General features: G+C 58.7%; 51 protein-coding genes and 1 riboswitch (1 of these 52 only partly in view). Of the genes, 33 read left to right on the plus strand and 18 right to left on the minus strand.

The window, feature by feature from the left end; all coding sequences use genetic code 11:
- The 5 genes from phrB to ACWKV9_RS18590 form a co-directional block, all read right to left on the minus strand.
- Window positions 1–710, minus strand: partial view of a deoxyribodipyrimidine photo-lyase gene (phrB, locus tag ACWKV9_RS18570; RefSeq protein WP_483837592.1) — the 5' portion only. It extends 736 nt beyond the left edge of the window; only the first 710 of its 1,446 coding nucleotides appear in the window; its start codon is at window positions 708–710; the stop codon falls past the left edge of the window.
- A gap of 9 nt (window positions 711–719) precedes the next feature.
- Complete coding sequence (locus ACWKV9_RS18575) at window positions 720–1,661, minus strand: MerR family transcriptional regulator (protein WP_483837593.1); 942 nt, start codon at window positions 1,659–1,661, stop codon at window positions 720–722.
- A 3-nt stretch (window positions 1,662–1,664) separates the two neighbouring features.
- Window positions 1,665–2,648 (minus strand): YbgA family protein, encoded by a 984-nt coding sequence (locus tag ACWKV9_RS18580; protein WP_483837594.1) that lies wholly within the window; start codon window positions 2,646–2,648, stop codon window positions 1,665–1,667.
- Between the two features lie 568 nt (window positions 2,649–3,216).
- Entirely contained in the window at window positions 3,217–3,432 is a 216-nt protein-coding gene (locus ACWKV9_RS18585; RefSeq protein WP_483837595.1) for a TIGR02450 family Trp-rich protein, read from the minus strand.
- Window positions 3,429–4,415, minus strand: a complete 987-nt coding sequence (locus tag ACWKV9_RS18590) for an NAD(P)/FAD-dependent oxidoreductase (protein ID WP_483837596.1) — start codon at window positions 4,413–4,415, stop codon at window positions 3,429–3,431. The genes ACWKV9_RS18585 and ACWKV9_RS18590 overlap by 4 nt, the downstream gene beginning before the upstream one ends.
- 286 nt (window positions 4,416–4,701) lie before the next feature.
- Between ACWKV9_RS18590 and ACWKV9_RS18595 the strand changes: the two genes are divergently transcribed.
- Both ACWKV9_RS18595 and hemH read left to right on the plus strand, forming a co-directional pair.
- A complete protein-coding gene (locus tag ACWKV9_RS18595) occupies window positions 4,702–5,604 on the plus strand; it encodes a TIGR01777 family oxidoreductase (RefSeq protein WP_483837597.1) in 903 nt (300 codons plus the stop codon).
- A gap of 15 nt (window positions 5,605–5,619) precedes the next feature.
- Window positions 5,620–6,645, plus strand: coding sequence for a ferrochelatase (hemH, locus tag ACWKV9_RS18600; protein ID WP_483837598.1), 1,026 nt, complete (start codon window positions 5,620–5,622; stop codon window positions 6,643–6,645).
- A 116-nt stretch (window positions 6,646–6,761) separates the two neighbouring features.
- On the opposite strand, the gene ACWKV9_RS18605 is transcribed toward hemH, so the two are convergent.
- Together ACWKV9_RS18605 and upp are read right to left on the minus strand one after the other, a co-directional pair.
- A complete protein-coding gene (locus ACWKV9_RS18605; RefSeq protein ID WP_483837599.1) occupies window positions 6,762–8,042 on the minus strand; it encodes a uracil-xanthine permease family protein in 1,281 nt (426 codons plus the stop codon).
- Complete coding sequence (gene upp, locus ACWKV9_RS18610) at window positions 8,042–8,680, minus strand: uracil phosphoribosyltransferase (RefSeq protein ID WP_483837600.1); 639 nt, start codon at window positions 8,678–8,680, stop codon at window positions 8,042–8,044. Before upp ends, ACWKV9_RS18605 begins: the two co-directional genes overlap by 1 nt.
- A gap of 197 nt (window positions 8,681–8,877) precedes the next feature.
- On the opposite strand from upp, the gene ACWKV9_RS18615 reads away from it, so the two are divergent.
- The 4 genes from ACWKV9_RS18615 (at window position 8,878) to ACWKV9_RS18630 (ending at window position 10,819) form a co-directional block, all read left to right on the plus strand.
- Window positions 8,878–9,435 (plus strand): hypoxanthine-guanine phosphoribosyltransferase, encoded by a 558-nt coding sequence (locus ACWKV9_RS18615; protein ID WP_483837601.1) that lies wholly within the window; start codon window positions 8,878–8,880, stop codon window positions 9,433–9,435.
- 4 nt (window positions 9,436–9,439) lie between these two features.
- Window positions 9,440–9,913, plus strand: coding sequence for a WbuC family cupin fold metalloprotein (locus tag ACWKV9_RS18620; protein WP_483837602.1), 474 nt, complete (start codon window positions 9,440–9,442; stop codon window positions 9,911–9,913).
- Window positions 9,914–9,980: 67 nt separating this feature from the next.
- Window positions 9,981–10,466 (plus strand): hypothetical protein, encoded by a 486-nt coding sequence (locus tag ACWKV9_RS18625; RefSeq protein WP_483837603.1) that lies wholly within the window; start codon window positions 9,981–9,983, stop codon window positions 10,464–10,466.
- A gap of 65 nt (window positions 10,467–10,531) precedes the next feature.
- Window positions 10,532–10,819 carry a PA4642 family protein gene (locus ACWKV9_RS18630; protein WP_483837604.1) on the plus strand — a complete coding sequence of 96 codons (288 nt, stop codon included), beginning with the start codon at window positions 10,532–10,534 and terminating at the stop codon, window positions 10,817–10,819.
- A 130-nt stretch (window positions 10,820–10,949) separates the two neighbouring features.
- Here ACWKV9_RS18630 and mqo read toward each other — a convergent pair whose 3' ends face one another.
- Window positions 10,950–12,455, minus strand: coding sequence for a malate dehydrogenase (quinone) (mqo, locus tag ACWKV9_RS18635; RefSeq protein WP_483837605.1), 1,506 nt, complete (start codon window positions 12,453–12,455; stop codon window positions 10,950–10,952).
- A 739-nt stretch (window positions 12,456–13,194) separates the two neighbouring features.
- Window positions 13,195–13,428, minus strand: a complete 234-nt coding sequence (locus ACWKV9_RS18640; protein ID WP_483837606.1) for a hypothetical protein — start codon at window positions 13,426–13,428, stop codon at window positions 13,195–13,197.
- 177 nt (window positions 13,429–13,605) lie between these two features.
- Between ACWKV9_RS18640 and ACWKV9_RS18645 the strand changes: the two genes are divergently transcribed.
- A complete protein-coding gene (locus ACWKV9_RS18645) occupies window positions 13,606–14,187 on the plus strand; it encodes a YajG family lipoprotein (protein ID WP_483837607.1) in 582 nt (193 codons plus the stop codon).
- Window positions 14,188–14,355: 168 nt separating this feature from the next.
- Here the strand turns inward: ACWKV9_RS18645 and ACWKV9_RS18650 are convergent, their stop codons facing one another.
- Window positions 14,356–14,562: a hypothetical protein gene (locus ACWKV9_RS18650; RefSeq protein WP_483837608.1), complete on the minus strand. Its 207-nt coding sequence runs from the start codon at window positions 14,560–14,562 to the stop codon at window positions 14,356–14,358.
- Window positions 14,563–14,703: 141 nt separating this feature from the next.
- Here ACWKV9_RS18650 and ACWKV9_RS18655 point away from each other — a divergent pair, with 141 nt between their 5' ends.
- Entirely contained in the window at window positions 14,704–14,970 is a 267-nt protein-coding gene (locus ACWKV9_RS18655; RefSeq protein WP_483837609.1) for a hypothetical protein, read from the plus strand.
- Window positions 14,971–15,029: 59 nt separating this feature from the next.
- Here the strand turns inward: ACWKV9_RS18655 and ACWKV9_RS18660 are convergent, their stop codons facing one another.
- On the minus strand, window positions 15,030–16,193 hold the full coding sequence (locus tag ACWKV9_RS18660; protein ID WP_483837610.1) for a 1-acyl-sn-glycerol-3-phosphate acyltransferase: 1,164 nt from the start codon (window positions 16,191–16,193) through the stop codon (window positions 15,030–15,032).
- Window positions 16,194–16,323: 130 nt separating this feature from the next.
- On the opposite strand from ACWKV9_RS18660, the gene ACWKV9_RS18665 reads away from it, so the two are divergent.
- From ACWKV9_RS18665 to ACWKV9_RS18680, 4 genes are all read left to right on the plus strand, one after another.
- The gene (locus ACWKV9_RS18665) at window positions 16,324–16,515 is read left to right on the plus strand and encodes a CPXCG motif-containing cysteine-rich protein (protein WP_483837611.1); all 192 of its coding nucleotides are present in this window, start codon (window positions 16,324–16,326) and stop codon (window positions 16,513–16,515) included.
- A complete protein-coding gene (locus ACWKV9_RS18670) occupies window positions 16,515–16,775 on the plus strand; it encodes a putative signal transducing protein (RefSeq protein WP_483837612.1) in 261 nt (86 codons plus the stop codon). Before ACWKV9_RS18665 ends, ACWKV9_RS18670 begins: the two co-directional genes overlap by 1 nt.
- 51 nt (window positions 16,776–16,826) lie before the next feature.
- Entirely contained in the window at window positions 16,827–17,465 is a 639-nt protein-coding gene (locus tag ACWKV9_RS18675; RefSeq protein WP_483837613.1) for an SOS response-associated peptidase, read from the plus strand.
- Between the two features lie 195 nt (window positions 17,466–17,660).
- A complete protein-coding gene (locus tag ACWKV9_RS18680; protein ID WP_483837614.1) occupies window positions 17,661–18,479 on the plus strand; it encodes a M48 family metallopeptidase in 819 nt (272 codons plus the stop codon).
- Window positions 18,480–18,577: 98 nt separating this feature from the next.
- Here ACWKV9_RS18680 and ACWKV9_RS18685 read toward each other — a convergent pair whose 3' ends face one another.
- From ACWKV9_RS18685 to ACWKV9_RS18695, 3 genes are all read right to left on the minus strand, one after another.
- A complete protein-coding gene (locus ACWKV9_RS18685; protein WP_483837615.1) occupies window positions 18,578–19,162 on the minus strand; it encodes a TMEM165/GDT1 family protein in 585 nt (194 codons plus the stop codon).
- A gap of 87 nt (window positions 19,163–19,249) precedes the next feature.
- Window positions 19,250–19,370, minus strand: a riboswitch (yybP-ykoY riboswitch).
- A gap of 39 nt (window positions 19,371–19,409) precedes the next feature.
- Entirely contained in the window at window positions 19,410–20,408 is a 999-nt protein-coding gene (locus ACWKV9_RS18690) for a methyltransferase (RefSeq protein WP_483837616.1), read from the minus strand.
- Window positions 20,409–20,553: 145 nt separating this feature from the next.
- On the minus strand, window positions 20,554–21,519 hold the full coding sequence (locus ACWKV9_RS18695; RefSeq protein WP_483837617.1) for a 2-hydroxyacid dehydrogenase: 966 nt from the start codon (window positions 21,517–21,519) through the stop codon (window positions 20,554–20,556).
- Between the two features lie 325 nt (window positions 21,520–21,844).
- Here ACWKV9_RS18695 and ACWKV9_RS18700 point away from each other — a divergent pair, with 325 nt between their 5' ends.
- The 7 genes from ACWKV9_RS18700 (at window position 21,845) to ACWKV9_RS18730 (ending at window position 32,783) form a co-directional block, all read left to right on the plus strand.
- The gene (locus tag ACWKV9_RS18700; protein WP_483837618.1) at window positions 21,845–22,474 is read left to right on the plus strand and encodes a LysE family translocator; all 630 of its coding nucleotides are present in this window, start codon (window positions 21,845–21,847) and stop codon (window positions 22,472–22,474) included.
- A gap of 251 nt (window positions 22,475–22,725) precedes the next feature.
- Window positions 22,726–24,402, plus strand: a complete 1,677-nt coding sequence (locus ACWKV9_RS18705) for a fatty acid--CoA ligase (RefSeq protein WP_483837619.1) — start codon at window positions 22,726–22,728, stop codon at window positions 24,400–24,402.
- Between the two features lie 368 nt (window positions 24,403–24,770).
- The gene (locus ACWKV9_RS18710) at window positions 24,771–26,693 is read left to right on the plus strand and encodes a DUF1302 domain-containing protein (protein WP_483837620.1); all 1,923 of its coding nucleotides are present in this window, start codon (window positions 24,771–24,773) and stop codon (window positions 26,691–26,693) included.
- A 14-nt stretch (window positions 26,694–26,707) separates the two neighbouring features.
- Window positions 26,708–28,072, plus strand: a complete 1,365-nt coding sequence (locus tag ACWKV9_RS18715) for a DUF1329 domain-containing protein (RefSeq protein WP_483837621.1) — start codon at window positions 26,708–26,710, stop codon at window positions 28,070–28,072.
- Between the two features lie 277 nt (window positions 28,073–28,349).
- The gene (locus tag ACWKV9_RS18720; RefSeq protein ID WP_483837622.1) at window positions 28,350–31,079 is read left to right on the plus strand and encodes a winged helix-turn-helix domain-containing protein; all 2,730 of its coding nucleotides are present in this window, start codon (window positions 28,350–28,352) and stop codon (window positions 31,077–31,079) included.
- Between the two features lie 112 nt (window positions 31,080–31,191).
- Window positions 31,192–32,517 carry a type II toxin-antitoxin system HipA family toxin gene (locus ACWKV9_RS18725; RefSeq protein ID WP_483837623.1) on the plus strand — a complete coding sequence of 442 codons (1,326 nt, stop codon included), beginning with the start codon at window positions 31,192–31,194 and terminating at the stop codon, window positions 32,515–32,517.
- Entirely contained in the window at window positions 32,514–32,783 is a 270-nt protein-coding gene (locus ACWKV9_RS18730; RefSeq protein WP_483837624.1) for a helix-turn-helix domain-containing protein, read from the plus strand. Before ACWKV9_RS18725 ends, ACWKV9_RS18730 begins: the two co-directional genes overlap by 4 nt.
- 11 nt (window positions 32,784–32,794) lie before the next feature.
- Here the strand turns inward: ACWKV9_RS18730 and ACWKV9_RS18735 are convergent, their stop codons facing one another.
- Window positions 32,795–33,193 carry a type II toxin-antitoxin system MqsA family antitoxin gene (locus ACWKV9_RS18735; RefSeq protein ID WP_483837625.1) on the minus strand — a complete coding sequence of 133 codons (399 nt, stop codon included), beginning with the start codon at window positions 33,191–33,193 and terminating at the stop codon, window positions 32,795–32,797.
- A gap of 1 nt (window position 33,194) precedes the next feature.
- Entirely contained in the window at window positions 33,195–33,491 is a 297-nt protein-coding gene (locus tag ACWKV9_RS18740; protein ID WP_483837626.1) for a type II toxin-antitoxin system MqsR family toxin, read from the minus strand.
- A 679-nt stretch (window positions 33,492–34,170) separates the two neighbouring features.
- On the opposite strand from ACWKV9_RS18740, the gene ACWKV9_RS18745 reads away from it, so the two are divergent.
- From ACWKV9_RS18745 to ACWKV9_RS18775, 7 genes are all read left to right on the plus strand, one after another.
- Window positions 34,171–35,313 (plus strand): transporter substrate-binding protein, encoded by a 1,143-nt coding sequence (locus ACWKV9_RS18745; protein ID WP_483837627.1) that lies wholly within the window; start codon window positions 34,171–34,173, stop codon window positions 35,311–35,313.
- Window positions 35,310–35,903, plus strand: coding sequence for an ANTAR domain-containing response regulator (locus ACWKV9_RS18750; protein WP_483837628.1), 594 nt, complete (start codon window positions 35,310–35,312; stop codon window positions 35,901–35,903). The genes ACWKV9_RS18745 and ACWKV9_RS18750 overlap by 4 nt, the downstream gene beginning before the upstream one ends.
- Entirely contained in the window at window positions 35,900–36,748 is an 849-nt protein-coding gene (locus ACWKV9_RS18755) for an ABC transporter permease (RefSeq protein ID WP_483837629.1), read from the plus strand. Before ACWKV9_RS18750 ends, ACWKV9_RS18755 begins: the two co-directional genes overlap by 4 nt.
- Window positions 36,749–37,675, plus strand: coding sequence for an ABC transporter permease (locus ACWKV9_RS18760; RefSeq protein ID WP_349796242.1), 927 nt, complete (start codon window positions 36,749–36,751; stop codon window positions 37,673–37,675).
- A 37-nt stretch (window positions 37,676–37,712) separates the two neighbouring features.
- Window positions 37,713–39,347, plus strand: coding sequence for an ABC transporter substrate-binding protein (locus tag ACWKV9_RS18765; RefSeq protein WP_483837630.1), 1,635 nt, complete (start codon window positions 37,713–37,715; stop codon window positions 39,345–39,347).
- A 391-nt stretch (window positions 39,348–39,738) separates the two neighbouring features.
- The gene (locus tag ACWKV9_RS18770) at window positions 39,739–40,686 is read left to right on the plus strand and encodes an acetamidase/formamidase family protein (protein WP_483837631.1); all 948 of its coding nucleotides are present in this window, start codon (window positions 39,739–39,741) and stop codon (window positions 40,684–40,686) included.
- Between the two features lie 9 nt (window positions 40,687–40,695).
- The gene (locus tag ACWKV9_RS18775; protein WP_483837632.1) at window positions 40,696–42,438 is read left to right on the plus strand and encodes an ABC transporter ATP-binding protein; all 1,743 of its coding nucleotides are present in this window, start codon (window positions 40,696–40,698) and stop codon (window positions 42,436–42,438) included.
- An 88-nt stretch (window positions 42,439–42,526) separates the two neighbouring features.
- Here the strand turns inward: ACWKV9_RS18775 and ACWKV9_RS18780 are convergent, their stop codons facing one another.
- On the minus strand, window positions 42,527–43,726 hold the full coding sequence (locus tag ACWKV9_RS18780) for a cyclic di-GMP phosphodiesterase (protein WP_483837633.1): 1,200 nt from the start codon (window positions 43,724–43,726) through the stop codon (window positions 42,527–42,529).
- Between the two features lie 465 nt (window positions 43,727–44,191).
- Here ACWKV9_RS18780 and ACWKV9_RS18785 point away from each other — a divergent pair, with 465 nt between their 5' ends.
- Together ACWKV9_RS18785 and ACWKV9_RS18790 are read left to right on the plus strand one after the other, a co-directional pair.
- Window positions 44,192–44,728 (plus strand): 2,4'-dihydroxyacetophenone dioxygenase family protein, encoded by a 537-nt coding sequence (locus tag ACWKV9_RS18785; RefSeq protein ID WP_483837634.1) that lies wholly within the window; start codon window positions 44,192–44,194, stop codon window positions 44,726–44,728.
- A gap of 110 nt (window positions 44,729–44,838) precedes the next feature.
- Window positions 44,839–45,750: a LysR family transcriptional regulator gene (locus tag ACWKV9_RS18790; protein WP_483837635.1), complete on the plus strand. Its 912-nt coding sequence runs from the start codon at window positions 44,839–44,841 to the stop codon at window positions 45,748–45,750.
- An 11-nt stretch (window positions 45,751–45,761) separates the two neighbouring features.
- Here ACWKV9_RS18790 and ACWKV9_RS18795 read toward each other — a convergent pair whose 3' ends face one another.
- The gene (locus ACWKV9_RS18795; protein WP_483837636.1) at window positions 45,762–46,400 is read right to left on the minus strand and encodes a cupin domain-containing protein; all 639 of its coding nucleotides are present in this window, start codon (window positions 46,398–46,400) and stop codon (window positions 45,762–45,764) included.
- 382 nt (window positions 46,401–46,782) lie between these two features.
- Here ACWKV9_RS18795 and ACWKV9_RS18800 point away from each other — a divergent pair, with 382 nt between their 5' ends.
- From ACWKV9_RS18800 to ACWKV9_RS18820, 5 genes are all read left to right on the plus strand, one after another.
- Window positions 46,783–47,835 carry an ABC transporter substrate-binding protein gene (locus tag ACWKV9_RS18800; RefSeq protein ID WP_483837733.1) on the plus strand — a complete coding sequence of 351 codons (1,053 nt, stop codon included), beginning with the start codon at window positions 46,783–46,785 and terminating at the stop codon, window positions 47,833–47,835.
- A 169-nt stretch (window positions 47,836–48,004) separates the two neighbouring features.
- Window positions 48,005–49,084 carry an ABC transporter ATP-binding protein gene (locus tag ACWKV9_RS18805; RefSeq protein WP_483837637.1) on the plus strand — a complete coding sequence of 360 codons (1,080 nt, stop codon included), beginning with the start codon at window positions 48,005–48,007 and terminating at the stop codon, window positions 49,082–49,084.
- Window positions 49,085–49,094: 10 nt separating this feature from the next.
- Window positions 49,095–50,351, plus strand: coding sequence for an ABC transporter permease (locus tag ACWKV9_RS18810; protein WP_483837638.1), 1,257 nt, complete (start codon window positions 49,095–49,097; stop codon window positions 50,349–50,351).
- Window positions 50,352–50,356: 5 nt separating this feature from the next.
- A complete protein-coding gene (locus tag ACWKV9_RS18815) occupies window positions 50,357–51,175 on the plus strand; it encodes an ABC transporter permease (RefSeq protein WP_483837639.1) in 819 nt (272 codons plus the stop codon).
- A gap of 103 nt (window positions 51,176–51,278) precedes the next feature.
- Window positions 51,279–52,520, plus strand: a complete 1,242-nt coding sequence (locus tag ACWKV9_RS18820; protein WP_483837640.1) for an aspartate aminotransferase family protein — start codon at window positions 51,279–51,281, stop codon at window positions 52,518–52,520.
- Window positions 52,521–53,089: the final 569 nt, after the last annotated feature.

Genomic DNA, 53,089 nt, shown 5'->3' on the forward strand with positions numbered 1-53,089 from the left:
CTGGTACCGGGTTTTGCCGGGAAATCACGTTCATCGAGATAATGCTCGATCTGCGCGTCGGCGAAGGTCTCCAGACGCTTGCTTGCTTCGTCCTCGCCTGCTGGCCAAAGCTTGCGCAGCGAGTCAGGCGGCGTGGCGAAGCCCTTCACCTGATCGGGAATGTCGTCGCTGGCGATGTGCAGGGGTTTCTGTTTGCCCGGCAGACGTACCAGCGGTGGTACGCCGTGATGCAGGCGCGAATAACAGACCTTGCGGAACTGAGTGAAGACTTTGAAGTAGCTGCCCGTCTTGGTCAGCACGCTACCGGGCTTGAAAAAGAGCTGATCCAGGTGACTCTGGAAATGCACGCCAGCCTCACCTAATGCTGCCTGCACCTCGTCATCGCGACGGGTTTCGTTGATCCCATACTCTTCGTTGACGTGGACTTTTTCGATTGCATGTTGTTTGCACAGCTTCAACAGCACGGCGGGGACTTTGTCCCACATGTCTGCATAGACGATCAGCAGCGGCACGTTGAGCTTGCTCAGCGCTGTTTTCAGCTCCACCAGATTGCGTAGCCAGAAATCGACCTTGCAGGCAGCGTCATCGTGACTGCTCCATTGTCCTGGGCTGATCACATACACGGCCACCGTAGGCCCCTGCTCCATGGCAGCGGCGAGAGCCGTGTTGTCGTGAACGCGCAAATCGCTGCGCAGCCATATCAATTGCATGTTCATTCCTTAAATAAGCCCAAGACGCTGCAGTGCAATTTGGGCCGCCAGCGGGTCTTCGGCGAGGGTGATCCCGGGTGCCTCATTAACTGATACGGACAACTCCGCCGAATGGATGCGTACCGTTGGTCCGGTCAGGACGATAGGGCAGGCCACGTTGTTGAACAGTCGCGGCAGCTGCGACACGTTCAGGGATTTGCTGGAATACAGCAGCACGGCGCGAGGCTTGAGGTATTCACAGGCCAGTGCCAGTTCGCCCACCGGCAACGGCCAATCGAAGACCTCCACCGGGCAGTCGGCGCTGCTGACCAGCCAGGCGGTCAGCCATAGGTGCGGCTCAAGGGGCAAGTCCGACTGATTAACCAGCAAAACCGGGGCGCCGCTGAGTTGCCGGTTGTTGTGATAAAGGCGGGCGCCCAATTTGCTGCGCAGCCACGAATAGAAGAACACCCGCTCCAGTTGTGCCCCGAACTGGCCCTGCCAGCGCTGTTCGAGGGATGCCAGCAGCGGCAACATCAGCTGCTCGCACAGGGTACGAGGCGGATAAAGCGACATCGCTTGATTGAACATCTCATCGACGCGCCGTTCGGCCAACTCGCTGATGGCTTGCTGCAAGGTCTGGCGCAGTGCGTCCCAATCGCTTTGTGGCGTGGTCGGCGGGGTCTGATGGGTGTCGAGCAGTTGCTTGACCTGACTGACTGAAACCCCGCGATTGAGCCAGGTCACAATGGCCTGCACCCGCTGAACGTGTTCGGTTGAATAAAGCCGATGCCCCTTGGGCGTGCGGTGCGGCACGATCAGGCCATAACGCCGCTCCCAGGCGCGAAGGGTCACGGCATTGACGCCCGTGAGCCTGGCGATTTCGCGGATGGGCAGCCAGCCATTGGCCAAGTCACCAGCGCCGGCGGTGGGATCTTCGTCCTCTGGGGACACAAGGTCAGAGATGGTCATGGTTTAAATCGCATTCCGCAGGCTGAGGTTTTCCGGGTGCGGTTGCAGGTAAACCTGAAGCGCGACATATGGATCGGGGTGTTGGCGGAAATGGTGTTTGAGCAGCGTCAGCGGCACCACCAATGGCACGATGCCCTGATGGTATTGATCTATGACGGCCTGGATTTCCTGCTTGTCTTCGGCGCCGATGGTTTTGCGCAAGTAGCCGCACAGGTGTTGCAGCACATTGGTGTGTGTGCGGCGGGTGGCCGGTTTTTTCAGCGCACTCATCAGCTCACTGAAATAGCGAGGGGCGATCTCGTTGGGATCGGTTTTGCCCATGGTGCCGAGCAGGTTGCCCAGCGCTCGGTATTGCACCGGATCATTGGCCATCAACTGATATTTGTAGCGCGAGTGAAATTCAGTCAGCGAGCGGCGGGTGATGCCGCTTTGGCGCAGCGCCTGCCAGGCGGCATAGGCGTAGACCCGGGTGATGAAGTTTTCCCGCAGGACGGGGTCATTCAGGCGGCCGTCTTCTTCCACCGGCAAGTCGGGATGGCGATCGCAGAAAGCGCGGGCATAAATGCCGGTACCGCCGCCGTCCTGCGGAGCACCGTTTTCGCGATAGACTTTTACCCGTTCCAGCCCGCAGGAAGGCGATTTCTGCATGAAGATGTAGCCGCAGAGATCGTTCATCTGCGTGGCCATGTGTTCGCCGTACTCGGCCAGCGCCTGGGTAACATTGAGTTCGCTGTTGACTGAGCCAACGGCTTGGGGCCGATCCACGTCCCCCACCAAACGGATGGCCTGACGCGGGATCCCCATGCCGATGGCCACTTCCGGGCACGCCGGAATGAAATCGAAATACTGGCTCAGTGCGTCGCTGCAAAGATGCGAGAGCTTGTGCCCGCCGTTGTAGCGAACCTCAACGCCCAGCAAACACGCGCTGATGCCAAGCTTTGGCTTGGAAGCCTGGGAGATTTCGGGCGTATGTGCTGACGTGGACATGGCAAAACCTCTGTGAACTGCTTGTACAGGATGTTTTGTCTGTACAACTTCTGTTCATCATAGGTTTGTGCTTGTACAAGTCAAATTATTTGTACAGGTTTTGTCGTAGGAATGAATATTCGCTTTCTGTAGGAGCCAACTCGTTGGGGAGGGAGGGTACGCGGCGAATCAGGGAAAACGCTTCGCGAACAAGTTCGCTCCTACAGGGTGAGAGGCCGTGCCGGGAGAATGCCGACCCACTGTAGGAGCCAACTTGTTGGCGAGCCGGGCTATGCAGTGAGTCAGGGGAAACGCTTCGCGAACAAGTTCGCTCCTACAGGGTGAGAGGCCGTGCCGGGAGAATGCCGACCCACTGTAGGAGCCAACTTGTTGGCGAGCCGGGCTATGCAGTGAGTCAGGGGAAACGCTTCGCGAACAAGTTCGCTCCTACAGGGTGAGAGGCCGTGCCGGGAGAATGCCGAACCCCTGTAGGAGCCAACTTGTTGGCGAGCCGGGCTATGCAGTGAGTCAGGGGAAACGCTTGGCGAACAAGTTCGCTGCTACAGGAGGCAGGGATGTGGCGTGACGCTTACTTCCACCCCATCCGCCACGCCCCATCATCCTGCAACGCCTGCCAAGCGAAGCGTTGTGCGCGTTTGGTCATCACGGCCTGCAGTTCTATTTCCAGCACCGTGCCTTCTTCGTCGCAGAAAAGCTCGGTCACGAGGAAGTGTTTTTCCCGGTTCTGAGGGCTGGCTGCCGTCCACTTTGACAGCAGCAGTTTGCGCGGATTAAGTCGGTTCACTTGAGGTGCTCGAGCAAACGTCGCGCGGCTTCTTGGCCGCTGAGCCATGCACCTTCGACGCGTCCGGACAAACACCAGTCGCCGCACACATACAGGCCCAGATCCGGATCGGACAATGCACCTACCTCGCGCGCGCCGGCAGGCCGTGCGTACAGCCAGCGGTGGGCGAGGGTGAACGCTGGCGCCGGTATTGCGCAGTTCATCAACTCGGCAAAAGCACCATGCAACTGATCGATGACCTGCTCTTTTGGCATGTCCAGATGTTGCCGGCTCCAGGCGCTAGTCGCGTGCAGCACCCAGGTGTCCATCTTGCTGTCGCGCCCGGGTTTACTGCGGTTGCGAGCCAGCCAGTCGATTGGGCTGTCCTGGACGAAGCAGCCTTCGAGCTGAGTATCAAGCGGGGTCTCGAACGCCAGGGCGACGGCCCAGGTTGGCTCCATTTTCACACCGGCAACCACGCTCGCCAGTTTGGGGGCGGCGGCCAGCAGGGTGGTTGCTTGTGGCGCGGGTACGGCGATCACGACCTGACTGAAAGGGCCATGACTTCGGCCGTCTTCATCCAGCAGGTTCCAGTGTTCCTCGCCACGAAAGACTTCGGTGATGCGACACGAGAACGTAACCGGCATATCGCCCAGCATGGCGCGGGTAATGGCGCTCATACGGGGCTTGCCCACCCAGCGCACTTGCTCGTCAGGCGACAGGCTCAGCTGTCCGCCATGGAAGTTATAGAGCAGTGGCTTCCATTCGGCGACATGGCCGTCGGCTTGCCACTGCTGGACGATGGCAGCAAAACGACGGTCGCGAGCGGTGAAATATTGCGCGCCCATGTCCAGTGCACCCGCATCGCTGCGTTTGCTGGACATGCGTCCGCCGCTGCCGCGGCTCTTGTCGAAAAGATGGATGGTGTGCCCCGCAGCATGCAGTGCGCGGGCAGCGGAGAGTCCGGCGATGCCGGTACCGATGATTGCGATAGGTACAGTCATAGGGGCCTCGTTACCTTGTCTGCACAGACTACGCCGTAGTTAAAACCTGTACAATATTGTTTTTCGGTATAACTTGGCGCCTTCTACGACGAAGGCCTTAACGCCGCTGCACGCTTCATGCAACTCTGGCGCCGCTCGCAAAAAGCTTCAACTGTTCGAACGAGTAGCGCTGGCGCCGTTCTCTATAGCGTGGCCTATGGTTCAACTGTGCGCTTTGATTCAAAGCGCCAATCATATGAAAAATAGACCACTGAACTGCGACGAAAGCCACGCGAGGAACTCAGTCATGCACATATTGCTGACCGGCGGTACAGGATTGATAGGACGCAGGCTTTGCCGTCACTGGCTCAGTCAAGGGCATCAATTGACAGTCTGGAGCCGCCGGCCTGAGGAGGTCGCGAAGCTATGCGGCGTCGGCGTGCGCGGCATCGCTCATCCGGATGACATCGGTGCCCAAATGGTAGACGCAGTGGTCAACCTGGCCGGTGCGCCGATTGCCGACCGGCCCTGGACCCGCAAGCGCAAAGCGCTGTTATGGGACAGTCGCATCACTCTCACCGAGCAACTCATCACCTGGCTTGAGCGTCGCGAGCAAAAGCCTGCGGTGATGATCTCTGGCTCGGCGGTTGGCTGGTACGGCGACGGCGGCGAGCGCGAACTAGACGAAGAGTCTCCCCCTGTCAGCGAAGACTTTGCCAGCCGTTTGTGCATCGCGTGGGAAGAGACTGCCGTGCGAGCTCAGGCTGCAGGTATTCGTGTGGTGCTGGTTCGAACCGGGCTGGTGCTGGCCAATGAGGGCGGCTTTTTGCAACGTCTGCTGCCACCTTTCAAGCTCGGTATGGGCGGGCCGATTGGTAACGGTCGGCAGTGGATGCCCTGGGTCCATATCGACGATCAAATCGCCGCCATTGATTTTCTGTTAAACCGGGAAGACGCCCAAGGTCCCTATAATGTTTGCGCGCCGTCACCGGTACGCAACCGTGACTTTGCCAAGACCCTGGCCACGATTCTGCACCGTCCCTCTTTTATGCCAATGCCTGCTGTCGCCTTGCGCCTGTTGATGGGCGAGCTATCAATATTGCTGCTGGGCGGACAGCGTGCTCGGCCCTCGCGACTTCAAGCGGCCGGCTTTACTTTCCGATTCACTGATCTGCGCGCGGCTCTGGACAATCTTCTGCGCCGCCACTGACTTTTAAGGTGTTGCATGACCGATCACGCTTTGCTGCTGGTTAACCTGGGTTCGCCGGCATCTACTGAGGTAGCGGACGTGCGTCGCTACCTCAACCAGTTTCTGATGGACCCCTACGTGATCGATGTGCCGTGGCCACTTCGGCGGCTGATCGTTTCACTGATTTTGATCAATCGCCCCAAGCAATCTGCCCACGCTTATGCCTCGATCTGGTGGGAGGGCGGTTCGCCGTTGGTGGTTTTGAGCAAACGACTTCAGCAAGCGATGTCCAAAGAATGGACTGCTGGCCCGGTCGAACTGGCGATGCGTTACGGCGAGCCCTCCATCGACACCGTTCTGAAGAAACTCAGCGCCCAAGGCATCAGGAAAGTTACCCTTGCACCGGTCTACCCGCAGTTCGCTGACAGTACTGTGACTACGGTGATTGAAGAGGCAAAACGGGTGGTACGTGAGCGCAAGCTCAACGTTAAGTTTTCGGTGTTGCAGCCGTTCTACGACCAGCCGGAATACCTTCAAGCGCTGGTGGACAACGTCCGGCCGCATCTGGAGCAGTCGCACGACCATTTGCTGCTGAGTTTTCACGGTTTGCCGGAACGTCACCTGACCAAACTCGACCCGACGGGCAATCACTGCTTCAAAGACGCCAATTGCTGCCAGAACGCGTCGCCTGCGGTTATCGCTACCTGCTATCGGGCGCAATGCATTCGGTCCGCTTCCGAATTCGCGCGGTTGGCGGGGATTCCTGATGGCAAGTGGTCGGTGTCGTTCCAGTCGCGTCTGGGTCGCGCCAAGTGGATCGAACCCTACACCGAAGCGCATCTCGCCGAACTGGCCGCTCAAGGTGTGAAAAAGTTGCTGGTAATGTGCCCGGCGTTTGTCGCGGACTGCATCGAGACGCTGGAAGAAATCGGCGATCGCGGCGCGGAGCAGTTCAAGGAAGCGGGCGGAGAAGAGCTGGTGCTTATTCCATGCCTGAACGACGACCCAAACTGGGCGGCGGCGCTGAACAAGCTGTGCGAGCGGGCGCCGTTGATGTTGTAAGCGCACCCACTCTGTAGGAGCGAATTTATTTGCGAAGCGGCAGTACGTCCGTAGAGACTGCGTCGGATGTACCGGCATCTCGCGAATGAATTCGCTCCTACAGGTTTTGCGTGTATCTAAGGCAACTGATCATCCAGACGCTTGTTCTTCCAGGCGTCGCTTCCCGGCAGAATCAGGTTCAGCACGATGGCGGTCACTGCGCAGAGCGCGATGCCTTTCATGCCGAAGTCATCAGGCCCATTGCCAGTGCCGATCAGTACGCCACCAATCCCGAACACCAGTGTTACCGACACGATCACCAGATTGCGCGCTTCGGCCAGATCAACCTTGTGGCGGATCAGCGTGTTCATGCCCACCGCAGCAATCGAACCGAACAGCAGGCAAAGAATCCCGCCCATCACCGGTACCGGTATGCTTTGCAGCAGCGCGCCAAACTTGCCGATGAACGCCAGGGTGATGGCGAAGATTGCCGCCCAAGTCATGATTTTCGGGTTGTAGTTCTTGGTCAGCATCACCGCGCCAGTGACTTCGGCGTAAGTGGTGTTGGGCGGACCACCGAATGCACCGGCGACTGTCGTCGCGATGCCGTCGCCCAACAGCGTGCGATGCAGGCCAGGCTTTTTCAGGTAATCGCGGCCGGTCACGCTGCCGACGGCAATCACGCCGCCGATGTGCTCGATCGCGGGAGCGAGGGCGACCGGGACGATGAACAGAATCGCCTGCCAGTTGAATTCCGGTGCAGTGAAGTGCGGCAGGGCAAGCCAGGGCGCTGCAGCGATTTTCGCGGTGTCGACCACGCCAAAGTAGAACGACAGAGCAAAGCCCACCAGCACGCCGGAGATAATCGGCACCAACCGGAATATGCCTTTGCCGAAGACCGCGACGATGACGGTGGTCAGCAGGGCTGCCATCGAGATCGCGATGGCCGTGTGATACGGGATCAACTCCGCCGCGCCGTCGCCCGTTCTGCCCATCGCCATGTTGGCTGCGATCGGCGCCATGGCCAGACCGATGGAAATAATCACCGGACCGATCACCACTGGAGGCAGCAGACGATCAATGAAACCGGTGCCTTTAATCTTCACCGCAAGCCCGAGGAAGGTGTAGACGAACCCTGCCGCCATCACGCCGCCCATGGTCGCGGCCAAGCCGAATTGTCCTTTGGCGAGAATGATCGGGGTGATGAACGCAAAGCTCGATGCCAGGAAAACCGGCACCTGACGCCCAGTGACAACCTGAAAGCACAGTGTGCCGAGACCGGCGGTGAACAGCGCGACATTGGGATCGAGCCCGGTGATCAGCGGCATCAGCACCAATGCGCCGAAGGCCACGAATAGCATCTGGGCGCCCGAAAGAATGGTACGCCAGGTTGGATCGTTGAACTCATCCGTGCTCATCAGGCGTCCTTCTGCTTGGTGCCGAAAATCTTGTCACCGGCATCGCCCAGGCCTGGGATGATGTAACCGTGTTCGTTCAAGCGCTCATCAATGGACGCTGTATAGATCATCACGTCCGGATGTGCTTTCTCGACGGCGGCGATGCCTTCAGGTGCGGCAACCAGGACCATGGCACGGATTTCCCGGCAGCCGGCTTTTTTCAGCAGATCGATGGCGGCGACCATGGAGCTGCCAGTGGCCAGCATTGGGTCAATGATCATCGCCAGACGCTCGTTGATCTCCGGGACCAATTTCTCCAGATAAGTGTGCGCTTGCAGAGTCTCTTCGTTGCGGGCCAGGCCCACAGCGCTGACTTTGGCGCCCGGGATCAGGCTGAGCACGCCATCGAGCATGCCGATGCCAGCGCGCAGAATGGGCACGACGGTGATCTTCTTGCCGGCGATCTTCTCGACCTGGACCGTTCCGGCCCAACCCTGGATGTCGTAGGTTTCCAGCGGCAGATCTGCGGTTGCTTCATACGTCAGCAGTGCGCCGACTTCCTGCGCCAGTTCACGAAAATTTTTAGTGCTGATATCGGCACGGCGCATCAGACCGAGCTTGTGACGGATCAGCGGATGACGGATTTCACGAATGGGCATAAGGGGACGGCTCCAGCGGCGGGCAAAAAAAACGGCTTAGATTAATCTATTCAGCTGTAACTTGTCTTACCGGTTAGGTTCCTGGTTCGTACAACATTGGAACGCCCGTGCAACGTTAGTCCAGAAACGCTTGCTCTGAACTGACCGGATGCGTACCTTTGCCCGCTTTTCTTACACTGCCCCCCTTGGAGAGCGTCATGTCCGCTGATCTCGAGCATATCCGTCAAATCATGCGAGAGGCTGACTGCCTGTACACGGAGGCCGAAGTCGAGGCGTCCATCGCCCGCGTCGGACAACACATCAATAGCGTGCTGGCCGATCGTAATCCGGTGGTGTTCTGCGTCATGAATGGCGGCCTGATTTTCGCGGGCAAGCTGCTTACGCATCTTAACTTCCCGCTGGAAGCTTCCTACCTGCACGCCACCCGTTACCGCAATGAAACCAGCGGCGGCGATCTGTTCTGGAAGGCCAAACCGGAAGTCTCGTTCATCGATCGCGACGTATTGATCATTGATGACATTCTCGATGAAGGTCACACCTTGGGCGCCATTATCGACTTCTGCAAACACGCCGGTGCCAGCGCCGTACACACCGCAGTGCTGATCGACAAGGATCACAACCGCAAGGCGCGGCCTGATCTGAAGGCCGACTTCGTGGGCCTGCCGTGCATCGACCGTTACATCTTTGGTTATGGCATGGACTACAAGGGCTACTGGCGTAATGCTGCGGGTATCTATGCCGTGAAGGGGATGTAAAAACATGCAGTCGCCACGCTTTCTGGACCAAACATTGTTCGCTGACCTGGCCGGGGCTGCGTCAGCGAACCCGCGCGGGCGACAACACCACAACCTGCATCAGATGGAAGAGCCGTGCCACCGGATGGTCGTCGGCATGCAGCCCTCAACTTATGTCCCGCCTCACCGTCATGTGAGCGCTGACAAGGCCGAGTGCCTGCTGGTGCTCAAAGGCAAACTGGGGATATTGCTGTTCGACGAAACTGGTGTTCTGGTCAGCACGACTGTTTTGCAGGCCGCAGGCGATGTGCTGGGCGTAGACATCCCGCCGGGTTTTTTTCATGCCCTTGTGGTGCTTGAGCCAGACAGCATCATGTTTGAATGCAAGGCCGGGCCCTACCTTCCCGTCAGCCCCGCGGAGCTTGCGGATTGGGCACCGCACGAGGGTGATCCCGGCGTTGCCGATTACCACGCCTGGATGATGGCGCAGTTCGCCTGAGTGCGGCGGCAGTCTTGAAGCCTGCGCGCTCATGCTAGAGTGCCTCCCACTTTTTCGGGAGGCACCCATGACGTTATCGTTTCGTAGTAAAGCGGCGCTGATGTTGCTGTTGAGCCTGCCGCTCCCCGCGCTTGCCGAGCCTATGCACGCGCAATATCTGCCGCCTGACGAGTTATCTGTTCGCGAAGGCGAAGCCGAGCAACAGCAACTGTTGCAGATCACCGAATATTCGGTAGTGGTGGGGAGCCAGCGTCAATCCAATCAGCAGCCCATTCCCGTTACCTCTCCGCTGGTGCTGCGCCTCAAGGGCAAACCCATGAACAAGGGCGCGACCGTTAACGATGTGTTGATTCATTTTGACGGCGAAAGCAAAAGCCTGAAAAAGCCCGCCTTTGATGACAAGACACGCACCTTGACGCTCTACTACCCCGCGACGCAGTACCGGGTTTTGGTGGATCTGCTGCGCAATGAAAAGGTTTATTGCCAGTTTCTCAGTTACGCCAACGGCCATGTCTGGGCCGATATCCACACCGGCGCCGTACGCGCGCGTTGAGCCTGCAGCCGGGCCGGGGGTAAACTGCCCGCCCGTGAAATCCCGCTAGTTTGTTGGAGTGAGCAATGCGTAAAGATAAGAAGCAGGTAATTGGCGATGAGATCGGCGATGCCCAAATCAAATTGTTCCTCGATTTCGAACCGGTTGACGCTACTTCGCCGTCGCTGCACAAACTGATCAAGGCCTATCGTGGTCTGCGTGTCGACGACTTCGCGCGTTTTCTGGTGTTCTTCAAGGAAGCGGGCTACGACCTCGATGGCAAGGACGAGCACGGCAATGACTTCGTTACAGTGATCAAGGATCAGCGTAACGCCGAGGAATACATCGAGCTGATCGACAAGGCACGCGGCTGATCGGGACGCAGCAGATCACACCGGTTTTATGGAAGATTCCCCGTCAGCCGAAAGACTGACCGAAGACTGAAAACCCCGCTGCGTGGGCGGGGCTTTCAGTTTTTTCACTTAATTCAGAGCGAGCTCTGAATCAGGCAAAACTTGCCGCTTCGCTGTTCTCGACCAACTCCAGACTCGCGTCGCTCTGAGCGCTGACACGCTGATACAGCTGCGCATCGGTTTCCAGTGCTTTTTCCCGAGCCGGGAAGATCTCATTCAGCTTGGCAGCCCATTCGGTGCGGGCTTTGTCCGGGAAGCAACGCTCGATCAGGTCCAGCATGATCGACACCGTGACCGATGCACCCGGCGAGGCGCCGAGCAGTGCAGCCAGGGTACCGTCCTGAGCCGATACCAGTTCGGTACCAAATTGCAGAACGCCGCCTTTCTTCGGATCTTTTTTGATGATCTGTACGCGCTGACCGGCGACTTCCAAACGCCAGTCTTCAGCACGGGCCTCTGGATAGAAACGACGCAGCGCATCCAGACGCTGTTCCATCGACTGACGCACTTCGCTGATCAGGTATTTGGTCAGGTCCATGTTGTCGCGCGCCACGGCCAGCATCGGCGCGATGTTGGCGGCGCGGATCGACAGCGGCAGATCCATCAGCGAGCCGTGCTTGAGGAACTTGGTGGTGAAGCCTGCGTATGGACCGAACAGCAAAGAGGTCTTGCCATCGACGACGCGGGTATCCAGATGCGGAACCGACATCGGTGGCGAACCAACGGCCGCCTGGCTATAGACCTTGGCCTGGTGATGCTTGACCACTTCCGGATTGTCACAACGCAACCACTGACCGCTGACCGGGAAGCCGCCAAACCCTTTGCTTTCTTCGATACCCGACATCTGCAGCAACGGCAGCGCCGCGCCGCCTGCGCCGAGGAACACGAACTTGGCGTCGATCTCCCGCGTGCCACCGCTGTTGACGTCCTTGATCGTCACGCTCCAGCCGCTGCCTTTGCGGCTCAGACCGGTGACGCGCTTGCAGTACTTGACCTGCGCATCGGGTGCGCTGGCCAGGTGTTTGAGCAGGTTGTTGGTCAGATTGCCGAAGTTGACGTCGGTGCCGTGCATGACACGGGTCGCAGCGATGGGCTCATCGGCCGGGCGACCGGGCATCATCAATGGCATCCATTCGGCCAGCTTGGCTTTATCTTCTGTGTATTCCATCGACGCGAAGGCGTGATGGGTGTGCATCGATTCGAAGCGCTTCTTCAGGAACGAGATGCCTTTTTCTCCCTGAACGAAACTCAGGTGCGGCACAGGGGTGATGAACGAGCGCGATGAGCCGAATGTGCCTTTGCGGGCCAGATAGGCCCAAAACTGCTTCGACACCTCGAATTGAGCGTTGATCTGAACAGCTTTTTTGATGTCGATGGAGCCATCGGCCGCTTGTGGCGTGTAGTTGAGCTCACACAGACCGGCGTGGCCGGTACCGGCGTTGTTCCAAGGGTTGGAACTCTCTGCCGCACCAGAATCCATCAGCTCGACAACCTCCAGCTTGAGGCTGGGATCGAGCTCTTTGAGCAGCACAGCAAGGGTGGCACTCATGATGCCGGCCCCGACCAGTACTACATCGACTGCTTCGTTATGCGCCATTTAACGCGTCTCCAAAATCTGCAGCACCAAATTGACGGCATGCGTTCCCCAGGCCAGTTGCCGGGTGTAGGAGGGTGTGCTTCCAAGCGTGCCCCCACATAACCCCGGCCGGGGTCGCCATGTCCGATTCTTCGCAATTTTTTGCATCTTCAGCGGACGCCACCGAACGAGCCTGCGTTGATACTTGATAGACAAGCATGAACGCATTTTTTGGCCCGTGCAGCCATTCGACTATCGTCAAGGCATCCGGTTGTGCAACCAAATCCGTAGCGGACAGGCTTCAGACTCCGATCGTGGAGACTGCGCGGCAGCGATCAGTCCTGTTCAAGGGGGCTGGGTCAGACGCTAATGGTGCATGTACAAACGCGTAACTATTCATTTGCTCGCCACACTCTTGTGAAGTTGTGAAAACCCGTTTTTTTCACGCTCTTTTGAAGCCGTGAACCTCAAAAAGGGCTGCGCGATGGCAGCTCTGGCAGATCAGGTGCGTGGCAGGTGTGGGAGGTTGTCCGGCAGGAAAGGTTCGATCGAGTCGAGCGTTTTCTCACCGTAGGACCGCGCGCACTGATGGGCACATGTCTGTGTGGAAGGCTCTCTGTGGGCGATACGGAGGTGTTGATACGAGGTATCAACGATGCTGCGAGGCCCGATCAGGAGACGTCCTTATAATCGGGGTGAGATTATAGCGATGTAACGTTGATAATTGATCCAATTTAAACGACTTTTATTCGCCGTTCAGTCACGTAACGATCAAATGCCGGGCGGTAATCGAACGTGCAGGCCGTGTGACGCGGGCGCTGGCGGGCAATGGTTGATGCAGCCAAGAGAGTCTGGGCTCGTTGATTTCGATCCAGTCCTGACCGGCAGGCGGTGTGGCGCAGTGTTTGAACGACAGGCAGATGCCGTGCTTGTCCAGACGCGCGTAATGACGATAGCGGCGGCGCAGGGAAAACAGTGACCAGAGCAAGTCCATGGCAGAACTCCGTGGCGTTGGGATGTGAAAAGTGTGTCGTATGGCGATGACACCCCGGTGACATTCCTGTGGCGGAACCGTGTCGATGGCGTCCGGTCCTATTTTTCAGCTAGTGAGCGATGTTGAGAGGTCGCTATACTGCGGCACATTTTGTGCCTGGCCCATGGAGAGATGAGCATGCTGCGTCGCCTTTTGTTCGGTTTGCTTGCTGTTAGCAGTTTGACGCTGGTGGGTTGCGCCCACAGCCCGCAGTCCCTTAGCCCACAACCCAAATTGAATGCCCAACTGGCTGCGGTCGGTCGGGGCCAGCCTGTGACTGTGCGTGTCGTCGATGGGCGTCCATCCCAGACGCTGGGGACCCGTGGTGGTCTGTATCCCGAAACCAGCTCGATCACTGTGAGCGGCCAGCAGTTGCTGCCGCAGTTGCAGGCTCAGGCCGAAGCGGCTGTGCGTTTGCTGGGCTTCACCCCAACCACTGGCGGCAACGGTCCGCAGCTGACAGTCACCTTGGCAGACCTGAAATATCAGTCGCCCAAAGAAGGTATGTACGTGACTGAAGCAAGCATCAGCTCGACCTTCCGCGCGGATGTACAGAACAATGGTCGCAGCTACAGCGGTCGTTATGCCGCTTCGCTGGATCAGCGTTTCGGCATGGCGCCCAATGAAGAGACCAACACCAAACTGGTCAGCGATGTCCTCAGCGATGCGCTGACGCGTTTGTTCCAGGATCAGACGATTGGCAAGGTTCTGGGCCAGTAACGAGTTAGATCGCAATAGAAAAAGCCCCGGTTTCGTGAGAAGCCGGGGCTTTTTTGTTTGTGGGAGGGAGCTTGCTCGCGAATGCCGCCTGTCTGTTATGGATGTGTTGACTGACCCCACCTAATCGCGAGCTAGCTCCCTCCCACGAATTCCAGCGATGACCTGACCTCACGCCGCCTGCTGATAGAAACTCAAAAACGTGTAACCGGTGTCCAGGTCCACATCCGGCCAGTCGTGATGCGCATGCCCGCCGAGGGCGCAATAGACCAGCCAGTGTCGATCCTGCACGTTGAACGCCAATGCGTCGATCAAAGCCTCTTGCTCGTCGCTAGGGGCAATCAAATAAAGGCGATCCTGGTTGTTGGCATGCAGCATGATGTCGCTCCGGGAGACAGGGTGCGGTGTTGAGGTGCCACACAGTGCCCGGTTCAGGTGACGTTAAGGTGACACACGTTAAATTGCCATCTGGATCCTACAGAATCCGGCGTCACTCATTCCGACGCCATTGAGGCCATCATGCTGCTTCCATTGTCTCCCGCGATGACCCTGAATCTATTCGCGCTGCTCGCCGCAGGTCCCGGTGTCTGGTTGCTTCAGGTCACCCGCAACCGAGAGCAACGCGAAAACGCTCATCTGCACACGCTCACCGAGCAGTCGCAGATCGACGAGCCGATGCATGTGATGGACGTGCCGACCCTGCGTCTGATTCGCACCTGTTACCGGATCGGCGCCGCGTGTCTGGGTTTTGCGCTGCTGATGTCGTGGGCCAGTACCCAGCTTTAGTCCCCAAACCCTGCAAACGAAAACGGCGCCCGAAGGCGCCGTTCTCAATACTCTGCTGTTTAAAGCGGCAGACCCGCCTTGACCCGATACTGATTGCGCACCGGCGTTGCGTATTGCAACACCAGATAAGGACGGTGCTCATCGGGGCAGCCCTGCAGACGCCGCTCCCATTCTTCCTCTGCACGGGCCAGTTCATCGGCCGCAAACACCTCGTCAGCGCGGGGGACGTTCAAGGCCGGATCGGCATCGGCCCAGCGCGCGTACGCCAGGTAATGCACCGGAAACAGCCGATAGCCCCCGAGAATCTGACGGTCCATTTCGATTGCCAACTGCTTGGTGTCCTCGAACACCTCGGTGATGGGCTGTGCAAAGTTCACATGCACACGGCCTTTGTAGCCGGTGATGCCCAGCGCGATGCTGACATCATCCTCGCCAGGCGCCTTGGTGTAGCTGCCGGTGCTGGCGCGAATGAACAACTCCCGGGCCTTGGCGTGATCGCACGGATCGTACTCGTAGCTGATCGACACCGGCGTGAGGTTGAGCGAGCGAATCACTTCGCCAAATGGCTCGTCCTTGCGGCACATGTGGAACATCTTGAGGATGGCCGATTCGGTGCGGTCGTCGCCGTCTTTGGCGCGCCCTTCGGCCTGAGCGATCCAGATTGACTGGCAATCGGTGCGAATCGAATGGTTGATATACGCTGACAGCAGATGGTACGAGGCCATCTTCTCTTTGCGGCCGGTGATCGAGCGGTGAACGATAAAGCTCTTGTTCAAGCGCATCAGGTCACTGACGAAAGGCTTTTGCAGCAGGTTGTCGCCGATGGCAATGCGTGGCGTCGGCAGACCTGCGTGGTACACCGCGTAATTGACGAACGCGGGGTCCATCACGATATCGCGGTGATTGGCCAGAAACAGATAGGCCACGCCGGACTTGAACTGCTCGACGCCGGTATAGGTCACACCATCAGTGGCGCGCTCGATTGTATGGTCGACGTAATGCTCGACTTTGTCCTGCAACGCAGCGACCGTGTCGATACCGGCGAACTGGCGCCGCAACTTGCGGGCAATGGCGGGCTGCAGTACCCAGCCCAGCGAGTTTGCCAGGCGTGGGAAACGGAAGTGGGTGAGGATTGCGAGGAACGCCTTGTCACTCAGCAGCCGAGCCAGAACGGCTTTTACTTCGGAGTCGTTGTAAGGTCGGATGGCATCGAATTCGCCCATCATGCTCTCTTGTTGAAAACGGCTAGGGTAAAGGTGGCCGGCGCCGGGAAAACAAGCCCGGGGCTGTGAACATCAAGACCGGCCTTTAAATGAGCGGCGATTATACGCAAAACTGGCCCTGGAGACCGCGATGCACGAAATACAACCCTCAGCACCTTATGAATGCCCTTACTGCGGCGAGCCCGGCGAGACTACGCTCGACCTGACAGAAGGCGACAACAACTTCATCGAAGACTGCCATGTGTGCTGTCGCCCGATTGAATTTCACCTCGAAACAGACGGTGAGCAATGGGATCTGCAAGTGCGTGCCGAGAACGATTGATGCGCAAAATCTACGAGCCGGAAAATCTGATGGAAGGCGAGCTGCTGCAAGGCATGCTCGCCAGTGAAGGCATTGAGGCCCACATCACCGGCCGGCATTTGCTCGGCGGCGTCGGCGAGCTACCCGTTTTTGGATTGCTGGGATTGTCGGTGGACGATGGTCTGGCAGATCGGGCACGCCAACTGATCACTGAGTACAATGGCGCTTTTCCGTTGCCGGGCGATGAGCCCGACAGCTACCCCGACGTACTGCTGTGCTGAAGCGCTTCGAGTTCTGCGTCATTCGCCTTCAAAAAGAGTTGTCTTGAGCCCATGTGTGGACGTTATGCCCTGTTTCGTTGGACGCCCGCCTTTGCGGCCTTGCCGGGCTTCCCGGCGGACCAGAAAGCTCAATGGAACATTTCACCCGCCGATTCAGTGCTGATGCTGCGTGCCGGGCCAGTTTCCGACGAGGGTGAGCCGTGCAGAGAATTAGCCCGCGCCCGTTGGGGTTTGACCCCGCCGTGGCTGACCGATATGTCTCGCACCCCCGCCCATGCCCGCGCTGAAACCGTGGCTGAACAACCGATGTTTCGCCAGGCTTTTCGTGAGCGTCGTTGCCTGCTGCCCGCCAATGGTTTCTACGAATGGCGCGGAGACGTGCGCAAGCGACCGTTCTGGCTGACGCCGGGGGAGGGTTCGGCGCTGTTTTTCGCAGGGATTTGGGAAGCGTATCCGGTTGAAGGCCACACCTATTTAAGCGTTGCGGTAATCACTCAGGCTGCGGCGAATCAGCGTCGACCGCTGATTCTCGATGCCCAGGGCCAAGCCGACTGGTTAGCGAACGATACACCGTTACCGGTTTTGCAGGCGCTGCTCGCGGCCCCACAAACTGCTTTGCGGGAGCGGCCTCTGGCTAATTTGATTAATGATCCAAAGCTCAATGCACCGGAATGCCTCACCCCGGCTTGAAGCCTCATTGTGATGAATTTGTGGGAGGGAGCTTGCTCGCGAGAAGTTGCTTGTTTTCAAAGAGGGGTTATTTGAGCGGGCCTCTCGCGAGCAGGCTCCCTCCCACGATTTTTCAGGACATGGCAAACCGCTGCCATCTGGTAGATGCACACGGTATTGCCTAGGATGTGCGCCATGATTTTCAGGAGATTTTCGATGCGTCAGATATTTGCCCTTTGTACCTTGAGCGCAGCCGTGCTGCTGGGTGGTTGCTCCGCCGTCAATACCACCAGCGGCGATTCGGTGGGTGTTGAGCGCAAGCAGTACATGTTCAGCATGCTCTCGACCGATCAGGTCAACCAGATGTACGCCCAGTCGTACCAGGAGACCGTCAGCGAGGCGACCACCAAAGGCGTGCTGGACAAGGACAGCGCCGAAGCCAAGCGAGTGCAGACCGTGGCGAAGCGTTTGATCGCTCAGGCGCCGAAGTTGCGGCCGGATGCGGCGCAATGGCAGTGGGAAGTTAACCTGATCAAGAGTGACGACCTGAACGCCAACTGCGGGCCGGGCGGCAAGATCATTGTCTATACCGGGCTGATCGATACGCTGAAGCTGAGCGACGACGAACTGGCGGCGGTCATGGGCCATGAAATCGCTCACGCCCTGCGCGAACACGGTCGTGAAGCCATGTCCAAAGCCTATGGCGTGCAAATGGCCAAACAAGGGGCTGGTGCGTTTTTGGGACTGGGGCAGGACAGCCTTGCGCTGGCGGACACCGTGGTCAATTACAGTCTGACCTTGCCGAACAGCCGCTCCAACGAAAACGAAGCGGATTTGCTGGGCCTGGAGCTGTCAGCGCGTGCCGGGTACAACCCCAACGCCGCGATCACTCTCTGGCAGAAAATGACCGCTCAATCGGGCGCTTCACAACCTGAATTCATGAGCACCCACCCGGCGTCGACCAATCGTATTGCGTCCTTGCAGGCGGCAATCCCCAAGGTCATGCCGCTGTACGAGCAAGCGCCGAAGTCTTAACGTTTTTGTAGGAGCGCGCTTGCCCGCGATTGCGTCGTGCCAGACACCAAATGTGTTGTAGGCCGATCGCGTTCGCGGGCAAGCGCGCTCCTACAGAATCAGACCCAACCGCTGATCTGCATCGCCTTATAAACCGCCACAATTGCCAGCACGAAGAACGCCGTGGCGGCAATGCGTCGGATCAACGTCAGTGGCAGTTTCTCTGCCGCGAAATTCCCCGCCAGCACCACCGGCACGTTGGCGATCAACATCCCCAGCGTCGTGCCCAGAATCACCAGCCACAGATACGAATATTGCGCGGCCAGCATCACTGTGGCGATTTGCGTTTTATCGCCTATTTCCGCGATGAAGAATGCGATCAGCGTGGTCAGGAACGGTCCGAACTTGCGCCCTGTGCCGGCCTCGTCGTCGTCCATCTTGTCTGGGACCAGGGTCCATAATGCGGTGGCGGTGAAGCTGGCGGCGAGAATCCAGTGCAGCACGGCATCGGAAAGGAAGCTACTGAACCAGGCGCCCACAGCACCAGCCGCGGCGTGGTTAGCCAGCGTCGCAGCCACAATGCCGGCAATGATCGGCCAGGGCTTGCGAAAGCGAGCGGCGAGGATAAGTGCGAGGAGTTGGGTCTTGTCACCGATTTCGGCAAGTGCGACGACAGCGGTGGGGACCAACAGGGATTCCAGCATCAGGTTTTCCTAAGGGGCGGGTCGACACGGCTATGACACGTACAGCCTCCCCGCCCCGGGTAAGGTGTGCGTGTCATAGGTCTTGTCAAACCACCGATCCGTCTGAGCGGATCTGGGGTCGCACGCACCATGGCCTTCGGGCCAAGTATGTTGATGCGTGCCATACGAACGTGGCGTTCGCGGGAGACTACTCCCCTAGGACGGTGCGGATTTTGCCTACACAGGTCGCGTTGAGCAAGCGCTAATTTCAGGCCTTCTTGGCGCGATAAATCCGGAAACCCTGGCCCTCGGCCATCGTCGCGCACGGCCCGAGATACTGCTCAATGATCGGCTGATACCGCAGGAACGTGTTGGCGACCAAGCGCAGTTCGCCTCCTTTTTTCAGATGTTCACGCGCTTTTCTGAGCAAGTTTTCCGATGCGGCATAGTCGGTGTGTACGCCGGTGTGGAAGGGTGGGTTGGTCAGAATCACGTCCAGGTGCTTAGGCGCAGCGTCGATTCCATCGCCCGTCACAACTTCTGCCTCAAGCCCGTTGGCCGCCAGTGTCAAAAGACTGCTGGCGGTCGCGAACGCGTCTACGTCCAGCATCGTGACTTGAGTGTCGGGATAGCGACGCTTGACCGCAGCGCCCAGCACGCCTGCACCGCAGCCGAAATCGAGCACATGCCCGCCCGGTAATCGGTCAAGATTCTCCAGCAGCAAGGCCGAGCCTCGATCAAGACGACCATGGCTGAAAACGCCTGGCAGGCTGATGACTTTGAGCAGCGCGTCACCGGCCGGAACTTCGAAGTGCTTGGCCAGGCTTTCCAACGTGACGGCTTGAGGCGGGGTTTCAACGGTCACTTGCCAGAGCTGGCAATGACGGGCGCTGTCGAGTTTGCGAGCACGACCGAACGGGCTCAGTTGGCGGGCAGCCGCTTCGATGCCCGCACGTTTTTCTCCGACCAAAAACAAGTCTTGTCCACCCAGGCGAGAGGCGAGGGCGTTCAGCAGGTATTCGGTCAAGTCTTTGGCTTTTGGCAGGAACAGGACGGCTGCATCGAACGGGGCTTCGGGGGCGTGAACGCCGAAATGCGTGCGCTCGGTGAAACGTGCTTCAAGGGCCGAGAAGTCGCCAGCGTGCCAGCTCCAGCCTTGTGCGGCGGGCAGCTTGCCCATCAAGTCGTCGGCGGGCAGGCCGGCCAACAGCAATGAACCCTGAAACAGCCCAGCCTGACGGAGTAACACTTCACTGCGCGGGTCCATCTTAGGCTCCTGAAAAAAGGGCGGAGTTTAACAGCACAAGTCTGTAGGAGCGCGCTTGCCCGCGATTGCGGTGTGCCTGTGACGACGTTTTCGATTGATACACCGCAATCGCGGGCAAGCGCGCTCCTACAAAGCTCAGGCGCTGTTAACTCACCACCCGAACCGGCGCGCCTGCATAAAACCCCAGCGCATTCTCGTTCACTTGCCCGACGATCCGCTGCCGTGCTTCCTGGCTGCCCCATGCGCTGTGAGGGGTGATGATCAGGCGCGGGATATCTCCGGACAGCAGCGGATTGCCGTTAACCGGCGGCTCGACGGTCAAAACATCTGTCGCCGCGCCGCCCAATTGGCCGTTGCGCAAAGCATCGGCCAGCGCCTGTTCGTTGATCAGCCCGCCGCGTGCGGTGTTGACGATAAACGCATGGGGTTTGAACAGACTCAGCTCGTGGGCGCCGATCATGTCGCGGGTGTGTTCATTGAGCGGGCAATGCAGGGTCAGGGCGTCGATTTGAGGCAACAGCTCATGCAACGGCACGCGATCCGGTCGGGCGGGACGGCCGGGGATTTGCCCCAGCAGCACGCGCATGCCGAACGCTTCGGCCAGCCTTGCAACGGCGCCGCCTAGCTCGCCGTGGCCTAACAGGCCCAGAGTCTTGCCTTCCAACTCGACAATCGGGAAGTCCAGCAGGCAAAACTGTTTGGATTTCTGCCACAGACCTTGGTGAATCGCCGCTTGGTAATCCAGCACGCGAGTGGCCATCGCCAGCAGCAGCATCAACGTGTGCTGGGCCACCGAAGGCGTGCCGTAGCCCTGACAGTTGCTGACCACCACGCCATGTTTGCGCGCCGCTTCCAAGTCGACGTTATTGACGCCGGTGGCCGTTACCAGCACCAGCTTGAGGTCCGGGCAGGCCGCGAAGGCCGCCGCATCGATCATGATCTTGTTGGAGATCGCCACTTGCGCACCTTGCAGACGCTCGATGACTTGATCGGGCGTCGTACTGGCATGCAGTTCAAGCTCGCCGAAAGTGTCACGCCAGGGAGTTAGGTCCAGATCCCCCAGATCCAGAGAAGTGTGGTCGAGGAAAACGGCTTTGCGGTTGTCGCTCATGTACTGGGCTCCTGTAGCTCAAGGGCGCGATGACTTGTAGGACGTCTCCCATAGTGCTTCAAGAACTGACCTCTGTGCCAGTTACGCACTCCTACAATTTCATGCATCTGTGCCAATCACACCCGCCCAGGAGTGTTCATCAGTTTTGCTGCGCAGATTCTGTAGGAGCGAACTTGTTCGCGAGACTTTGGATCTGGCACGCCGCCTGACCGCCTCGCCAACAACTTGGCTCCTACGGTCAACTCCGAGGCTTTTGCTCCGAATGACGGCAGAGTAATGTAGCGACCTTACCCGAGCCTGCTGCTCTGACCTGCCGGAGACCCCCATGTACTGGACGGAATTTCTTACCGTTGCCCTGATTCACTTGCTCGCCGTGGCCAGCCCCGGTCCTGATTTTGCGGTGGTAGTTCGCGAAAGCGTGACCCACGGCCGAAAGGCAGGTACCTGGACGGCGATGGGCGTGGGCAGCGCGATTTTCCTGCATGTGGGGTACTCGTTGCTGGGCATCGGCCTGATCGTTTCGCAATCGATCGTGCTGTTCAATGCGTTGAAATGGGCGGCTGCGGCGTACCTGCTGTACATCGGCATCAAGGCGCTGCGGGCCAAGCCGGCCAGCGCTTCTGATGCGCCCGTCGATATTGCCGTAGGCCAGCGCACGGCCCGCGGGGCGTTCACCGCAGGCTTCGTCACCAATGGCTTGAATCCCAAGGCGACGCTGTTTTTCCTGTCATTGTTTACTGTGGTGATTAATCCCCACACGCCGATGGTGGTTCAGGCGGGGTACGGCGTTTACCTGGCGGTGGCGACAGGGCTATGGTTTTGCATGATCGCGCGCCTGTTCAGCCAGGCACGGGTGCGCGCAGGCTTTGCGCGGATGGGGCACTGGTTTGACCGCGCCATGGGCGGCGTGTTGGTAGCGTTGGGCCTGAAGCTGGCGTTTACCGAGATGCATTGAGGGCCGCTTCACCCTGTAGGAGCGAACTTGTTCGCGAGAAGATCTGCCTGAATCACTGCAGTGTGTGCCTCGCCAACAAGTTGGCTCCTACAGAATCTGTATGCGCCGTGTCCATTCCACTGCACCAAATGGCGCAACGCCAGCCTTAACACTTGTCACTCAAATCATCCCTTTGGCTGATTTGACTGGCGGGCGGGGTCTCTAGAGTGCATATTTTTCGCAACGCCTATGCACCTTGAAAAGGGATTCCTATGTTGCAGACTCGCGTGATTCCACCCGCCGACGGCGCTTACCAATACCCCCTCCTGATCAAACGGCTGCTGATGTCCGGCAGCCGCTACGAAAAATCACGGGAGATCGTTTATCGGGATCAGACGCGGTTTTCGTACCTGACGCTCAACGAGCGCATTTCAAGGCTCGCCAACGTCTTGACTCAAGCGGGCGTCAAGGCGGGGGACACCGTGGCGGTCATGGACTGGGACAGTCATCGTTACCTGGAATGCATGTTCGCGATCCCGATGATTGGCGCGGTTATCCACACCGTCAATGTGCGTCTTTCGCCCGAGCAGATTCTGTTCACCATGAATCATGCCGACGACACGTTCGTCTTGGTCAACAGTGAGTTCCTGCCGCTGTACAAGGCCATCGAGCCGCACCTGACAACTGTCAAAAAGACGCTATTGATTACCGACACCGCCGACAAAACCGCCGACCTGACCAACTTGGTGGGCGAGTACGAAACCCTGTTGGCCGCAGCGAGCCCCGACTATCAGTTCGAAGATTTCGACGAAAACTCGGTGGCGACTACGTTTTACACCACCGGCACAACGGGTAATCCCAAAGGGGTGTATTTCACCCATCGTCAGTTGGTGCTGCACTCCATGGCCGTCGCAACGATCATGGGCAGCATCGAAGGGGTGTTGTGTCACGACGACGTGTACATGCCCATTACGCCGATGTTCCATGTGCATGCCTGGGGCGTGCCGTATGCGGCCACCATGCTCGGCATAAAACAGGTTTATCCCGGCCGTTACGACCCTGAGCTACTGGTGGAGTTATGGCGCAAGGAAAAGGTCACCTTCTCCCACTGCGTGCCGACCATCATGCAAATGGTGCTCAACGCCAAAGCCGCCAAGGACGTCGATTTCAGCGGCTGGAACATCATCATCGGCGGCAGCTCGCTTAATCGGTCGTTGTATGAGGCCGCGAAAGCCAAAGGTATCCAGTTGACCGCTGCATATGGCATGTCGGAAACCGGTCCGTTGATTTCTGTCGCGCACCTCAATGAAGACCTGCTGGCGGGCAGTGACGACGAGCGCCTTACGTTTCGGATCAAAGCCGGGACGCCTGGCATTCTGGTGGAGGCAGCAATCGTGGACCTGGACGGCAACTTTCTGCCGTCCGATGGCGAGACCCAAGGCGAACTGGTGCTGCGCGCGCCGTGGCTGACCCAAGGATATTTCCGAGAACCAGAGCAAGGCTCGCAGTTGTGGGCCGGCGGCTGGTTGCACACCGGCGACGTGGCGACGCTGGACAGCATGGGCACCATCGACATTCGCGACCGCATCAAAGACGTCATCAAGACCGGCGGTGAGTGGATTTCCTCACTCGCGCTAGAAGACTTATGCAGTCGTCATCCTTCCGTGCGTGAAGTGGCCGTGGTCGGGATCGCCGATCCGCAGTGGGGCGAGCGACCTTTTGCGCTGCTGGTCGCGCGTGACGGGCATGTCATTGATGCCAAATCGCTGAAAGAACATTTGAAGCCGTTCGTGGAGTTGGGCCACATCAACAAGTGGGCGATTCCTAGTCAGATCGCGCTTGTTACTGAAATTCCCAAGACCAGTGTCGGCAAGCTCGACAAGAAGCGCATTCGTCTGGACATCGTCGAATGGCAGAGCACCAACAGCACGTTTCTTTCTACCCTCTGATTCATGCTTTGAATCGGCCTTCTGCGTTGTTTTTAAACGCGCAGAAGGCTCAAGGCCTCTACGGCGGGCATCGCGCTTGCCAAATCTGCAAAATCAGCCATTCTCCCCCCTGCCACAGACACAGGTGCGCCGAAATCGGCGTGCCAGACGCTTTGACGCTGCAAATCACACTTTAGAGGGATCGCGCAGTGGAGCGTGCTGGCTATAGTCGGCACTAGGTAGAAACCGGAGAAAAACGCTTCTTTCGCTTCGCAGCTTTTATGGGCTGCCACGACAGGCGTTGACAACCAGGCATGCGGGTTTATCTGCCTGAGTCGTTTCCGGGATCACTTACTGCCATAAAAATAAAAGCACATGGAGTAGCGTCGATGACATCAGCAAACCAGTTCTGGCGCCGGGCGAAATTGCCTTTGGCCGTCAGTCTCGCCTCTTCGCTCGCCGGTCCTGCATTCGGCGTCAGTTTCAACATCGGTGAAATTGAAGGTAACTTCGACTCGTCGCTCTCCGTGGGCGCAAGCTGGTCGACCCAGAACGCCAACAAGAACCTCATCGGTTCCAACAACGGCGGACACGGCCTTTCACAGACCTCCGACGACGGCCACCTGAACTTCAAGAGTGGGGAAACGTTCTCGAAGATCTTTAAAGGCATTCACGATCTGGAGTTGAAGTACGGCGACACCGGCGTATTTGTCCGGGGCAAGTATTGGTATGACTTCGAACTCAAGGACGAAGGCCGCGACTTCAAGGACATCAGCGATTCCAATCGCAAAGAAGGCGCCAAATCCTCGGGCGGGCAGTTGCTCGACGCCTTCGTTTACCACAACTATTCCATTGGCGATGAGCCAGGATCGGTGCGTTTTGGTAAGCAAGTGGTCAGCTGGGGTGAAAGTACCTTCATCCAGGGCGGTATCAACAGCATCAACCCGGTCGATGTGTCCGCGTTCCGTCGTCCAGGCTCCGAGATCAAGGAAGGCCTGATCCCGGTCAACATGTTCTACCTGTCGCAGAGCATCACTGAAAACCTCTCGGCCGAGGGTTTCTACCAGCTTGAATGGGACCAGACCGTTACCGACAACTGCGGCACGTTCTTCTCGCAGCCCGATGTGATCTCCGATGGCTGCAACAACAATCTCGCTGTATTGCGCACGCAGAGCAGCCTGAACGCGGCATTGCCAGCGGCCTTGCGCGGCCCTGTGCAGCGGACCCTGGCGCAACGAGGCGTCAACTTTGGCAGCCCGGACGAGGGCGCCATCGTGGCCCGAGGTCCTGACCGCGATGCCCGCGACAGCGGCCAGTTCGGCGTGGCGATGCACTACAACTTCGAACCGCTGGACACTGAGTTCGGTGGCTACTTCATGAATTACCACAGCCGCTTGCCGATCTTCAGCGGTCGCGGCGGGCCAGCCAGTGCCTACAGCGCAGCCGGGCTCGTTGGCGGACTAGCAGGTAACGGCGTGCCATTGGGCGTGGCCGCAGGTCTGGCCCCGACGCTGCTGCCAGTGGTGGTCGCCGCCAACTCCAGTTATTACGTTGAATACCCGGAAGACATTCGCCTGTTCGGCCTGAGTTTCTCCACCACGTTGCCTACCGGTACGGCGTGGAGCGGCGAGGTCAGCTACCGTCCGAACGCACCGATTCAGCTCAACACCACCGACATCCTGTATTCGGGTCTGTCGCCGCTCAACCCTAACGTGTCGTTGCTGCAAGGCCGTCCGAACACTGACCAATCCGGCTATCGCCGCAAGGAAATCACCCAGGCGCAAACCACGCTGACGCACTTCTTCGATCAGGTGATGGGCGCTGAACGTCTGACGGTAGTGGGCGAGGTGGGCTGGACCCACGTTGGCGGTCTGGAAAGCACTTCAAAACTGCGTTACGGCCGCGACCCAAGCTACGGGCCTGGTCCATTGCCGGGCGGCCAATGCCAGGCGCTCAACGCCAGCACCTTGGCAGGCGCCGCGCAGAACAACCTAAGCCGTTACTGCGAGAACGAGGGTTTCACTACCACCGATTCCTGGGGTTATCGCGCCCGTGCCATCTGGGATTACAACAGCGTCTTCGCCGGTATCAACCTGAAACCGAGCATCGCCTGGTCCCATGACGTCGACGGCTACGCCCCGGGCCCTGGCGCTAACTTTGAAGAAGGTCGCAAGGCGATCAGTCTGGGTCTGGATGCCGAGTACCAAAACACCTACACCGCCAACCTTTCCTACACCAACTTCTTCGACGGCAAGTACACCACGGTGGATGACCGCGACTTCGTAGCCCTCAGCTTTGGCATGAATTTCTAAGGACGACCATGAATATGAAAATAACAAAGGGTCTGTTGCAAGTCGGCGTACTGGGTCTGTCATTGCTGGCAACCAGCGTCATGGCCGCAGTGTCGGACACCGAGGCGGCCAAACTCGGCACCACGCTGACGCCGATGGGCGCGGAAAAAGCCGGTAACGCCAATAACACCATCCCGGCGTGGACACCGCTGCCGACCAATGCGGGCGCAGTTGATGACCGTGGCTTCCTGGCTAACCCGTATGCCAATGAGAAACCACTGTTCACCATCACCGCGCAGAACGTCGATCAGTACAAAGACAAACTGGCGCCGGGCCAATACGCGATGTTCAAGCGTTATCCCGACACCTTCAAGATGCCGGTCTATCCGTCACATCGCGGCGCAACCGTCCCGGCTGACGTGTTCGCCGCCATCAAGAAAAACGCCACCAACACCAAGCTGGTGTCTGGCGGCAACGGTCTTGAAAACTTCGAAACCGCCGTGCCATTCCCGATCCCGCAAAGCGGTCTGGAAGTCATCTGGAACCACATCACCCGCTATCGCGGCGGCAGCGTGACCCGTCTGGTGACCCAGGCGACGCCGCAAACCAACGGCTCGTTCAGCCTGGTGTACTTCCGCGATCAGTTTGTGTTCCGCGACAAAATGAAGGATTACGACCCGAAAAATCCGGGCAACGTGCTGTTCTACTTCAAGCAGGAAGTAACCGCGCCTGCGCGTCTGGCCGGTGGTGTGCTGCTGGTGCATGAAACGCTGGATCAGGTCAAAGAGCCGCGTTCGGCCTGGGTGTATAACGCCGGTCAACGCCGTGTGCGCCGCGCGCCGCAGGTTTCCTATGACGGGCCGGGCACCGCCGCTGACGGTCTGCGCACCTCCGACAACCTGGACATGTACAACGGCGCGCCAGATCGCTACGACTGGAAACTGATCGGCAAGCAAGAGCTGTACATCGCTTCCGACAGCTACAAACTCGACGACCCGAAACTCAAATATGCCGACATCATCAAGGCCGGTCACATCAATCAGGACCTGGCACGCTACGAGTTGCGCCGCGTCTGGCACGTGACTGCCACCCTGAAAGAAGGCCAACGCCACATCTATGCCAAGCGTGACTTCTTCATCGACGAAGACAGCTGGCAGGCAGCGGTGATCGATCACTACGACGGTCGCGGTCAACTGTGGCGCGTGGCCGAAGCCCATGCGGAAAACTACTACGACAAACAAGTACCGTGGTACGCCCTCGAAGCCCTGTATGACCTGCAATCGGGTCGTTACCTGGCGCTGGGCATGAAGAACGAAGAGAAACGCGCGTACGACTTCGGCTTCACGGCCTCTACCAGCGACTTCCAACCCAACGCCCTGCGTCAGGATGGGGTGCGCTGATCGCTAAAGAACGATGCTGAACCCCTGTAGGAGCGAATTCATTCGCGAGGCTTTTCGGGTGTTGACGATCTTCATCGACGAAACCGGCCTCGCGAATAAATTCGCTCCTACAGGGTAATGAGTTTCTGTCCCACAGCTATAACCGACCATTCGCCACGCTGATTGGAGATGTTTTCTTACAGTCTTTCGTCGTACATCCTTCAAAAGCTCTGACTTAGCCGCTAGTCTCGGGAGCATCTGACTGCCGAACAACAAGCACCTCTAACAAGAGCCGGCCATGACTGATCTGTCGCGTTTGCAAGGATTCGCAAATCACGCAGTCACTGCGTTGGAAGGACGTTTCTTCCGTCCCCCGTTACCCGAAAACTATGTGCCCCGCCCGCGCTTGTGCGCTCGGCTGAGTGCCGGTTTATCGGGCCGTCTGCTATTGGTCAGCGCACCCGCAGGTTTCGGTAAAAGCTCCCTTGCAGTCGAGTTCTGCCAGGGTTTGCCTGAGCAGTGGCAAAACCTGTGGCTGGGACTGAGCCATCGCGACAGCGATCCCGGCCGATTCCTCGAACGCTTGCTGACCGGACTGCAACAATTCTTCCCGCAGCTGGGCGGCCAGGCCTTGGGCCTGCTCAAGATGCGTCAGCGGCATCAGCCGTTCGCGTTTGAAGAATGGCTCGATGGTTTGCTCGATGAGCTGGCCATGCACCTGATGTTGAGCAAACCGCTGCTGCTGGTGCTCGACGATTACCATCTCGCGCAAGGACCGGTGCTTGACCGCTGCCTGCAGTTTTTCCTCAATCACCTGCCCGCCGGGATGATCGTGCTGGTGACCAGCCGCCAACGTCCGGATTGGCATCTGGCGCGCTTGCGTCTGTCGCGCCAGCTTCAAGAGCTCACCGAACAGGACCTGCGCCTGACCGAAGCCGAATCCCTCGCCGTGCTCGATCAACCCAGCAACTCAATGAACGACGAGGCGTTGCACACGCTGATTCAGCGCAGTGAGGGTTGGGTCGCAGGGCTTCGGTTCTGGTTGCTGGCAGCCAGCGAAGCGGGCAACGGCAACAGCCTGCCGCAGGGACTCAATGGTGGCGAAGGCTTGATTCGTGACTATCTGCTGGAAGAGGTCATCGAGTGCCTGCCGGCTGATGTTCAGGCTTTTCTTTACGACACCGCATGCCTGGAGCGTTTTTGCAGCGAACTGTGCAACGCCGCGCGGGACAGCCATGACAGCGCCGAAATGCTGCGTTATTTGCAGGCCCATCAAGTGTTTCTGGTGCCCCTGGATGAAAGCGGGCGCTGGTTCCGTTATCACCATCTTTTTTCGGATCTGCTCCGGGCGCGCGCTGGCAATCAGATCGGTCCGCAGCAAACCCGTTTGCACCTCAACGCATGCCGCTGGTTCAGCGAACAGGGCCTGCTCGATGAAGCCATAGAGCAAGCCCTTCGCGCAGGCCACCCAGACGTCGCCGCCAACCTGGTGCAGAACCTATCCGAAGAGCAACTTTTGGCCGAACAGAACGTCGGCATGCTGCTGCGCTGGAAGATGGACTTGCCCGACAGCCTGATCGTCAGCACGCCGCGATTGATCGTGCTGTACGCGTGGGCGCTGGGGCTCGCCTGTCAATTGGACGCTGCCGAGGAGCTTGCCGAACACCTCAGTCGGTTTTTGCCCGCGCCTTCAGCTACCGCTCAAAAATCCATGCTTGCTCAATGGCTGGCGCTCAGCGGCATCATCGCCCGAGGTCGTGGCGACAGCGAAAAAGCCCAGCGCTATTGCAGCGAAGCGCTGGCGAGCTTGCCGCAAAAGCGTTATGGCCAACGCTTGCTGTGCCAGTCGACACTGGCGAATCTGGCGATTGCAGAAGGCGATTTGTGGCGCGCCAGAGCCTTGAACCGTGACGCGCTGGAGTTGGCGCAGCGAGTGGCCAATCCGCTGTTCGAGGCATTGGCCCACTACGATCGCGCCCGGGTCCTGCACGCCCGAGGTGAGATTCTTCGTGCGCTGGAAGAGGTCCGCCAAGGGCTCCAGCGGCTCAAAGGCCTGTCGTTGCAGCGTTTGTATGCGGTGCGGGCGCGGCTGACGTTGTACGAAGGTCATTTGCTCACCCTGTGCATGCAGGCCGAAACCGGCCGCGCGCGATTGGCTGCGGGGCTGGCCGAAGCCCGCGCCTGTCGTGACATCAGCGTGTTGATCGGGTATTGCGTGATCGCCGGGCTTGAGGGCAGGGAAGGGCGCTTTGCCGAAGCGTTTGCAGAGCTCTCCGAAGCCGAGCGGCTGATGCACATCTGGGACGTGCCGCCGATCTACTACCTGGCGATGATCACGCTGGTGAAATGCGAGTTGTGGTTGGCCCAAGGGCGTATCGATCTGGCCGAAGCCTGGCTGATGCGCCTGGGGCAAACCTATAGCGGAGAGCATCCCGCCGCCGCACCTGAATGCCATCCGCACCTGCCGCAGCACATCGAACTGCTGCAGGCGGTGCTTGAAGATATTCAGGGCCATAAAGCTGAAGCGGCCTCGCGCCTTCAACGTCTGGAGGACCACGCCCATACGACTGGCGCCCATCTGCTCAGCCTGACCGCGCTGACTCAGCAAATCCTGTTTGTGCTCGGCACTGCTGACGAAGCCGCCGCCAAGCCGCTGCTCAATCGCGCCCTGCAAGCGGCAACCGGTGGCGCATTGTTGCCGTTCCAGCGCCTGATCAGGCAACACCCGGACTGGCTGCGTGAACAACTGCACCCGCGTAAACCCTGTCTGCTTGTCCAGTTTCTGCTGACGACACTTCCCGCCTCGCGCGACAACCCGGACGCTCTCCACGCCGACCACCTGAGCGTGCGTGAGATGAGCGTTTTGCAGCTCATTGCGCAAGGCTGCTCCAATCAGGAAATCAGCGAGCGACTGTTTATCTCGCTGCACACCGTCAAAACCCATGCGAGCCACATAAACAGCAAGCTGGGTGTAGAGCGCAGGACGCAGGCGGTGGCACGTGCGCAGGAGTTGGGGTTGCTGGGTTAGGAATCGGTACTTTGGTGCCGATATTTAAGAAAATAATTGTTTTTTAGGCATTAAATTGCCTTTTAAGACGAATGGAGCTACGGTTTAGGCATTAAATTGCCGAGCGGCCTCCATGTACAGCCTAAATCTGCAACTCTATTTCGAGGGCCGGTGGCGCGATGTCATGCGCGTTGACTTTGAAAAGCCAGAGGCCGGGTTGCTCAGTCCGTGCAGCTTTGCCTATGACCAGCACTACCTCGTGGACCATCTGCATGCTCTGGATCGAATCACTGCTCAGTCAGTCAGTGCAACGCTGCCGTTGAGTTGGGATTTGCAGCGCACGGCGCAAGTGCCAGCATTCTTGCACGACATACTGCCTGCGGGTGCCGCTCGAAGATTCCTGCTGGCGCGCCTCGCCGTCCCGGAAAATGAGAACACTCAAGCGGATTTGTTGCTGTTGGGCCACTGCACGCCGGCGCCCATTGGTCATCTGCGTATCAGAGAGTCTGTCGAGGCCATGCCCAAGGGCGCCAGCCTTGGTTTCAGCCGCCAGGACGTGGTTGCGCGTGATAGCCGTTTTCTTGAATACGCCTACGAACAAGGCGCCGCCGTCGGTGGCGCGACCGGCGCGGGTGGCGAGGCGCCAAAACTGTTGCTGGCCGAGGACGCCGAGGGTCTGCTGCACCCGGACGCAACGCTGGCCGACGATCGAGTGCATCAGCACTGGTTTGTGAAGTTTTCCCGAAACAAGGCGAACGAAAACGATCGTACGGTGCTGCGCAGTGAGTTCTGCTATTACCAAGCCCTGAATCGACTGGGCCTGGATACGATTACTGCCGACGGCATGAGCCTGGAAGAAGCGCGCAAACCCAGTCTGTGGATGAAGCGCTTTGACCGGCACATTGATCAGCACGGCGTGAAAAGAATCGCCGTCGAATCGGTGTATTCGCTGGCTGGCATCACCCGTCCGGGCAGTTACATGAGCCATATTGCCGCCGTTGAGGCGATGGCCCAGGCATGGACTGCCAATGGTCAACAGTCTGAAATCCCGGCACTGATCAGTGAGTACATCCGCCGAGACCTGATTAACCAAATCCTCGGGAACAGCGATAACCACGGTCGCAACACCGCTGTGCTGCGCGATGAGCAGCGTATAGACCTCGCGCCGATTTACGATCTTGCCCCAATGGTGATGGATGAAGAAGGCGTAACCCGCACCACGAAATGGCCGGATGAAATCGAGCGCGCGGGGCAGGTTGACTGGCTGGCTGCCTGCAAGGCACTGGCGCCATGGGCCGACCCGGAGGCGTTATTCGAAGGTTTGAAAATAGATGCGCAGCGGTGTCGGGCACTACCCGATCTGCTCAGCGAAATCGGTTTGCCCGAAGCAACCTTCAATCACCCCCGCATCGCCCTCAATCGGCTGGACGGCACGCTGCAAAACTGGGGGCTGCTATGACCGATGAAATCCGCCAGCGCGGCATCATCCTGGATGAGTTAAAGGAGCAGCTTCTGGCAGGCAGCGTCACGATCGGCGCAGCAGTAAAACGCCTGCGCACCGAAGTCACCGGGCTGCGGCAGGAGCAATTCGCAGGCATGTGCAAAATCTCCCTGCGCACCTTGCGCCAGATCGAACAGGACGACGGCAATCCGACGATCCAGACGCTGAATCAAGTGTTCAAACCCTTCGGGATGCGGGTGGGGATACTGCCGATCAGGCGCTGATGTTGTTGTGCTCACGAAACCCGTATTTCCGCAAGCAAATCCGGGTGTTTATCGAGCACCTGGAGCAGCTTGACCAGCGACAGAGGCGGTTTGGTCTTACCATTTTCGTATCTCGAAAAGGCATTCACTCCGCCGCCGAAAATCTCGCCGGCTTCGCGCTGGTCAAGCTCCAGTTTTTTGCGAACGGTCGCGATGAAATCCGGATCGACGATCGACGCGTTGACCTGCTTGTTGAATTTCAACATCGCCGCGCTGACACGCGCAGATTCTTCGGTATTCAGGACGTCCTCGCCGCAATGCGCGCAGTGCTCGGCGCTTACCGCAGGGATCACGGTTGAATACCCTTTGTAGGTGTAAGGGCGGTCCGAAATTTTCTTTGTTAGCTCATGCGAGCAAGCTGGGCATTTCATATCAGTATTCCTTGAAAGACACGACTAACACGTCATCGAGGACAATCAATTTCAAGTAAAGTCTCCCTGTCGAGACCCAGGGCCGATATACGTCTTGCCAGGTTTTGTGGTCTGCGTAGCTCGTCATGCTTTTGTAAAAGTCCTGGGTTTTCAGATTTTTAATGACTTCGACCATTGCGTCGAAGTCCAGCCCTGCGGCAGCAGCCCCTGCGAGCGATGAATAAGTGGTTCTGATTTTTCCTGCAGAGATCAGCTCGTGAATCCGCGAGAGCTTGCAATGAGGCGACTGCTTTTCCATACGAACGATAACCTACTTGGTTAATTTGGCAAATCTTCGATCTGCCTTGGCTTCCTTGTCCGGGTCGAACATTAGTGAGCGGCTGGGCAGCATGCCAGCGTGCATGTATCTCTAAACAATGCGCCACGGCCACTGTAGGAGCGCGCTTGCCCGCGAAGACCCAATCGCGGGCAAGCGCGCGCCTACAACTTCTCATGCGCCAACATGCTCCGGCAGCCGCAATCCCTGATCCAGCCATCTGACACAACGCATCACCCGTGGGAGCGGACCTGTCCGCGAAAGCACTGCGTCAGGCGCCAGGGATGTTCCGGATTTACGGGCCTCTTCGCGAACGGGTTCGCTTGCACAGGATTGATGTACGCCGCAATACCTCGCCAAGCTCCCAAAAAAGCGCGTCGACTCAATTGGAAGCGGCGTAGCCCGTTCACGAAATTTCGCACAAACCTGAAGCACATCGGCTACGCTCGGCTTCATCAATGGGCGTTTTCAAAAGCTGGGTTTCCCGGAAACGCTGATTAAAGCCTGACCAAGGGAGATGGCATGCTTTTTCCATGGAAGGCTCACACGCAAGCCCGGTCACGGCCGTTAAGACTTGTCTACATTCAGCGCAGAGCGCCAGGTGACGAAGCCTGATCGACCGGATTTCCGGTGGGTCGGGCTTTTTTATTGGAGTTAGAAAATGCGACGCACGATTGAGGTGGGGTTTCTGTTCTCCACCGACGGGACTTACAAACGCATGGGACAGCACGGTCTGGCGGGTGCTCAGCACGCGCTGGCCGAGATCAATCGGCATCGCGATTACGATTTTGAGTTGAAGGCGACGCACATCAATCCGCAGGGGTATTTGCATCGCTACAACGAAGGCGCGGTTCAGCTGATGGAAAGCGGCATTCGCCATCTGTTCGGCACTACCACGTCGGCCAGTCGCAAGGAGATCATTCCGGACCTGGAGCAGAACGCCAGCCTGCTGTGGTACGCCTGTCCCTATGAAGGCTTTGAGAGCAGCGAAAACGTGTTGTACCTGGGCGGCTGCCCGAATCAGACGTTGATTCCGCTGCTTCGATACGCCCTGAGCACCTTCGGCAAACGCGCAATGCTGGTGGGCTCGAACTATATCTGGGGCTGGGAAAGCAATCGCATCGCCCGGGAAGTGCTGCAGGCCGCCCATGGTGATGTGGTTGGCGAAAAATACGTACACATGGGCTCGACCAATTTCAGCGATCTGGTGCAATACCTGCTGACCGAGCAACCCTCGTTCATCCTCAACAATCTGGTGGGCGAATCCACTTACGCGTTTCTGCATCAATTGGATGCCGCCTGCGTCGAGCACGATATGGTCCTGCCGGTGCTCAGTTGCAACCTCACCGAAGCCGAGCTGGTGGAAGTGGGCGAGATGCAAAACCTGCGTCTGTTGTCCTGCGGCCCTTTTTTCGAAGGCGTCGACAACGCATTCACCGATCGCCAGTTTCACGAACATGGCCAGCGCCCGTGCTCGCACTACTACACCGGCACGTATGTTGCGCTGCATTTGTTTGCCGAGGCCCTGCATCACGTCGGCAACGACGAGCCGGAAGCCATCTGCAGCTACCTGTATGCCCACGCACAGGACAGCGTGCTGGGACGGCTGAAGATTTCCGGGCGCAACAACCACAGCAGCTTGCCCTGTCACATTGCCGAATTGAGCGAAGGGCGTTTCGTGGTGGTACACAGCGAAACCCGACCATTGCCGGCCGACCCTTACCTGACGTCCACCGATCTGCGCGAATTTCATCGCCTGCGCGCCTTGGCGCCCGTGCCTCACTTGAGGATCGTCAAAAAATGAGTCTGCTCAAACGTCCTGATTTCGAACACGGTCGCTTGCTTTTGGTGGACTGCGAGCCTCGTACGCTGGCCAATCTGGAGAAGAGTCTGCACCGTTTGGGCATCACCACCCTGGCGCTGGCCGAAGAGTCGGCTGATTCGCTGGAGGGCGTGTTCGCTGCCATCGTTGAACTGGAACATTTCGCCAGCCCGCAATTGCTGCAGCTCCTGAATCACGCAGGCGTGCCAATCGTTGCGTTGACGCCTCACGAAACCCTGTCGCAGATTCAGCGCGCCATCGAGTTGGGCGCAACCGCGCTGCTCAACAAACCCATCACCCAAAGTTCGGTGTACACCACGCTGATGATGGCGATCGGGTTACACGAACGACTCGATGCCGACGCCCGCACCATCGACGCCCTGCAGCAGCGATTGAACGCGCGACCCTTGTTGGCGCAAGCGTTGGCGCAATTGATGATCGATCATCAGCTCAACGAGCGCGACGCCTACGAACGTCTGCGTGCCTTGTCGATGCAGCTCAACCGCAGCATCGACGAGCTGTGTGTTGACCTTGCCGCCGACCGTCCTCAGCAAGGCGGTATGTGGACATGAGTGTGATGCGTGCCCTGGTTCGTCGTCCTGCTGTTGCACTGTCGTTGTTGTACATCGCTCTGGTTGTGATCTTCGCCGTTTTCGCGCCCTGGATGAGTCCTTACGACCCGTCCGAACAATTCGCCGAAGGTTTGTCGCTGGAAGGCGCGCCGCTGTCGCCTGAATCGCCGTACTGGCTAGGCACTGACCTGCTCGGACGCGACCTGTTTTCGCGGCTGATCTACGGCGCGCGGACTTCGTTGTTTATCGGCCTGGTCGCCAATGGCATGGCGGTGTTGATTGGCACGCTGGTAGGGCTGACTGCAGGATTTCTGCGCGGCTGGACCGGCAGCATCCTGATGCGCTTCACCGATCTGATGATGGCGTTCCCGGCGTTGCTGCTGGCGATTGCGCTGTCGGCGATTTTCCAGCCCAGCGTATGGATCGTTGCGTTGGTGATCGCGATGGTCAACTGGGTGCAGATCGCCCGGGTGATCTACTCGGAAACCATCGCCCTCGGCGCGCGGGATTTCGTGGCGGTTGAGCGCACCCTAGGTGCCAGTTCGTTGCGCATTCTGTTTTCGCACCTTTTGCCGCACCTGCTGCCAACGATTCTGGTGTGGGCGACGTTGGGGATTTCGACCACGGTGCTGCTGGAAGCGACGCTCTCGTATCTGGGCGTGGGCGTGCAGCCACCTACGCCAAGCTGGGGCAACATCATTTTCGAAAGCCAGACCTACTTCACCTCCGCGCCTTGGCTGGTGTTCTTTCCCGGTATTGCCATCGTGTTGCTGTCGCTGGCGTTCAATCTGGTGGGCGACGCTTTGCGCGATGAGCTCGACCCCACGCTGCAAGGGAGAAGCTGAATGTTCGCTTTCGTCAGCCGTCGCATCGGCTACTCCCTGCTGATCTTGCTGGGCGTGACTTTCATCACGTATCTGCTGCTGTTCATGTTGCCCGCCGATCCCGCGCGGCAAATTGCCGGGCGTAGCGCTACGCCGGAAGTGGTTGCGGGGATTCGTGCGCAACTGGGGCTGGACCTGCCGTTCTATCACCAATACGCCAACTACCTTGGCAACCTGCTGCAGGGGGATTTGGGCCGCTCCTACATCCAGCGCACCAACGTCACCGAACTGATCGGCTCGCGTTTACGGCCGTCGCTGGAATTGATGGCGGCGGGCATCGGCTTTGAATTGTTGATCGGCATCACCCTGGGGGTGTTCGCCGCACTGCGTCGCGACAGCTTTGCCGACAAGTTGCTGATGGCGCTGTCCTTCGTCGGCGTGTCGGCGCCGCAATTCATCGCCGCGATGCTGTTTTTGTACTTCTTCGCCGTGCAACTGGGCTGGTTTCCATTGGGCGGCTACGGCGGGGTCGAGCACCTGATGCTACCGGCGCTGACGCTGGGGATTCTCGGCAGCGGCTGGTACTCGCGCATGGTGCGCTCCTCGATGATCGAAGTGCTGCATCAGGACTTCATTCGCACCGCGCGGGCCAAGGGCTTGAGCCGGGTGCGGGTAGTGCTGCGCCATGTGCTGCCCAACGCGATCATTCCGGTGATCCCGATGATCGGCATCGATATCGGCATCTTCATGGGCGGGCTGGTGGTGGTCGAATCGGTGTTTGGCTGGCCGGGGATTGGCCAATTGGCCTGGCAGGCGATTCAACAAGTGGACATTCCAGTGATCGTCGGCGTGACCACGGTTTCGGCGGTAGCGATCGTGCTGGGTAATTTGGTGGCTGACCTGATCATTCCCTGGGTCGACCCGCGTATCGATGTAAAAAAACACTAAAACCTGAGCAAGACCATTATCGAAGGGGAGCTGGAGCATGAAGCGCAAAGTACTGTCCCTGGCCATTGCGGCCACATTATTCAATGGATTGGGGCTCAGCGCAGGTGCGCTGGCCGACGACATTGATGCCAACGCCAAGAACGGTGGTTCGGCGGTCATCACCTACCAGAACGATGTCGCCACCCTGGACCCGGCGATCGGGTACGACTGGCAGAACTGGTCGATGATCAAAAGCCTGTTCGACGGCCTGATGGACTACAAGCCCGGCACCACTGAACTGGTGAAGGATCTGGCTCAGGACTACACCATCTCGGACGATGGCACGGTCTACACATTCACCCTGAAGAAGGGCGTGAAGTTCCAGAACGGCCGGGAGCTCAAGGCGAGTGACGTGAAGTACTCCTTCGAACGCACTGTCAACCCGAAAACCCAAAGCCCCGGCGCCGGGTTCTTCAGCGCCATCGTGGGTTATGAAGACATGGCCGCGAGCAAGGCCGAGCATCTGAGCGGCGTGACCGTGGTTGACGACTACACGGTCAAGATCACGTTGAAACAGCCGAACGCGACGTTTCTGCACGTGATGGCGATCAACTTTGCCTCCATCGTGCCCAAGGAAGAAGTCGAGAAGTGGGGCGCTGACTTCGGCAAGCATCCGGTCGGCTCCGGCGCCTACAGCCTGGCTGAATGGAAGCTCGGCCAGCAGATCGTGTTCAAGAAGAACCCGAACTACAACAAACCGGGCCTGCCGCACCTGGATACCATCACCTTCGAAGTCGGGCAGGACCCGATGGTTGCTCTGTTGCGCTTGCAGAAGGGTGAAGTGGACATCGCTGGCGACGGCGTACCGCCCGCCAAATTCCTCGAATTCAAGAACGACCCGAAATACAAAAGCCTGATGATCACCGGCGATCAACTGCACACCGGTTACGTCACCCTGAAAACCACCTTGCCGCCGTTCGACAACCTCAAGGTGCGTCAGGCAGTGAACATGGCGATCAACAAGGATCGCATCGTGCGCATCATCAACGGCCGTGCGGTGCCTGCGAACCAGCCGCTGCCACCGGCAATGCCGGGGTATGACAAGAACTACAAGGGCTACGCGTATGACGTGGAAGCTGCGAAAAAGCTGCTGGCCGAGGCGGGGCATCCCAACGGTTTCGATACCGAACTGTACGTGATGAACACCGATCCGCAGCCGCGTATCGCGCAATCCATTCAGCAGGATCTGGCGAAAGTCGGGATCAAGGTGCAGATCAAATCCCTGGCCCAGGCCAACGTGATTGCTGCCGGCAGCGCGAAAGATCAGGCGCCGATGGTCTGGTCGGGCGGTATGGCCTGGATCGCGGACTTCCCGGACCCTTCGAACTTCTACGGACCGATTTTGGGTTGCGATGGCGCAGTGGAAGGCGGCTGGAACTGGTCGCTCTACTGCAACAAGAAGCTGGACGCGGACGCGGCCAAGGCTGACAGCATGGCCAAACCCGAGCAGCAGGCCGAACGCACCGAGCTGTGGAAAAAGATCTTCACCGACGTCATGGCCGACGCGCCGTGGGTGCCGGTCTTCAACGAACAACGTTTCACCGTGCGTTCCTCGCGCATGGGCGGCGCCGACATCCTGTACGTCGACCCGGTCCATGTGCCTGTGAACTATGACTACATCTGGATCAAGTAACCGTCCAGACAACACCGACCACCTGTAGGAGCCAACTTGTTGGCGAGAAGTTTTGGCGTAGTGTCAGGTAAGTCGCCTCGCGAACAAGTTCGCTCCTACAGGGGTATGTGCCGGACAAGACAACACGGGCCACCTGTAGGAGCCAACTTGTTGGCGAGAAGTTTTGGGGTAGTGTCAGGTAAGTCGCCTCGCGAACAAGTTCGCTCCTACAGAGGTAAGCGTTGAGCACGGAAAGGTGTCAGGCACAAACCTGTAGGAGCGCGCTTGCCCGCGATGGGCTGGTACATCCGAGCAAGATGTATCGCCGGGCAGATTTTTCGCGGGCAAGCGCGCTCCTACAGGGCTTTGTGTCGACGACCAAATGCAATATTCCATTTTGGAGAACGGTGTCATGTGCCAGAACTGCCTGGTGAAAACGATCCACAGCGTCCACACCCATTTCGGCTGGGACAAGAGCTTCACCCCCGTTGAAGCCGTTGCGCCGGGTGCGATGCTGGAATTCAAATGCCTGGATTCGTCCAATGGCTATTTCACCCCCAACTCCACCGCACACGATGTCGCGACCATGTCGTTCGACAAGATCAACCCGGTCACCGGCCCGATCTTCGTCGAAGGCGCAGAGCCCGGCGACATCCTCAAAATCACCCTGGACAGCTTCAAGCCCTGCGGCTTTGGCTGGACCGCTAACATCCCTGGTTTCGGCCTACTCGCCGACCAATTCAAAGACCCGGCGTTGACGCTCTGGCATTACGACAAAGACACCCTGGCGCCTGCCGCTTTCGGCCAGTTCGCCAAAGTGCCACTCAAGCCGTTCGCTGGCACCATTGGCCTGGCACCTGCCGATCCAGGGCTGCATTCGGTCGTACCGCCACGTCGGGTCGGCGGCAACCTGGATATTCGCGATCTGTCCGCAGGCACCACGCTGTACCTGCCGGTGGAAGTGGCCGGCGCGCTGTTGTCCATCGGCGACACCCACGCCGCCCAAGGCGATGGCGAAGTGTGCGGCACGGCCATCGAAAGCCAGATGGACGTGGTGGTCAAACTCGATCTGATCAAATCCACACCGTTATCGAGCCCGCGCTTCAGCACCCCCGGCCCGGTCACGCGTCATCTGGACAGCGCCGGTTACGAAGCCTTCACCGGCGTCGGCCCGGACCTGATGCAGGCCGCACGTCAAGCCGTCAGCAATACCGTCGACTGGCTGTGCCGCGAGCATCACATGCCCGCCGAACAGGCCTACATGCTGTGCTCGGTATGCGGCGATCTGCGCATCAGCGAAGTGGTCGACATACCCAATTGGGTGGTGTCGTTCTACTTCCCGAAAATCGTGTTTGCGTGAGGCGATGCAATGAGTGATCAGCTTTCCCCTGCGGTGTTGTCGGTCGAACGCCTGAGCATCGACATCGGCCACGGTCCCAACCCCAGGCGCGTCGTCGATGAGCTGAGCTTCACTTTGCGCGCCGGGCAGACGCTGTGTATCGCTGGCGAGTCCGGCAGCGGTAAATCGCTGTCGTCGCTGGCGATCATGGGCTTGCTGCCTAAAGCGGCGAAAGTGCCGAGTGGTGCAATCATTTTCGACAACCGCGACCTGATCACCCTGCCTGAACGCGACCTGCAACAGCTGCGCGGCAAGCAGATCGGCATGATCTTTCAGGAGCCGATGACTTCGCTCAATCCGCTGATGACCGTCGGCCAGCAAATGGACGAAACCCTTCGCCGCCATGAGCCTCTGGACCGTCAAGCGTCCAGGCGTCGGGCGAAGGAAATGCTCGATTCCGTGCGAATGCCCCAAGTCGAAAAACGCCTGACGCAATATCCCCATGAGTTATCAGGCGGCATGCGTCAGCGTGTGATGATCGCCATGGCCATGCTCTGTCGCCCGAAAGTACTGATCGCCGATGAGCCCACTACGGCACTGGATGTCACGATTCAGGCGCAGATTCTGGAACTGATGCGCGAGCTGCAAAAGGTCTACGGCACCAGCCTTTTGATGATCACCCACGACATGGGTGTGGTCGCGGAAATGGCCGATGAAGTGGTGGTCATGAATCACGGTCGCACCGAAGAGCAGGCGCCGGTGCGTCAGTTGTTCACCCAGCCCCAGGCGGCTTATACGCGCAAATTGCTGGATGCAGTTCCGGTGCTGGGCACGGCAGGCAAGGCTCAAGACCTCAGCGAAAAGCCGGTGGTGCTGGCGGTTAAAGACCTCAGCGTGCGTTTCCCGCTGCGCATGGGTTGGTTCGAAGAGACCAAACACGTGCATGCCGTTGAGAAGGTCAACTTCGAACTGCGCGACGGCGAAACCCTGGGCCTGGTGGGCGAAAGCGGCTGCGGCAAGTCCAGCACCGGCAAGGCGCTGATGAACATGATCGCCTTCGAAGGCAGCGTGAAACTGGCGGGCAAGGAGCTCAACGGCTTGCAGGGCGCAGATTTGCAGGCCGTGCGCCGGGACATCCAGATGGTGTTTCAGGACCCGTATGCCGCGTTGAATCCGCGCAAGACCATTTTCGAACTCGTCGGCGAGCCGCTGCTGATTCACGACAAAATGCCCGACAAACCTCGGCAGGACCGCGTTGCTGAACTGCTGCATCAGGTGGGTATGCCAGCCGAGGCCATGCAGCGTTACCCGCACCAGTTTTCCGGCGGCCAGCGTCAGCGTATCTGCATCGCCCGCGCCTTGGCGCTGAACCCGAAAGTGATCATCGCTGACGAGTCAGTCTCGGCACTGGATGTGTCGGTGCAGGCGCAAGTGCTGGACTTGTTCGAATCACTGCAAAAGCAGCACGGCCTGAGCTATCTGTTTATTTCCCACGACATGGCGGTGGTGGAGCGCATCTGCCATCGCGTGGCGGTGATGTACGGCGGCCAGATCGTCGAAATTGGCCCGCGCGATCAAGTGCTGCACAACCCGCAACACCCGTACACCAAACGTCTGCTCAGTGCCGTGCCGCTGCCAGATGTCGACCGCAAGCGTGATTTCAAGGCGCTGCTTCAGGAGTTCGAACAACCCAGCCCCATCAAGGCAAAAGGCTTCGTGATGCCGCAGCAGCAATTCAAAGCGCTGGGGGAGGGGCATTGGGTGGCAGTTTGACCTAAACCTTGTTGGAGCGAGGCTTGCCCGCGAAGCTTACGATGGAGATTGCCGGACCTACCGCATTGATCTGTTCGCCGCCCTCGGATTACTCCAACGAAGACTTCGACCACAACGCATTCACGTTGCCAATTCCCCAATCCTGCGCCAACTCGAACTTCACGATGGCGTCCTGTTCATCGAGAAGCGCCAGGTTGACGACCTTGTGCGCAATCTGTGCGCGGGTGCGGGTGGACATGAACACTTTTACCTTGGGTTGCAGCAGCGATTTTTTGCCCTGTTCGATCACAACCCCAAGCCGGTCACTCTTCAGGCGAACCAGCGCGCCGACGGGGTAAATACCGACAGTTTTGACGAAGTGCTGAAAGATCGTTTCGTCAAAATGGCCCTTCCACGAGGCCATTTCACGGATCGAGTGCGCCACATCCCAGCCCTTCTTGTACGGGCGTTCCGACGTCACGGCGTCATAGACATCGCAGATCGCGCCCATCTTCGCGAACAGGCTGATCTGGTCGCCCGTCAAACCGTGTGGGTAACCCGTGCCGTCGATCTTCTCGTGGTGGTGCAGACAAACGTCTTTCACGACGTCTGTCACTTGCTGACTTTCCTGAAGGATCTTCCACCCGGCCTCAGGGTGATACTTCATCGCCTTGAATTCATCCACTGTCAGCCGGTCAGGCTTATTGAGGATGGCGTTGCAGATCATCATTTTCCCGACGTCGTGCATCAGCCCGGCCACGCCCGCTTCACGCACCCGTTCTTCAGGCAGTTCCATTTGCCGGGCCAGCGCGACCATCAATGCGCAGACCGCTACCGAATGCATGTAGGTGTATTCGTCCGAGGACTTCAAACGAGACAGGCTGATCAGCGCATGAGGGTGGCGCAGCACCGAGTTCGAGATTTCTTCCACCATCAGATCGACGTCTTCAAGGTGGATCGCACGGCCCATCTTGGCGTCGGTAAACATTGCCATAACCGCTGCCTTTGCTTGGCTGCAGATAAGGCTGGCGCGGGCCAGTTCCTCATCCATGCTGGTGGGCGATGTGTCGATCACCACCGGCCCGCCGGGCGATGACTTGCTCCCCGAACAGTGAGTCGGGCGCAACCCCTGACTGATGTCGATCCATACTTCAGTGGTCGAAGACTGTTGAATGCGCGCAAGGATAGCGGGGTCTTGAAGCAGTGATTCGACGTTGGAAATCCAGAACGGGTCATTGACCCAAGGACGGCAGAATTCGTGGATGTACATGCCCAGTGTCAAATCGGATACCAGAATTTTTCTTAGCATTAGGCGGCTCACCGACAGTTGGATCAATTCATCGCTGATACATCATTCAACGAAAAAGGGCGGAGAAAAACACGCGCCCTGCCTTGCCGTAGGGTTCAAGCGTCGAGTCGACATCGGTACGCCTTGCGCACATCATGCGCGATAGTTTCATCGTGCCACTATAAGGGCGAGCGCTCGAAAATAGCTATGCGCCTTCGTCTGACTTTATCGGCGATAGACGATCCCTCGTGAGGGCTAAATGTATAGCCAAACGTCCACTCGTCGGTTGAGCGTCAGTTCGCGAAATCAGGAAGTAATCCGTTCGATAAGGATGCTATCCGAACACGGGGGTCTGTGATCTGTCGTCACAGCAGGTGTGAAATAACTGGCCTACCGGGCACAGGGCGTGAGGACTAACCTGCAATCAACCCCTGAGGCGACCGCCCCAAAAAAGGGAAAACGTCCTGACCTGTGAGATTCCACGCCATGAGTAATCTGCCCAAGCCCGATGGGCTCGCGATCCCCTATCAATTGCCGCAAGTGCCTTTCATGTCGCCTGACATGGTGCATGCCGGGGTAATGACCACCTGGCTTGAAGACGACAAGCTGTGGGTGCCGGTGACAGAGACCGTATCGTTCAAACCGCTACTGTTGAGCGTGAGCGGCGGCTACTACATCAACCTGCTTCGGGTTCGGCAGAGCGGTGTGCTGTCCCGCCATCGCCATTCCGGCGGCGTGCACGCGTTGGTGCTCAAAGGCCGTTGGTATTACCTGGAGCATGACTGGGTCGCCGAAGAAGGCTCGTTCGCGTTCGAACCGCCGGGGGAAACCCACACACTGTTCGTCCCGGAAGGTGTGGACGAAATGATCACCTGGTTTCATGTTCAGGGTGGCTACACCTACGTTGACCCGCAGGGTAATGCGGTGGGCTACGAAGACGTGTTCACCAAACTGGAAGCCGCGCGCAAACATTACACCTCGCTCGGCTTGCCCGAGAATTACATCGAGCAATTCATTCGCTGACCTGCCGCAGCGTTGAGACGCAAGCGAGCCCCTTGGCGCGCTTGTTGTTTGTGTCGCAGATTGCTGGCAGGCTCGACGGCCTGAAAACGGTGACAGATGGTGGAGCGAGGATGGACAACTATTCGCAACTGCTCGCGTTCATGTGGGCCAACGAGCACGGCAGTTTTTCGGCTGCCGCCCGTGCGAATGCCTTGTCGCCCTCCGCGGTCAGCAAGCTGGTTTCACGACTCGAAGACCGACTCCAGGTGCGACTGTTCCATCGCGGCACGCGGCATTTGACGCTGACAGAGGAAGGCGCCGCCTATCTGGTCAGTGCGCGCGGGGTGATCAACGCCATGGCCGAGGCCGATTCGCTGGCTGAGGCGTTTCCGTCGCGGGTCAGCGGCACCTTACGCATTCACACCATGACCACTTTCGCCAAACACCAGATCGTCCCCTGGTTGCCTGAGTTTCTGGCGCTGTACCCGGCGTTGAGCATCGACATCGAGGTCGGCGCTCAATATGTCGACCATTTCGAGCAGGGTCTGGACATCGCCATCCACAGCGGGATATTGCCTAGCTCTTCACGCATAGCGCGCAAGATCGGCGACAGCGAGTGGATCACCTGCGCCTCGCCCGATTATCTGGCAAAACGCGGCGAGCCCCGGCATCCACAGGAGCTGAACGAACACGATTGCTTCAACTTCAGCTTCAGCAGCGCCTGGAACAGTTGGCAGTTCGAGGTGGACGGCGAGCAAATCGCGATTCCGGTCAGCGCCAAAGCATCATTCGCCCAAGGCGATTTGCTGCGCGACATGGCACTCAATGGCGCGGGGATCGTGAGGCTTGCAGCGTTTCATATTGGCCAGGACATTCGGGCCGGTCGGCTAGTGCCCATCCTCGACGCTTTTCGGATTCGCGCCACGGAGCCGGTGTATCTGGTGTATTCCAACCGCAAACACTTGAGCCCCAGAATCCGAGTCTTTCGCGATTTTCTGGAGCGCAAAATCCTCGAAAATCCGTGGCAAGTGCTGTCGCAATAACCAACGCGGTATCAGAAAGTAGGCGGCGAAACGGCGCTGACCACGATGCATTCTTCATCGAACGGATTACGCATGCGGTGCGGTAGCCGGCTGTCGAAGTAATACGCATCGCCGGCCTTCAGCACGCGCACTTCATCACCGACCGTCATCTCAAGTTGCCCCTGAATGACAATCCCGCCTTCTTCGGCTTCGTGGGAATAAAGCTCCTGGCCTTCCTGTCCGGTGTCAGCGCCCGGCGCGTAGCGCTCATGCAGAATCATCATCGAGCTGTTGGTCAGGTTGGCACCCACCTGGCGATAGGACAACACCTTACCGTCGGCCAACTCCACCAAGTCCTGCGCCTTGTAAAACACAGCGCGATCGACGATGTCCGAGTCGGAGAAAAACGTACTGAGGGTCACGTTCAGCGGCCCCAGCAGCCGCTTGAGAATGCTCACCGAGGGGCTGGATTTGTCGCGCTCGATGATGGACAGCGTGGCATGGGGCACGCCGGTCAACTCGGCCAGCGCCCGCATCGACAGACCACGGCCCAGCCGCAGTGCTTTGAGTCGTTGCCCGACTGACGCGCTCTGCGGTGCATCGTCGAGGCCGTCCGATTCAACCGGCTTATCGATTGTTTGCGCGCCATCCGTCACTGTTTCGATCCTCACCTGCGGGCTCGTCAGCGCGAGCCCTGCTCAAAAACACAACCTGTCGCGGACGCGGTGAAACCGGCCGGGGTTTATTCGCGCAGATTTTGCACCGATTGGGTGGGTTGTGCACCACGTTGATCCGTGGCGAGCGAAAAAGTAACACGGTGTGTGCGCCGGATTGACCCTATCTGGCGAGACGAAAGCAGGGTATGGCGCTCGCAAGCACAGGCTGACGATCATCAAAATCCGGACGCAAAAAAACACCGCGAGCCCGAAGGCAGGCGATTTGGCGGACGGATTGAGATTGTGCAAAAAACACTTGCTCTGGGATATGTCCGGGTGGTAAAAATTTTTACCACCACAACACAGCACCAGCGTCGGAGCTCTTATGCACAACAAAATGCAGAAAACATGCCATGCACTCGCTGTCCTCGGACTCGCCATGGCGAGCTTTGGCGCCGCCCAATCGGCGACCGCACGGGATTTGACCATCGTTTCCTGGGGAGGAAGTTTTCAGGACGCACAGCGCGAGATCTACTTCACTCCGTTTGCGACCAAGACCGGGAAAAAAGTACTCGATCAGAGCTGGGACGGCGGCGTCGGCGTACTGGACGCCAAGGTCTCGGTGGGCAACCCGAACTGGGACGTGGTTGAAGTCGAATCCGAAGACCTGGCGCTGGGTTGCGAGTCAGGCCTGTACGAGAAGATCGATTGGGCCACCGTCGGCAACAAGAGCGACTTCGTGCCGGAAGCTGTCCACGAATGCGGCGTTGGGGCCATCGTCTGGAACACCGGTTTGTCCTGGGATGGTGACAAGCTGAAAACCGCTCCGACGTCCTGGGTGGATTTCTGGGACACCACCAAATTCCCGGGCAAGCGTGGCCTGCGTAAAGGGCCGAAATATTCCCTTGAGTTCGCCCTGATTGCCGACGGCGTAAAACCTGCCGACGTCTACAAAGTGCTGCGCACGCCAGCGGGCGTGGATCGCGCGTTCAAGAAACTGGGTGAAATCAAGTCCAGCATTGTCTGGTGGGAAGCTGGCGCACAGCCTCTGCAAATGCTGACTGCAGGCGACGTGGTAATGAGTTCGGCCTACAACGGTCGCATCAGCGGTTTCAATCGCAACGAAGGCAAACACTTCAAGTTCTTGTGGAACGGCAGTGTGTCGGCCATTGACTCTTGGACAGTCCTCAAAGGCAGCGAAAACAAAGCGGCGGCGATGGACTTCATCGCCTTCGCCAGCCAGCCGGAAAACCAGGCCAAATTGCCCAAATTCATCGCTTATGGCCTGACCAATAAAAAGGCCAACGGTCTGGTGCCTGCCGAGCTGCAAGCCGAACTGCCGACCACCCCGGCGAACATGGCCGAAGCGCTGCCGCTGGACGTCGATTTCTGGGTCGAGAACATCGAAACCCTGACCGAGCGCTTCAACGCCTGGATCGCCCAGCAGTAAGCATCGCCATACCGAACCCGTCGCCATCTGGCGACGGTCTTTCCTGACAACGCAGTGGATTTGGGCCAGGTGACTGGCTCAAGCGGACGCGGCTTGCTTTTTCATTGTGTGAAAGGGCAGACGAACAGGGCAACTGTCACTGCCTGCTCCCCGAATGAGGATTTGCCGGATGAAACATCTGGTCAGTTTCAAAAATATTCAGAAGACCTACGACGGCATCCGGCCCGTGGTGAAAGACCTCAACCTGGACATCGCCGAGGGCGAATTCGTCACCTTGCTCGGGCCATCTGGTTCCGGCAAAACCACCAGCCTGATGATGCTCGCGGGGTTCGAAACGCCGACCTTTGGTGAGATCTACCTGAAGGACAAACCGCTGCACAACCTGCCGCCGCACAAGCGTGACATCGGCATGGTGTTTCAGAATTACGCACTATTCCCGCACATGACCATCGAACAAAACCTGGCGTTTCCGCTGTCCGTGCGCAAGATGAACCGCATTGACCGCACTCAGAAAGTACGTCGCGCGCTGGACATGGTTCAGCTCAACGATTTTGCCAAACGCTACCCCGCGCAGATGTCCGGCGGGCAACAACAGCGTGTGGCATTGGCGCGGGCGTTGGTATTCGAGCCCAAGCTGGTGCTGATGGACGAACCGTTGGGCGCACTGGACAAGCAGCTTCGCGAACACATGCAGCTGGAGATCAAACATCTGCACAAGCAGCTCGGCTTGACCGTGGTCTACGTCACTCACGATCAGAGCGAGGCGTTGACCATGTCCGACCGCGTGGCGGTGTTCAACGACGGCATCATCCAGCAGATAGACACCCCGGCGGCCATTTACGAGGCGCCGCAGACCTCCTTCGTCGCCAAATTCATCGGCGAGAACAACACCTTGTTGGGCACTGTGCTGTCCACGGACGGGCGTTATTCGCAGGTGCGTCTGAGCGACGTCACTACGGTGCAGGCCGTCGCGGTAAATGGCGCGCAGGCCGGTGAGCGGGTGGCGCTGTGCATCCGGCCCGAGCGTGTGGTGATCAAGTCCGCCGATCAGCCGGGACTGGCTGCACGCATTCAGGAGTTCATCTATCTGGGCGATCACGTGCGCATGATCACAGAAGTGGCGGGGCAACCGAACTTCATGATCAAGCTCCCTGCCGCACAGATGGACAACAGCTGGACGGTGGGAAGCCCGGTTTCGCTTTCATGGTCGGCTGAGCACATCCGGGCTCTCGACATGACGACCCATTGAGGGCTGCATCATGAATCAGTCTGCGGCCCTGAGCCTGCCCAACGAAGATCAACCGGCTAACCTGCGCGCCCGTATGAAAAAGGCAGAACGCGCCTACACCTTCAAATCCATCGCGCTCATCGCGCCGCTGTTTCTGTTCGTGCTGGTGTGCTTCGCATTCCCGGTCGGCACCATGCTCAGCCGCAGTGTGGATAACCCGGAAGTGAATACGGCGATGCCCGCCACCACTCAAGCGCTGGCGAATTGGGACGAGCTGACATTACCGGGAGAGCTGGCGTTTTCGGCGCTGGTCGCGGACCTGCGAGACGCCAAGGAGAGTGGCCAGATAGGCGGAATCTCCAAACGGCTGGGTTATGAAATCGCCGGATACCGGACGCTGATCGGCAAAACCCTGCGCAAGCTGCCGGATGTCGATGTGGCCTCCAAGCGCGATGCGCTGATTGCCATCGATCCAGCCTGGGAGGACGTCGCTTACTGGAAAGCCATGAAGCGGGCGTCGGCGGCAATCACGCCGTATTACGTACTGGCCGCGCTGGATCATCGCATTGATGCAACCAGCGATCACGTTGTTGCCGCCGAGCCTAATCAAGCCATTTACCTGGATATCTTTGCCCGCACCTTCTATATCGGCGCCGTGGTCACAGCGCTCTGCCTGCTGCTGGGTTTTCCGCTGGCTTACTGGCTGGCGACCATGCCAGAGAACAAAAGCAATCTGCTGATGATTCTCGTGCTGCTGCCATTCTGGACGTCACTGATCGTGCGCACGGCGGCCTGGATCGTGCTGCTGCAGGCCGACGGGCTGATCAATCGCTCGCTGATGTTTCTGGGCGTCGTCAACGAGCCCATGCAACTGGTGTTCAACCGCACCGGGGTCATCATCGCGATGACCCACGTGCTGCTGCCGTTCATGATTCTGCCGCTGTACGCGGTGATGAAAAACATCCCCTCGAACTACGTGCGGGCGGCTATTTCTCTCGGCGCCCATCCGTTCGTGGCGTTCTGGCGAATCTATGTGCCGCAGACGTTTGCAGGGCTGGCGGCAGGGGCGCTGCTGACGTTCATTCTCGCCATCGGCTACTACGTGACACCCGCGCTGGTGGGGGGCGCTGCCGATCAGATGGTCAGTTACTTCGTCGCGTTCTACACCAATAAAACCGTGAATTGGGGGATGGCGTCTGCCCTTGGCAGTTTGCTGCTGATCACCACGTTGCTGCTGTACATGGTGTACGCAAAGCTCGTTAACGCCACCCAGACTCCGACGAGGTAATCCATATGTTGCAGCCCTATGCTTCACCCATTGAGCGCATCGTCCGATTTGGTCTGGTTGCCAGCTGCATCGCAATTCTGGCGTTTCTGATCATTCCGGTGCTGGTGATCATCCCGCTGTCGTTCAACTCGTCTTCGTTTCTGACGTACCCCATGGATGGTTTTTCATTGCGTTGGTACGAAGAACTGATGGGTTCCTCGGAATGGCGCCAGGCGTTCAAGAACAGCTTCATCATCGCGCCGGGTGCGACGTTGCTGGCGATGGTGCTGGGCACGCTGGCTGCGGTCGGCCTGAATCGAGGCAACTTCCCGTTCAAGAACCTGGTGCTGGCGTTCATCATCTCGCCGATGATCGTGCCTCTGATCATCGTCGCGGTCGGGTTGTATTTCTTCTTCGCCAGGTTGCATCTGCTCAACAGTTATCTAGGGCTGATTCTGGCCCACGCCATGCTCGGCGTGCCCTTCGTCGTGACCACCGTGACCGCCACGCTGCAGGGGTTCAACACCAACCTGAGCCGCGCGGCCGCCAGTCTTGGCGCGCCACCGCTGATGGTGTTTTTCAAGATCGTGCTGCCGCTGATTGCGCCGGGGGTGATTTCCGGCGCGCTGTTCGCGTTTGCCACCTCTTTCGATGAGGTGGTCGTCACGCTGTTTCTGGCCAGTCCCTCACAGCGCACGTTGCCGCTGCAAATGTTCTCGGGCATTCGGGAAAACATCAGCCCGAACATCGCAGCGGTGGCCACGATCATGGTGGTGCTGTCGGCCCTGATGCTGCTGACCCTGGAGTTGCTGCGTCGGCGCAACGAGCGCTTGAAGATTAAATAATTTTGAACCGGGCAGTGTCTCGTCCACGTTTTGGTGAGCCTGCAAATACCGCTGAATGCTGAGCGTTCGGCGAGCACCGTATTGATTGGATTCTGGAGTCGTTATGCCTAACTTGGTTGGTGATGTTTCGAGCGCAGCCCGCATCCTGCCGGACTTGAACGGGGAAAAACTCTTTATCAGCAGGGGCAAGGGCGCCTACCTCTGGGACGACAAGGGCCGCCGTTATATCGACACGGCACTGGGTTTTGGTGCTGTTTTGCTGGGGCACGCCGACGATCGCGTCACTGCCAGCGTTGCGGCCGCACTGGCTGACTCGGCGGCGCCGTCCTGGGCTCACGTTCGCGAGCATGGCGCTGCCACCGCACTGGCCGCGCATACCGGTGAGCTGACCAAAGTCATCTTCACCAACTCCGGCAGCGAGGCCGTACACCTGGCCTGTCGCGCCGCCAGGGCGTACACCGGTAGAAGCAAAATCGCAAAGATGGCGGCAGGTTTTGATGGCTGGTTCGACGACGTCAGCTTTGGCAACGTGTCTTCGGAAGAGGCGGCCTTCACCAGGGACAAGCGCCCTACGACCGAGCGCACCACGTTGCTGCGATACAACGATTTCGACGACGTCGAGCGGCTGTTCGCCGACGATCCGCAGATCGCCGCCGTTGTGCTGGAACCCATGCTCGCCAACGCCGGATGCATCATGCCCACCGCCGGTTATCTCAAGCACGTTCAGGACGTCGCCCACGCCAACGGCGCGCTGGTGATTTGCGATGAAGTGCTGATGGGGTTTCGGTTGTACCCCGGCATGGCCGGGTTGCGCGAAGGGCTGACTCCAGACCTTGCCACTGTCGGCAAAGCGATTGGTAACGGCGTGCCGGTTTCGGCGCTGGTGGGCAAACCCGAGGTATTGCGCGGGTTCGAGGAGGGCCGCGTGGCGCGCGGCGGTACGTTCAGCGGCAATCCCATGGCCTGCGCTGCGGTGACTACCACGTTGGCGCAACTGGACGTCAGTGATTACGAGCAATTGATTGCCCGAGGTGAAAAGCTGCGTCGAGCTATCGAAACGATCTTCGCTGCGCGCGGCATACCCGTCACCACCAGCGGCTACGGCACGGTATTCGGCATCTGGCTTGGCACCCATGCGCCGGTCAGTTACGAAGAAGCGTTGACCATCGCCAACCCCGCATTCTCCAAGGCGCTTCACCTGGCGTTGCGCGAAGCAGGCGTGCTGATGATGCCGTCCCCGTACGGCCGCATTTACATATCTTTCGAACACAGCGATATCGTGATCGAAGAAATGAAAGTGGCGTTCGAAAAAGCAGCGGGGCAGCTTGTTGCAGCTTTTGGTTAAAGCCGGACTGCTGACAGAAGCGACCTGTTTAGGGCCGCTTCGCAGCCATCGTCGGCAAGCCAGACTCCTACGCGCTCCGCGCAGAAGCCATTTGCAATTCCGTTGATACGCGCTCTGTGCAGAAGCGGGGTGCAACTTCGTTGATAAGCGCTCCGCGCAGAAGCGGACTGCGACGCCGTTGATTCTGCCCGGAGGGCGTAGGAGCGTAGCTTGCTCGCGATCTGTCGCGCAGCGGCAGCAAAACCTGTGCATGCGGTCGGTCAGGTGAAACCGAGATGGCAGGTTTTGGGGCCGCTTCGCAGCCCATCGTCGGCAAGCCAGACTCCTACGCGCTCCGCGCAGAAGCGATTTGCAATTCCGTTGATACGCACTCTGTGCGGAAGCGGGGTGCAACTTCGTTGATAAGCGCTCCGCGCAGAAGCGGACTGCGACGCCGTTGATTCTGCCCGGAGGGCGTAGGAGCGTAGCTTGCTCGCGATCTGTCGCGCAGCGGCAGCAAAACCTGTGCATGCGGTCGGTCAGGTGAAACCGAGATGGCAGGTTTTGGGGCCGCTTCGCAGCCCATCGTC

The sequence above is a fragment of the Pseudomonas corni genome (genome assembly GCF_057128765.1).

Excerpts from the sequence above, each read along its gene's own strand:
- ACWKV9_RS18575 (WP_483837593.1), bottom strand. The coding sequence starts at position 1,661 with ATGACCATCTCTGACCTTGTGTCCCCAGAGGACGAAGATCCCACCGCC.
- ACWKV9_RS18580 (WP_483837594.1), bottom strand. The coding sequence starts at position 2,648 with ATGTCCACGTCAGCACATACGCCCGAAATCTCCCAGGCTTCCAAGCCA.
- ACWKV9_RS18590 (WP_483837596.1), bottom strand. The coding sequence starts at position 4,415 with ATGACTGTACCTATCGCAATCATCGGTACCGGCATCGCCGGACTCTCC.
- ACWKV9_RS18595 (WP_483837597.1), top strand. The coding sequence starts at position 4,702 with ATGCACATATTGCTGACCGGCGGTACAGGATTGATAGGACGCAGGCTT.
- hemH (WP_483837598.1), top strand. The coding sequence starts at position 5,620 with ATGACCGATCACGCTTTGCTGCTGGTTAACCTGGGTTCGCCGGCATCT.
- ACWKV9_RS18605 (WP_483837599.1), bottom strand. The coding sequence starts at position 8,042 with ATGAGCACGGATGAGTTCAACGATCCAACCTGGCGTACCATTCTTTCG.
- upp (WP_483837600.1), bottom strand. The coding sequence starts at position 8,680 with ATGCCCATTCGTGAAATCCGTCATCCGCTGATCCGTCACAAGCTCGGT.
- ACWKV9_RS18615 (WP_483837601.1), top strand. The coding sequence starts at position 8,878 with ATGTCCGCTGATCTCGAGCATATCCGTCAAATCATGCGAGAGGCTGAC.
- ACWKV9_RS18620 (WP_483837602.1), top strand. The coding sequence starts at position 9,440 with ATGCAGTCGCCACGCTTTCTGGACCAAACATTGTTCGCTGACCTGGCC.
- ACWKV9_RS18625 (WP_483837603.1), top strand. The coding sequence starts at position 9,981 with ATGACGTTATCGTTTCGTAGTAAAGCGGCGCTGATGTTGCTGTTGAGC.
- ACWKV9_RS18630 (WP_483837604.1), top strand. The coding sequence starts at position 10,532 with ATGCGTAAAGATAAGAAGCAGGTAATTGGCGATGAGATCGGCGATGCC.
- mqo (WP_483837605.1), bottom strand. The coding sequence starts at position 12,455 with ATGGCGCATAACGAAGCAGTCGATGTAGTACTGGTCGGGGCCGGCATC.
- ACWKV9_RS18640 (WP_483837606.1), bottom strand. The coding sequence starts at position 13,428 with ATGGACTTGCTCTGGTCACTGTTTTCCCTGCGCCGCCGCTATCGTCAT.
- ACWKV9_RS18645 (WP_483837607.1), top strand. The coding sequence starts at position 13,606 with ATGCTGCGTCGCCTTTTGTTCGGTTTGCTTGCTGTTAGCAGTTTGACG.
- ACWKV9_RS18650 (WP_483837608.1), bottom strand. The coding sequence starts at position 14,562 with ATGCTGCATGCCAACAACCAGGATCGCCTTTATTTGATTGCCCCTAGC.
- ACWKV9_RS18655 (WP_483837609.1), top strand. The coding sequence starts at position 14,704 with ATGCTGCTTCCATTGTCTCCCGCGATGACCCTGAATCTATTCGCGCTG.
- ACWKV9_RS18660 (WP_483837610.1), bottom strand. The coding sequence starts at position 16,193 with ATGGGCGAATTCGATGCCATCCGACCTTACAACGACTCCGAAGTAAAA.
- ACWKV9_RS18665 (WP_483837611.1), top strand. The coding sequence starts at position 16,324 with ATGCACGAAATACAACCCTCAGCACCTTATGAATGCCCTTACTGCGGC.
- ACWKV9_RS18670 (WP_483837612.1), top strand. The coding sequence starts at position 16,515 with ATGCGCAAAATCTACGAGCCGGAAAATCTGATGGAAGGCGAGCTGCTG.
- ACWKV9_RS18675 (WP_483837613.1), top strand. The coding sequence starts at position 16,827 with ATGTGTGGACGTTATGCCCTGTTTCGTTGGACGCCCGCCTTTGCGGCC.
- ACWKV9_RS18680 (WP_483837614.1), top strand. The coding sequence starts at position 17,661 with ATGCGTCAGATATTTGCCCTTTGTACCTTGAGCGCAGCCGTGCTGCTG.
- ACWKV9_RS18685 (WP_483837615.1), bottom strand. The coding sequence starts at position 19,162 with ATGCTGGAATCCCTGTTGGTCCCCACCGCTGTCGTCGCACTTGCCGAA.
- ACWKV9_RS18690 (WP_483837616.1), bottom strand. The coding sequence starts at position 20,408 with ATGGACCCGCGCAGTGAAGTGTTACTCCGTCAGGCTGGGCTGTTTCAG.
- ACWKV9_RS18695 (WP_483837617.1), bottom strand. The coding sequence starts at position 21,519 with ATGAGCGACAACCGCAAAGCCGTTTTCCTCGACCACACTTCTCTGGAT.
- ACWKV9_RS18700 (WP_483837618.1), top strand. The coding sequence starts at position 21,845 with ATGTACTGGACGGAATTTCTTACCGTTGCCCTGATTCACTTGCTCGCC.
- ACWKV9_RS18705 (WP_483837619.1), top strand. The coding sequence starts at position 22,726 with ATGTTGCAGACTCGCGTGATTCCACCCGCCGACGGCGCTTACCAATAC.
- ACWKV9_RS18710 (WP_483837620.1), top strand. The coding sequence starts at position 24,771 with ATGACATCAGCAAACCAGTTCTGGCGCCGGGCGAAATTGCCTTTGGCC.
- ACWKV9_RS18715 (WP_483837621.1), top strand. The coding sequence starts at position 26,708 with ATGAAAATAACAAAGGGTCTGTTGCAAGTCGGCGTACTGGGTCTGTCA.
- ACWKV9_RS18720 (WP_483837622.1), top strand. The coding sequence starts at position 28,350 with ATGACTGATCTGTCGCGTTTGCAAGGATTCGCAAATCACGCAGTCACT.
- ACWKV9_RS18725 (WP_483837623.1), top strand. The coding sequence starts at position 31,192 with ATGTACAGCCTAAATCTGCAACTCTATTTCGAGGGCCGGTGGCGCGAT.
- ACWKV9_RS18730 (WP_483837624.1), top strand. The coding sequence starts at position 32,514 with ATGACCGATGAAATCCGCCAGCGCGGCATCATCCTGGATGAGTTAAAG.
- ACWKV9_RS18735 (WP_483837625.1), bottom strand. The coding sequence starts at position 33,193 with ATGAAATGCCCAGCTTGCTCGCATGAGCTAACAAAGAAAATTTCGGAC.
- ACWKV9_RS18740 (WP_483837626.1), bottom strand. The coding sequence starts at position 33,491 with ATGGAAAAGCAGTCGCCTCATTGCAAGCTCTCGCGGATTCACGAGCTG.
- ACWKV9_RS18745 (WP_483837627.1), top strand. The coding sequence starts at position 34,171 with ATGCGACGCACGATTGAGGTGGGGTTTCTGTTCTCCACCGACGGGACT.
- ACWKV9_RS18750 (WP_483837628.1), top strand. The coding sequence starts at position 35,310 with ATGAGTCTGCTCAAACGTCCTGATTTCGAACACGGTCGCTTGCTTTTG.
- ACWKV9_RS18755 (WP_483837629.1), top strand. The coding sequence starts at position 35,900 with ATGAGTGTGATGCGTGCCCTGGTTCGTCGTCCTGCTGTTGCACTGTCG.
- ACWKV9_RS18760 (WP_349796242.1), top strand. The coding sequence starts at position 36,749 with ATGTTCGCTTTCGTCAGCCGTCGCATCGGCTACTCCCTGCTGATCTTG.
- ACWKV9_RS18765 (WP_483837630.1), top strand. The coding sequence starts at position 37,713 with ATGAAGCGCAAAGTACTGTCCCTGGCCATTGCGGCCACATTATTCAAT.
- ACWKV9_RS18770 (WP_483837631.1), top strand. The coding sequence starts at position 39,739 with ATGTGCCAGAACTGCCTGGTGAAAACGATCCACAGCGTCCACACCCAT.
- ACWKV9_RS18775 (WP_483837632.1), top strand. The coding sequence starts at position 40,696 with ATGAGTGATCAGCTTTCCCCTGCGGTGTTGTCGGTCGAACGCCTGAGC.
- ACWKV9_RS18780 (WP_483837633.1), bottom strand. The coding sequence starts at position 43,726 with ATGCTAAGAAAAATTCTGGTATCCGATTTGACACTGGGCATGTACATC.
- ACWKV9_RS18785 (WP_483837634.1), top strand. The coding sequence starts at position 44,192 with ATGAGTAATCTGCCCAAGCCCGATGGGCTCGCGATCCCCTATCAATTG.
- ACWKV9_RS18790 (WP_483837635.1), top strand. The coding sequence starts at position 44,839 with ATGGACAACTATTCGCAACTGCTCGCGTTCATGTGGGCCAACGAGCAC.
- ACWKV9_RS18800 (WP_483837733.1), top strand. The coding sequence starts at position 46,783 with ATGCAGAAAACATGCCATGCACTCGCTGTCCTCGGACTCGCCATGGCG.
- ACWKV9_RS18805 (WP_483837637.1), top strand. The coding sequence starts at position 48,005 with ATGAAACATCTGGTCAGTTTCAAAAATATTCAGAAGACCTACGACGGC.
- ACWKV9_RS18810 (WP_483837638.1), top strand. The coding sequence starts at position 49,095 with ATGAATCAGTCTGCGGCCCTGAGCCTGCCCAACGAAGATCAACCGGCT.
- ACWKV9_RS18815 (WP_483837639.1), top strand. The coding sequence starts at position 50,357 with ATGTTGCAGCCCTATGCTTCACCCATTGAGCGCATCGTCCGATTTGGT.
- ACWKV9_RS18820 (WP_483837640.1), top strand. The coding sequence starts at position 51,279 with ATGCCTAACTTGGTTGGTGATGTTTCGAGCGCAGCCCGCATCCTGCCG.